The organism is Vibrio sp. Vb0349, assembly GCF_033338975.1.
Genome location: NZ_JAWOTS010000002.1, coordinates 115,344 through 173,014 on the forward strand (window position 1 = coordinate 115,344; position 57,671 = coordinate 173,014).

Annotated in this window: 51 protein-coding genes (2 of these 51 cut by a window edge); 22 read left to right on the plus strand and 29 right to left on the minus strand. The window is 44.9% G+C overall.

Annotated elements, in window-relative coordinates; genetic code table 11:
* Positions 1-375: the 5' portion of an ABC transporter permease gene (locus R7Q47_RS03845; RefSeq protein WP_017634681.1), read on the minus strand. 438 nt of this gene lie to the left of the window's left edge; only the first 375 of its 813 coding nucleotides appear in the window; it begins with the start codon at positions 373-375; the stop codon falls past the left edge of the window.
* Positions 376-837: 462 nt separating this feature from the next.
* Here R7Q47_RS03845 and torE point away from each other — a divergent pair, with 462 nt between their 5' ends.
* The 4 genes from torE to R7Q47_RS03865 all read left to right on the plus strand — a co-directional run bounded on the left by torE (position 838) and on the right by R7Q47_RS03865 (position 6,679).
* A complete protein-coding gene (gene torE / locus R7Q47_RS03850) occupies positions 838-1,017 on the plus strand; it encodes a trimethylamine N-oxide reductase system protein TorE (RefSeq protein ID WP_005378141.1) in 180 nt (59 codons plus the stop codon).
* Positions 1,018-1,067: 50 nt separating this feature from the next.
* Positions 1,068-2,252, plus strand: a complete 1,185-nt coding sequence (torC, locus tag R7Q47_RS03855) for a pentaheme c-type cytochrome TorC (protein ID WP_005378139.1) — start codon at positions 1,068-1,070, stop codon at positions 2,250-2,252.
* Between the two features lie 26 nt (positions 2,253-2,278).
* Positions 2,279-4,741 (plus strand): trimethylamine-N-oxide reductase TorA, encoded by a 2,463-nt coding sequence (torA, locus tag R7Q47_RS03860; protein ID WP_041156583.1) that lies wholly within the window; start codon positions 2,279-2,281, stop codon positions 4,739-4,741.
* A 198-nt stretch (positions 4,742-4,939) separates the two neighbouring features.
* Positions 4,940-6,679 carry a glycoside hydrolase family 36 protein gene (locus R7Q47_RS03865; protein ID WP_318088656.1) on the plus strand — a complete coding sequence of 580 codons (1,740 nt, stop codon included), beginning with the start codon at positions 4,940-4,942 and terminating at the stop codon, positions 6,677-6,679.
* 77 nt (positions 6,680-6,756) lie between these two features.
* On the opposite strand, the gene R7Q47_RS03870 is transcribed toward R7Q47_RS03865, so the two are convergent.
* Positions 6,757-7,971, minus strand: coding sequence for a putative manganese transporter (locus R7Q47_RS03870; protein ID WP_017820871.1), 1,215 nt, complete (start codon positions 7,969-7,971; stop codon positions 6,757-6,759).
* Between the two features lie 186 nt (positions 7,972-8,157).
* On the opposite strand from R7Q47_RS03870, the gene R7Q47_RS03875 reads away from it, so the two are divergent.
* Complete coding sequence (locus R7Q47_RS03875; protein ID WP_017634678.1) at positions 8,158-9,063, plus strand: manganese-dependent inorganic pyrophosphatase; 906 nt, start codon at positions 8,158-8,160, stop codon at positions 9,061-9,063.
* Positions 9,064-9,131: 68 nt separating this feature from the next.
* Positions 9,132-9,521: a DUF2750 domain-containing protein gene (locus R7Q47_RS03880; protein ID WP_005378129.1), complete on the plus strand. Its 390-nt coding sequence runs from the start codon at positions 9,132-9,134 to the stop codon at positions 9,519-9,521.
* A gap of 81 nt (positions 9,522-9,602) precedes the next feature.
* Here the strand turns inward: R7Q47_RS03880 and R7Q47_RS03885 are convergent, their stop codons facing one another.
* From R7Q47_RS03885 to pspF, 6 genes are all read right to left on the minus strand, one after another.
* Positions 9,603-10,394: an ATP-binding cassette domain-containing protein gene (locus R7Q47_RS03885; RefSeq protein ID WP_005393308.1), complete on the minus strand. Its 792-nt coding sequence runs from the start codon at positions 10,392-10,394 to the stop codon at positions 9,603-9,605.
* The gene (locus tag R7Q47_RS03890; protein WP_005378126.1) at positions 10,391-11,386 is read right to left on the minus strand and encodes an oligopeptide/dipeptide ABC transporter ATP-binding protein; all 996 of its coding nucleotides are present in this window, start codon (positions 11,384-11,386) and stop codon (positions 10,391-10,393) included. The genes R7Q47_RS03885 and R7Q47_RS03890 overlap by 4 nt, the downstream gene beginning before the upstream one ends.
* Positions 11,386-12,273 carry an ABC transporter permease subunit gene (locus R7Q47_RS03895; RefSeq protein WP_005378123.1) on the minus strand — a complete coding sequence of 296 codons (888 nt, stop codon included), beginning with the start codon at positions 12,271-12,273 and terminating at the stop codon, positions 11,386-11,388. Before R7Q47_RS03895 ends, R7Q47_RS03890 begins: the two co-directional genes overlap by 1 nt.
* The gene (locus R7Q47_RS03900) at positions 12,260-13,222 is read right to left on the minus strand and encodes an ABC transporter permease (protein ID WP_005378122.1); all 963 of its coding nucleotides are present in this window, start codon (positions 13,220-13,222) and stop codon (positions 12,260-12,262) included. Before R7Q47_RS03900 ends, R7Q47_RS03895 begins: the two co-directional genes overlap by 14 nt.
* Positions 13,222-14,841 (minus strand): ABC transporter substrate-binding protein SapA, encoded by a 1,620-nt coding sequence (gene sapA, locus R7Q47_RS03905; RefSeq protein ID WP_213874701.1) that lies wholly within the window; start codon positions 14,839-14,841, stop codon positions 13,222-13,224. The genes R7Q47_RS03900 and sapA overlap by 1 nt, the downstream gene beginning before the upstream one ends.
* A gap of 205 nt (positions 14,842-15,046) precedes the next feature.
* Positions 15,047-16,054: a phage shock protein operon transcriptional activator gene (gene pspF / locus R7Q47_RS03910; RefSeq protein ID WP_017820869.1), complete on the minus strand. Its 1,008-nt coding sequence runs from the start codon at positions 16,052-16,054 to the stop codon at positions 15,047-15,049.
* A gap of 232 nt (positions 16,055-16,286) precedes the next feature.
* Between pspF and pspA the strand changes: the two genes are divergently transcribed.
* The 7 genes from pspA (at position 16,287) to R7Q47_RS03945 (ending at position 23,626) form a co-directional block, all read left to right on the plus strand.
* Positions 16,287-16,958 (plus strand): phage shock protein PspA, encoded by a 672-nt coding sequence (pspA, locus tag R7Q47_RS03915; RefSeq protein ID WP_005378119.1) that lies wholly within the window; start codon positions 16,287-16,289, stop codon positions 16,956-16,958.
* Positions 16,959-16,972: 14 nt separating this feature from the next.
* The gene (pspB, locus tag R7Q47_RS03920) at positions 16,973-17,206 is read left to right on the plus strand and encodes an envelope stress response membrane protein PspB (RefSeq protein ID WP_005378117.1); all 234 of its coding nucleotides are present in this window, start codon (positions 16,973-16,975) and stop codon (positions 17,204-17,206) included.
* The gene (pspC, locus tag R7Q47_RS03925; RefSeq protein ID WP_025766867.1) at positions 17,199-17,588 is read left to right on the plus strand and encodes an envelope stress response membrane protein PspC; all 390 of its coding nucleotides are present in this window, start codon (positions 17,199-17,201) and stop codon (positions 17,586-17,588) included. Before pspB ends, pspC begins: the two co-directional genes overlap by 8 nt.
* A gap of 161 nt (positions 17,589-17,749) precedes the next feature.
* Positions 17,750-18,781, plus strand: a complete 1,032-nt coding sequence (locus R7Q47_RS03930; RefSeq protein ID WP_005378114.1) for an efflux RND transporter periplasmic adaptor subunit — start codon at positions 17,750-17,752, stop codon at positions 18,779-18,781.
* Between the two features lies 1 nt (position 18,782).
* Positions 18,783-19,880 carry an efflux RND transporter periplasmic adaptor subunit gene (locus tag R7Q47_RS03935; RefSeq protein ID WP_005378112.1) on the plus strand — a complete coding sequence of 366 codons (1,098 nt, stop codon included), beginning with the start codon at positions 18,783-18,785 and terminating at the stop codon, positions 19,878-19,880.
* Positions 19,877-22,987, plus strand: a complete 3,111-nt coding sequence (vmeI, locus tag R7Q47_RS03940; RefSeq protein WP_005378110.1) for an efflux RND transporter permease subunit VmeI — start codon at positions 19,877-19,879, stop codon at positions 22,985-22,987. The genes R7Q47_RS03935 and vmeI overlap by 4 nt, the downstream gene beginning before the upstream one ends.
* A 72-nt stretch (positions 22,988-23,059) precedes the next feature.
* A complete protein-coding gene (locus R7Q47_RS03945) occupies positions 23,060-23,626 on the plus strand; it encodes a DNA-3-methyladenine glycosylase I (protein ID WP_005378109.1) in 567 nt (188 codons plus the stop codon).
* 24 nt (positions 23,627-23,650) lie between these two features.
* On the opposite strand, the gene R7Q47_RS03950 is transcribed toward R7Q47_RS03945, so the two are convergent.
* From R7Q47_RS03950 to cls, 4 genes are all read right to left on the minus strand, one after another.
* Positions 23,651-24,511 carry a lipase secretion chaperone gene (locus R7Q47_RS03950; protein WP_086046632.1) on the minus strand — a complete coding sequence of 287 codons (861 nt, stop codon included), beginning with the start codon at positions 24,509-24,511 and terminating at the stop codon, positions 23,651-23,653.
* Between the two features lie 12 nt (positions 24,512-24,523).
* Positions 24,524-25,429 (minus strand): triacylglycerol lipase, encoded by a 906-nt coding sequence (locus R7Q47_RS03955; RefSeq protein WP_318088671.1) that lies wholly within the window; start codon positions 25,427-25,429, stop codon positions 24,524-24,526.
* A 248-nt stretch (positions 25,430-25,677) separates the two neighbouring features.
* The gene (locus R7Q47_RS03960; RefSeq protein ID WP_151514686.1) at positions 25,678-26,883 is read right to left on the minus strand and encodes a cystathionine beta-lyase; all 1,206 of its coding nucleotides are present in this window, start codon (positions 26,881-26,883) and stop codon (positions 25,678-25,680) included.
* Positions 26,884-27,094: 211 nt separating this feature from the next.
* Positions 27,095-28,549: a cardiolipin synthase gene (gene cls / locus R7Q47_RS03965; protein WP_017820861.1), complete on the minus strand. Its 1,455-nt coding sequence runs from the start codon at positions 28,547-28,549 to the stop codon at positions 27,095-27,097.
* A gap of 430 nt (positions 28,550-28,979) precedes the next feature.
* Between cls and R7Q47_RS03970 the strand changes: the two genes are divergently transcribed.
* From R7Q47_RS03970 to R7Q47_RS03980, 3 genes are all read left to right on the plus strand, one after another.
* Positions 28,980-30,350: a sodium-dependent transporter gene (locus R7Q47_RS03970; RefSeq protein WP_042522154.1), complete on the plus strand. Its 1,371-nt coding sequence runs from the start codon at positions 28,980-28,982 to the stop codon at positions 30,348-30,350.
* An 82-nt stretch (positions 30,351-30,432) separates the two neighbouring features.
* A complete protein-coding gene (locus R7Q47_RS03975; protein WP_130546667.1) occupies positions 30,433-31,125 on the plus strand; it encodes a TIGR01621 family pseudouridine synthase in 693 nt (230 codons plus the stop codon).
* A 31-nt stretch (positions 31,126-31,156) separates the two neighbouring features.
* Positions 31,157-32,098 carry a class I SAM-dependent methyltransferase gene (locus R7Q47_RS03980; RefSeq protein WP_062730698.1) on the plus strand — a complete coding sequence of 314 codons (942 nt, stop codon included), beginning with the start codon at positions 31,157-31,159 and terminating at the stop codon, positions 32,096-32,098.
* A gap of 212 nt (positions 32,099-32,310) precedes the next feature.
* On the opposite strand, the gene R7Q47_RS03985 is transcribed toward R7Q47_RS03980, so the two are convergent.
* The 9 genes from R7Q47_RS03985 to R7Q47_RS04025 form a co-directional block, all read right to left on the minus strand.
* Entirely contained in the window at positions 32,311-33,366 is a 1,056-nt protein-coding gene (locus R7Q47_RS03985) for a hybrid-cluster NAD(P)-dependent oxidoreductase (protein WP_054576418.1), read from the minus strand.
* Between the two features lie 81 nt (positions 33,367-33,447).
* Positions 33,448-35,109: a hydroxylamine reductase gene (gene hcp / locus R7Q47_RS03990; protein ID WP_025499867.1), complete on the minus strand. Its 1,662-nt coding sequence runs from the start codon at positions 35,107-35,109 to the stop codon at positions 33,448-33,450.
* A 174-nt stretch (positions 35,110-35,283) separates the two neighbouring features.
* The gene (norR, locus tag R7Q47_RS03995) at positions 35,284-36,813 is read right to left on the minus strand and encodes a nitric oxide reductase transcriptional regulator NorR (RefSeq protein WP_167415136.1); all 1,530 of its coding nucleotides are present in this window, start codon (positions 36,811-36,813) and stop codon (positions 35,284-35,286) included.
* A gap of 202 nt (positions 36,814-37,015) precedes the next feature.
* Complete coding sequence (locus R7Q47_RS04000; protein ID WP_005386695.1) at positions 37,016-37,495, minus strand: glycine zipper 2TM domain-containing protein; 480 nt, start codon at positions 37,493-37,495, stop codon at positions 37,016-37,018.
* 123 nt (positions 37,496-37,618) lie between these two features.
* Positions 37,619-38,230, minus strand: coding sequence for a CDP-alcohol phosphatidyltransferase family protein (locus R7Q47_RS04005; RefSeq protein ID WP_042522015.1), 612 nt, complete (start codon positions 38,228-38,230; stop codon positions 37,619-37,621).
* Positions 38,223-38,870, minus strand: a complete 648-nt coding sequence (locus tag R7Q47_RS04010; protein ID WP_318088657.1) for an ATP-binding cassette domain-containing protein — start codon at positions 38,868-38,870, stop codon at positions 38,223-38,225. The genes R7Q47_RS04005 and R7Q47_RS04010 overlap by 8 nt, the downstream gene beginning before the upstream one ends.
* The gene (locus R7Q47_RS04015) at positions 38,836-40,545 is read right to left on the minus strand and encodes an ABC transporter permease (RefSeq protein ID WP_238844518.1); all 1,710 of its coding nucleotides are present in this window, start codon (positions 40,543-40,545) and stop codon (positions 38,836-38,838) included. Before R7Q47_RS04015 ends, R7Q47_RS04010 begins: the two co-directional genes overlap by 35 nt.
* A gap of 9 nt (positions 40,546-40,554) precedes the next feature.
* Positions 40,555-41,715 carry an ABC transporter substrate-binding protein gene (locus tag R7Q47_RS04020; protein ID WP_064353819.1) on the minus strand — a complete coding sequence of 387 codons (1,161 nt, stop codon included), beginning with the start codon at positions 41,713-41,715 and terminating at the stop codon, positions 40,555-40,557.
* A 435-nt stretch (positions 41,716-42,150) separates the two neighbouring features.
* On the minus strand, positions 42,151-42,597 hold the full coding sequence (locus R7Q47_RS04025) for an META domain-containing protein (RefSeq protein WP_005378077.1): 447 nt from the start codon (positions 42,595-42,597) through the stop codon (positions 42,151-42,153).
* Positions 42,598-42,781: 184 nt separating this feature from the next.
* Between R7Q47_RS04025 and R7Q47_RS04030 the strand changes: the two genes are divergently transcribed.
* Positions 42,782-43,030, plus strand: a complete 249-nt coding sequence (locus R7Q47_RS04030) for a DUF1289 domain-containing protein (protein WP_005378062.1) — start codon at positions 42,782-42,784, stop codon at positions 43,028-43,030.
* Between the two features lie 135 nt (positions 43,031-43,165).
* Here the strand turns inward: R7Q47_RS04030 and R7Q47_RS04035 are convergent, their stop codons facing one another.
* The gene (locus R7Q47_RS04035) at positions 43,166-43,387 is read right to left on the minus strand and encodes a hypothetical protein (protein WP_005386686.1); all 222 of its coding nucleotides are present in this window, start codon (positions 43,385-43,387) and stop codon (positions 43,166-43,168) included.
* A gap of 415 nt (positions 43,388-43,802) precedes the next feature.
* Positions 43,803-45,491, minus strand: a complete 1,689-nt coding sequence (ushA, locus tag R7Q47_RS04040; protein ID WP_017634888.1) for a bifunctional UDP-sugar hydrolase/5'-nucleotidase UshA — start codon at positions 45,489-45,491, stop codon at positions 43,803-43,805.
* A 751-nt stretch (positions 45,492-46,242) separates the two neighbouring features.
* Here ushA and R7Q47_RS04045 point away from each other — a divergent pair.
* Positions 46,243-46,758, plus strand: coding sequence for a GNAT family N-acetyltransferase (locus R7Q47_RS04045; RefSeq protein ID WP_017634886.1), 516 nt, complete (start codon positions 46,243-46,245; stop codon positions 46,756-46,758).
* Between the two features lie 147 nt (positions 46,759-46,905).
* On the opposite strand, the gene rplY is transcribed toward R7Q47_RS04045, so the two are convergent.
* The 5 genes from rplY to R7Q47_RS04070 form a co-directional block, all read right to left on the minus strand.
* Positions 46,906-47,184, minus strand: coding sequence for a 50S ribosomal protein L25 (gene rplY / locus R7Q47_RS04050; RefSeq protein WP_005378066.1), 279 nt, complete (start codon positions 47,182-47,184; stop codon positions 46,906-46,908).
* 284 nt (positions 47,185-47,468) lie between these two features.
* A complete protein-coding gene (locus R7Q47_RS04055) occupies positions 47,469-48,818 on the minus strand; it encodes an ATP-binding protein (RefSeq protein ID WP_005378071.1) in 1,350 nt (449 codons plus the stop codon).
* Positions 48,808-49,467, minus strand: coding sequence for a response regulator transcription factor (locus tag R7Q47_RS04060; RefSeq protein ID WP_005378073.1), 660 nt, complete (start codon positions 49,465-49,467; stop codon positions 48,808-48,810). The genes R7Q47_RS04055 and R7Q47_RS04060 overlap by 11 nt, the downstream gene beginning before the upstream one ends.
* 76 nt (positions 49,468-49,543) lie before the next feature.
* The gene (locus R7Q47_RS04065; RefSeq protein WP_372036143.1) at positions 49,544-49,909 is read right to left on the minus strand and encodes a PepSY domain-containing protein; all 366 of its coding nucleotides are present in this window, start codon (positions 49,907-49,909) and stop codon (positions 49,544-49,546) included.
* 155 nt (positions 49,910-50,064) lie between these two features.
* Positions 50,065-51,816, minus strand: coding sequence for a DEAD/DEAH box helicase (locus R7Q47_RS04070; RefSeq protein WP_205460904.1), 1,752 nt, complete (start codon positions 51,814-51,816; stop codon positions 50,065-50,067).
* A 121-nt stretch (positions 51,817-51,937) separates the two neighbouring features.
* Here R7Q47_RS04070 and rsuA point away from each other — a divergent pair, with 121 nt between their 5' ends.
* From rsuA to R7Q47_RS04085, 3 genes are all read left to right on the plus strand, one after another.
* The gene (gene rsuA, locus R7Q47_RS04075; RefSeq protein ID WP_033905117.1) at positions 51,938-52,639 is read left to right on the plus strand and encodes a 16S rRNA pseudouridine(516) synthase RsuA; all 702 of its coding nucleotides are present in this window, start codon (positions 51,938-51,940) and stop codon (positions 52,637-52,639) included.
* A gap of 437 nt (positions 52,640-53,076) precedes the next feature.
* Complete coding sequence (locus R7Q47_RS04080) at positions 53,077-54,279, plus strand: Bcr/CflA family multidrug efflux MFS transporter (protein WP_017820848.1); 1,203 nt, start codon at positions 53,077-53,079, stop codon at positions 54,277-54,279.
* Positions 54,279-54,941, plus strand: coding sequence for a DUF2913 family protein (locus R7Q47_RS04085; RefSeq protein WP_213901081.1), 663 nt, complete (start codon positions 54,279-54,281; stop codon positions 54,939-54,941). The genes R7Q47_RS04080 and R7Q47_RS04085 overlap by 1 nt, the downstream gene beginning before the upstream one ends.
* Positions 54,942-54,971: 30 nt before the next feature.
* Here R7Q47_RS04085 and R7Q47_RS04090 read toward each other — a convergent pair whose 3' ends face one another.
* Positions 54,972-56,423 carry a DUF2867 domain-containing protein gene (locus R7Q47_RS04090; RefSeq protein WP_213905287.1) on the minus strand — a complete coding sequence of 484 codons (1,452 nt, stop codon included), beginning with the start codon at positions 56,421-56,423 and terminating at the stop codon, positions 54,972-54,974.
* A gap of 94 nt (positions 56,424-56,517) precedes the next feature.
* On the opposite strand from R7Q47_RS04090, the gene R7Q47_RS04095 reads away from it, so the two are divergent.
* Positions 56,518-57,671 carry the 5' portion of an MATE family efflux transporter gene (locus R7Q47_RS04095; protein WP_213901083.1) on the plus strand. It continues 223 nt past the right edge of the window, so 1,154 of the gene's 1,377 nt are visible here — the first part of the coding sequence; the start codon lies at positions 56,518-56,520; its stop codon lies off the right edge, out of view.

Here is a 57,671-nt window from a genome sequence, read left to right on the forward strand (position 1 = left end):
CGCATTGTAAATAGGGGATGGTTGCACTAAGCCTGCTGTAATTGCTATCAGAAGTGGTATTAGACCACAGGTAAGGCCCGTTAGTAGCGGAAGCATAAGTGGCTTTTTAGGTAAGTGAGCTTTTCCCGCAATTGAGCTGGCACCAATCAGTAGCATGATGGCAAGCCAAAGTATATTGACAAGTAAGCTGTTTAATTGAAAAAGATATTCTAAATACACGCCAATCAATATGAGCTGAAGTGTCATTCGGATAACACTGATTATCGTGTCTTTTGCTATCCCTAATTTGTAGCGGGCATTGATAAAAAAGGGGACCAATAAAATCAAACCAAACAGTGCCAGTTTGACCCAGCTTATATCCACCACGTTATCCATAATCGCTCCTTGAAAGTACGCGAATAATTGTATCTAAGCCTCTCCTTTATATGAACCACTACGTGCACTTTTTGCTGTTCTTAAAGTAAATCTTGAGTGCTATTTTCGACATTAATACGCAGCATTTTGTTTACAAACGGTTATCTTTTTCGGAGTTTTTAAGTCGATTTATGGCATGGTAATTACGATTTAAATGTGATCGATGTTTCTTAAATGTTGGTTATTTAACAACTCCTTAAAAGACTTATTTTGTCACATCTGTTCATGTTTTTTAATAAATAACATCAATCCATCATATCTCTGGATGAGCTCAAAAAAGTGTTGAATTACAAGGTCTGAGGTCGCTTATTTGATTGAACCCTACTATTAGTATGGTCTAACATTTTCCATTAGAGATTGTAAAAAACTTAAGCTTGGTTACGCGGGCTTTTCAATAACACTAGATACAAAATAGGCAAATGTATGAGTGATGTTAATAAAATTGAGAGTGGTGAAAAACGCTCCCTGGAGTGGAAGTCGTTCCTCTTCATTGCAGTTGTTCTCTTCCCAATTCTGAGTGTGGCCTTTGTTGGCGGCTACGGGTTCATCGTTTGGATGTTGCAAGTCTTCTTCTTTGGGCCTCCAGGCGCACACGGCATGTAAGCCAGTGCGCTCATAACCACACTTTTGAAAAGATTTTAAGAGAGCAAATAATGAAATCATTAATCATTAAACTGTGGCGTACCATGACGCGCCCAGCTGTACATATCAGCCTAGGTGTGCTGACTATGGGCGGCTTTATTGCTGGTGTTATCTTTTGGGGTGGCTTTAACACCGCTCTAGAAGCAACCAACACAGAAGAATTCTGTATTAGTTGTCACACAATGCGTGACAACGTATACGTTGAGCTACAAGAAACGGTGCACTGGAAAAACCACTCTGGTGTTCGTGCTACCTGTCCTGATTGTCACGTTCCACATAACTGGACAGATAAGATCGCTCGTAAGATGCAAGCTTCTAAAGAAGTATTTGCACAAGTATTTGGCAACTACGACGAACCGGGTGTGTTCGAAGAGCGTCGTATCGAACTTGCTAAACACGAATGGGATCGTTTCTCGGCAAACAAATCTCTGGAGTGTAAAAACTGTCACAACTATGAATCGATGGATTTCGAGCAAATGTCTCCTACGGCTCGTATCCAAATGAAGCAAGCCGCTGAGAAAGATCAAAGCTGTGTTGACTGTCACAAGGGTATTGCGCACAACCTACCAGCAGGCATGGACAGCATTGGCGGTATCGTGGGTGATCTAGAGGGTATGACTTCTAACACGGATTACGGCGTTGGTCAGCAACTCGTGAGCGTTCGTCACCTACCAATTTACTTTGATGCGCAAGGCAGTAAAGAAGCTGGTCTTCTTAATCCTGCATCGACCGTTAAAGTTCTTGAAGACAAAGGCGAGTTTGTTGAGATCGAAATTGACGGTTGGCGCAAAGCAAAAGGTTTTGGTCGTGTAATTCAAGAAGACTTCGGTAAGAACATTGCGACTGCGTCTCTGATGAAAGAAGCAGCAACAGACAGCAACATTGTGACGACTGGTGAGAAAAAAGTGGATGAGCTAACAGGCCTTCCTTGGGAAAAAGTAGCGGCGAAAGTATGGATTAAGAAAGAGTCTATGCTGAACGACATCAATCCTGTTTGGGAAAAATCTCGTGAAGCCTACAAGACCAATTGTTCTGTATGTCACACTCAACCTGCGGAAGCGCACTTCGACGCGAACACCTGGCCAGGTATGTTCGACGGTATGTTGGCGTTCGTTAACCTAGATACAGACAGTGAAGCACTGATCTTGAAGTATCTACAGAAACACTCTTCAGATTATGCTGAAGGTCACCACTAATAAGCGTCGGATTGGAGTAATTTTAAATGGCTATTACACGAAGAAGTTTTCTTAAAGGTGTAGCAACCACAAGTGCAGCGTCAGTAATTGGTCCTAGCTTATTGGCGTCCGCCTCTGCAAATGCCGTTGAGACGACAGGTACTTGGAAAGTAACCGGTTCTCACTGGGGCGCGTTCCGCGCCCACATCTACGCGGGTAAAGTTCAAGAGATCAAGCCGCTAGAGCTAGACAAAAACCCAACAGAAATGTTGAACGGTATCAAGGGCATTATTTACAGCCCTTCACGTGTGCGTTACCCAATGGTTCGTCTAGATTGGTTGAAGAAACATAAATACAGCGCAGATACGCGTGGTAACAACCGTTTCATTCGAGTAACTTGGGATGAAGCGCTAGACTTGTTCTACCGCGAACTAGAACGTATTCAAAAAGACTACGGTCCATGGGCGCTACACGCAGGTCAAACGGGTTGGAACCAAACAGGTTCATTCAACAACTGTACCGCGCACATGCAACGTGCAGTAGGTATGCACGGCAACTTCATCACGAAAGTAGGTGACTACTCGACGGGTGCAGGTCAAACCATTATGCCTTACGTACTTGGTTCAACCGAAGTTTACGCACAAGGTACGTCTTGGTCTGAAATCCTAGAGAACTCTGACAACATCGTTCTCTGGGCTAACGACCCAGTGAAAAACCTTCAAGTAGGTTGGAACTGTGAAACGCATGAGTCGTTCAAGTACCTAGCACAACTAAAAGAAAAAGTAGCGAAAGGTGAGATCAACGTTCTATCTGTAGACCCAGTGAAGAACAAGACTCAGCGCTACTTAGAGAACGATCACTTGTACATCAACCCGCTGACAGACGTAGCATTCATGCTTGCTGTGGCGCACGTGCTGTACAACGAAGATTTGTACGATAAGAAGTTCATTGATACTTACTGTCTAGGCTTTGAAGAGTTCATTCAATACGTTCAAGGTAAGACAAAAGATAAAGTAGAGAAAACACCAGAGTGGGCTGCGGCTATCTGTGGCGTGAAAGCGGACAAGATTCGCGAATTCGCGCGTATGCTAGTAAGTGGTCGTACACAGATCCTGATGGGTTGGTGTATCCAGCGTCAAGAGCACGGTGAGCAGCCATACTGGGCAGCGGCTGTGGTTGCTGCAATGGTTGGTCAAATCGGTCTACCTGGGGGTGGTATCTCTTACGGTCACCACTACTCAAGTATCGGTGTACCTTCAACTGGTTTCGCTGGCCCTGGTGGTTTCCCTCGCAACCTTGACCAAGGTATGAAGCCGAAGTGGGACAACAACGACTTTAACGGTTACAGCCGTACTATCCCAGTTGCACGTTGGATCGACTGTCTGCTTGAGCCAGGCAAAGAGATCAACTACAACGGCGGTAAAGTGAAACTGCCAGACTTCAAGATGATGGTGATCTCGGGTTGTAACCCATGGCACCACCATCAAGATCGTAACCGCATGAAGAAAGCGTTCCGCAAACTTCAAACGGTTGTAACGATCGAGTTTGCTTGGACTGCGACATGTCGTTTCTCAGATATCGTTCTACCGGCGTGTACGCAATGGGAACGTAACGACATCGACGTATACGGTTCATACTCGAACAAAGGTCTGATTGCGATGCATCGCCTCGTTGATCCATTGTTCCAATCTAAGCCTGATTTCCAAATCATGAGTGAACTCACTCAGCGTTTTGGTCGCCGCGAAGAATACACTCGTGGTATGAGTGAGATGGAATGGATCGAAAGCCTTTACAACGATTGTAAAAAAGCGAACGAAGGTAAGTTTGAAATGCCAGAATTCAACGAGTTCTGGGAGAAGAGCGTACTAGACTTCGGTGAAGGTAAACCTTGGGTTCGTCATGCGGACTTCCGTAAAGACCCTGAGCTGAATCCACTAGGTACGCCGTCTGGCTTCATCGAGATCACGTCTCGTAAGATCGGCCGTTACGGTTACGAACACTGTCAAGAGCACCCAATGTGGTTCGAAAAATCAGAGCGTTCACACGGTGGTCCTGGTTCAGATAAATACCCATTCTGGTTGCAGTCTTGCCACCCTGATAAGCGTCTGCACTCTCAAATGTGTGAGTCTGAAGAGTTCCGCGCGACTTACGCGGTACAAGGTCGTGAGCCGGTTTACATCAACCCAGCGGATGCCAAAGCAAAAGGCATCAAAGATGGTGATTTGGTACGTGTATTCAACGGTCGTGGTCAGCTATTAGCTGGTGCTGTTTTGACTGACAGCTACCCACGTGGCGTTATTCGTATCGAAGAAGGTGCGTGGTACGGTCCTCTAAACGAGAAAGAAGGCGCAATCTGTACCTACGGTGATCCTAACACGCTAACGCAAGACATCGGTTCTTCTGAGCTTGCACAGGCGACTTCTGCGAACACATGTATCGTAGACTTCGAGAAGTTCACAGGTAAAGTGCCGCCAGTCACTTCATTTGGTGGTCCGATCGAAGTTGCTTAATTAGTGCAGTTTGCATAAATCCAAATACCAGCCTCAGGGCTGGTATTTTTTTATCAAAATTTCAGTGAGCGTTGTCTCAATAGTAACTTCATAACGTTAAACGAGACTGGTATTCGTGATGATGGTAACGAATTGGGTGAGACAAGCAGGAGATAATGCGCCAAGCTAAACAATAATAATTAAGTGAGTAGACTCTTTATGGCTCAGAGCATTCAATTAGCAAATCACACTGAGATCACTGTGAATAACAATGACTTCCAAGTTGAAGTCGAGGGTAATCAATTACATTTTTCTTTTGCTGGTCTTCACAATAAAACCTTTACCGACCATGAAGTGTTATTCGAAATGCCGTTTTTGTACGAGCACGAGGCCAACGTAATTGGGGATGGTTTTCAAATGTTGGCGCAAACGGCGGGAACGATCAATCACCCCGTTGATATTGGTCGCTGCCCAGACAATAATCCTTCTTATCGAATCTATCCTAAAGATGCCCCTAAGCGTTATTACAACTATTTAGTGGTGGAAGGCTCGGCTGGCTACACATTATTTGGCTTCACATCATGTCATCGCTTTGCAGGCTATTTTGATGTTGTACTGCGTGATGGGCATTGGGTTTTATCAGCCGCAATTGATGGTGAGTTGACTCAAGTGGCGGATTGGGAAAGTAATCAACTTGAATCCGTGGCGGTACTCTGTGGTCAATCGCTGTCCGAGCTTTATCAAACCTATGGCGAGATGATTGCAAAGCATCATCCTGTTCGCCAAGGTGTGACACAAGATGCGCCTGTTGGTTGGTGTTCGTGGTACGCGTACTACGCAGACGTGACAGAGCAAGACATCATGCAGAACGTGGATTGCATGCAAGATAAGCTCGAAGACCTAGAGTGGGTACTTCTGGATGATGGCTATCAAGCCTTTATGGGCGATTGGTTAACCCCATCAGATAAGTTTTCTGGTGGCGTAAAAGAGCTCATTCATAATATCCGTGCAAAAGGAAAAAAGCCGGCAATTTGGATGGCGCCTTTCATTGCACAGCCTGAGTCGGAGATCTTCAAACAGCATCCAGAGTGGTTTGTTCGCCACAAGGATGGTGGCTTACTTAAAGCAGAAGATGTCACATACGGTGGTTGGCGATGCACGCCTTGGTACATACTCGATACCTCAAACCCAGAAGTGCAAGACCATCTGACGCATGTGGTCTCTGTCATGAGACAAGAGTGGGGCGTTGAGTTGTTCAAGCTAGACGCTAACTATTGGGGAACCTTAAAAGGTGTTCGCAAACAATCTGGTATTACAGGCGTTGAGGCGTATCGCTTAGGAATGGAAGCGATTGCTAAAGGCGCTGGTGATGCGTGGCTTTTAGGTTGCAACGCGCCAATGTGGCCATCTCTGGGACTTGTGGATGCAATGCGTGTTTCTGACGATGTAGAGCGTCATAGTCGTCGATTCGAGCAGATAGCCAGAGAAACCTTTTACCGTAGTTGGCAGCACCGAAAACTGTGGCAAATTGACCCGGATTGCGCGACATTCACTTCATTAGCTAATCAAGCCGCATCCAGAGAAGAGTATGAATTTCATCGCACGGTGTTATTAGCTAGTGGTGGTTTGCTGCTGTCTGGTGACCCGCTCCCTGAGATTACGCCGTTTGCGAAGAAGATATTGTCTAAGCTCATGTTACGTCAACAACGTAACCAACAATCTGCAAAGTTTACCGCTTTGAGTTTAAATCACGCGTTTTTAAAACTAACGACGAAGAATGACCTCCATTGTTTGTTTAATTATGCGAGTTACGGAGCGATGGAATTTACGCTGACGTCTGATCAACCGGTGGACTGGTATGATTACTGGACAGGGGAAAAGCTAAACCAAGAACCTTGCCAGTTGTTAATGGTGAGCGTGGATAAAGGGCTCAATGCGAAAGCGATCGTTACAGCATAACGTGAAGTAAATCGCCCAATACCAAGATCAAGAAAGGAGCCTATTGCGGCTCCTTTCTCGTTTTGATGCTCTGGGCGTTAGAACTCGAATAAAAAGTAATACCCGTATCCAACAATAAACGCAGGAATGGACGAGTAAATAGTCGCGACCAAAGCAGCTTTCGGTGCCATTGCAATAGCGGGGAATAGGGCGTCACCATCGTTAGAAATCGCATTGGCCAGTTGCGCAGAAAGTGGCGCTGCACCAGAAATGTATAGGCTAGTGACTAAAATTTGCGGTCCACAACCAGGCAACATACCAATGGCTAGGCCAGCTAATGGCATCCAAATTCCCCAATGAGAAAAGGTTTCTACAAGGTCGAGTCCAGAAAAATAGGTCGTCAGTTCAAACGCCAGAAACGCCACGATCACCCAAGCACTGACGAAATTCGTATCTTGTGCTGCTTTTTGAATCGGGTGTGAGTCCACGATTTTTTCATCTTCAGAGACCGTTGACTGATAATCGCCGAGCTCTTTTGTCATAGCCCACAACGACATTGTGATCACCGCGAAGATAGCGCCCAGCCATTCAATGGTATTGGCCTGCAAAGACAACAGCTGATTAATATCGATTTGGAAAGACATTAACACAGCAACGACACTAGCAGGCACAATAAGCCATTTCCAAAATGCGCCTTGTAGATTGATTGCACGTTGTTCAAGGGGTGTGTGTCGGTCTGTCTGGTGTTGGCAACAAGCATGTGTCTGAGGTGCTTCTTTTGGTTCTGGTCGCAGAAAGTTATCAGCATGAAAAGCATTAACAACTAACCCTGAAAGAGTACCCACGATAATGCCTAATCCAACCACGCCTAATCCAACACTTGGTTTGGCGGCCAGAAGTAAAAAGGCAGCGTCACCCATTGTTGAAGTAAGTACCGCGACAATCGCACCAAATCCTACTCGGCCACTAATAAATTGCGTTGTCACAACAATAGCGCCACCACAGCCAGGCAAAGCACCCAACAAAGAAGCAAAGAAAACCTGATGATTACGCGAGCGATGATATAGCTCGGTAATTCGATTGGTTTTCGACATAAAGTTTGAAAGATAATGATAAATAGCCAATGTGGCAGCAACATAGCATGACACCGCCCAGAATGAGTCGGATAGCGTCTGTACGGCTACGTCACGTGTATTTTCATTGCCTAGCAAAATGAGCATGACGATAGGGATCAGCAATCGCTTATAAGCTAAACGAAACTGAGTAGGCTGAAACAACTGTTGTGCAGAGTGTAATAATTGGGTCGCGTTCATCGTTTACTCAAATGCAAATAGGAATAATTATCATTATATGTAAATGAGATTTATTCGCAATAGCATTGTGAACTTTTCTTCGTGTCAAACTCTCTGAAATCAGGTAAAGTATCGGCCTTTGTGAGCAAACACGCCCTAATTAACTGTATTAGGCGGCGTATAAAATTGACTTGAATAGGAAGAAACATGATTCTAGTTGTAGGTCATAAGAACCCAGACAGTGACAGTATTTGTAGTGCACTCGTTGCAACTGAACTTCTAAAAGCGCGTGGCGTTGAAGCTATGCCAATTCGCCAAGGCGAAATCAACCGTGAAACTCAGCACATCCTAGAAGTTGCTGGCGCTGAAGTTCCTGAGCTTCGCACATCAGTTGCGGGTGAGACCGTTTGGCTAGTAGATTACTCAGATCTAGCACAAGCACCAGACGATATCGCAGAAGCTGAAATTGCGGGTATTGTTGACCACCACCGTCTAGGTGACGTGATGACAGTAAACCCAATGGAAGCATGGATCTGGCCTGTTGGTTGTACCAACACTGTTCTATTCAACATGTTCAAGATTGAAGGTCACGCGATTACTCCACAAATTGCTAAGCTAATGATGTCAGCAATTCTATCTGACACAGTAGGTTTTGCTTCTCCAACTTGTACACAAAAAGACAAAGATGCCGTTGCTGAACTAGCGGCAATCGCAGACGTACAAGATGTTGACGCGTTCACTAAAGATCTTCTAATTGCTAAAACAAACATCGAAGGTCTATCAGCGGCTGAGCTTGTTGAGAAAGACCTTAAAGGTTACCCATTCAACGGTCGTGACGTAGTGGTTGGTCAAGTTGAACTTGCAACTCTTGAGCAAGTTGACGGTATGATCGAAGCACTAGAAGCAGACCTAGAATCTCGTTGTGAGAAAGATAACCTAGCGTTCGCTGCTGTAATGCTAACAGACATCACGACTGCTCAAACTCGTCTTCTATACAAAGGTGAGTGGGCTGAGAAGCTTGTTAAGCACGAAAAAGACGGCATGCTAATGATGGAAAACACGCTAAGCCGTAAGAAGCAAGGTTGGCCTTGGCTTCAAACTGAGCTAGCTTAATTTTCTAGCATATACTTTAAATGCCCGCCTAGCTGCGGGCATTTTTCTATGGGAAATAGGAGACGAATATGTCTGAGCAACTGACCCAAGAGCAGATGGATACCATTAATCGCTACAACGAAGAGCAACGTTTAAAGTACTGCGTAAAAGAGATTGTGGCGAATCGTAAGGTTTGGATTCTGAAAGACGAACATGGCTGTGTCATGTTAAATACAGAAGATGATGATTGTGTACCAGTATGGCCAAACGAAGAGTTCGCTTTGCAATGGGCGAATGGTGATTGGGAAGATTGCGAGCCTGAGGCGATCTCTTTAAACAAGTGGCACAGCCGTTGGACCTCTGGTCTAGAGGATGACGAGCTATCGATTGTTGTATTCCCAAATCAAAATGAAGAAGGGGTCGTATTGTTTCCTGACGAGTTTGATTTTGAACTGCGCAAACAAGCGAGCCGCCGTTAGTTTTTTGATTAGTACCCATGCAATAAAGAAGCCTGCGTTAAAGCAGGCTTCTTTACATTTGCACGATTACATCTTTGATAACTATTTTGTTTGATGGCTTGGCGCTTTATAAAAGTGGCTTTCGACTAGTCGTTGAGTAATAGGATGCTCGGGATGAGTCAGTACTTGGTTGGTCTCGCCAAACTCGACCACTTCACCTTCATGCATCACCATCACTTTATCAGTAATATGCTTAACAATGCCAATGTGCTGAGACACGTACACAAATGACAATCCCATCTCTTCTTGCAACTCGAGGAATAAGTTAATGATCTGCGAGCGCATTGCCATATCCAAACCGTTTAACGCCTCATCAGCGACAATGATGGAAGGTTGAAGAATAAGTGCACGAGCCAAACACACGCGCTGTTTTTGACCGGCAGCTAGCATTTGTGGATAAAAATAGGCGTGCTCAGGCAGCAATCCTACGCGGAGTAGGGTGTTCTTTACACGCTGCATGCGCGCATCTGGCGGCATGTTGGTATTTCGCTTTAGCGGACCTTCTAAAATACGACCAATCTGGATTCGTGGGTTTAACGATGTGTTTGGATCTTGGAAAATCATGCGGATGAGCTTGCAGCGTGTCGCGTAATCTTTGTGCTCCAATCGTTCGCCATTCACACGGATCTCTCCGGAGCTTGGTTCAACAACGCCAGCAAGCATACGAGCTAGTGTGGATTTTCCTGACCCGTTTTGACCAATAAAACCAATAGTTTGTCCTGGCTCTAAAGTAAAGCTTACCGGTTTAACTGCCTCATTAACCTGACGTTTGAACAGACGGGAGCGCGTAACAAATTGCTTCGATAAATTATCGACTTCAAGTAACGCACTCATGACTTTTTCTCCGTGTTCAATGGAAAGTGGCAGTTAAATTTATGATTCTTAATTCGTCTGGTGTGTGGAATTTCTACACATTGTTTCTGCGCATATGGGCAACGTGGTCCGAGGCGACAACCGATAGGCAGATGCTGCAATGGCGGAATCGAGCCCGGTAGGGATTGGAGTTTTTGCTTGTGTGGTACCCAATCATTAAAGTCTGGCATCGCTTTAAGCAAGGCATCTGTATACGGGTGCTTGGGTGCCGCAATGATTTTACTGGTATCGGCAGACTCTACCGACTGACCACAATACATTACCGTAATACGTCCTGCCCACTGTGTTATGGTCGCTAAGTCGTGGCCGATAAGCAGAATGGTTGTGTTATTAAGTTGGTTCATGCGGCTCAACAGACGCAAAATTTGCGATTGGGTAATCGGGTCTAAGTCGTTGGTTGGCTCATCTGCGATCAGCAACTTTGGTTTGGTCGCTATCGCCATGGCAATCATGACTTTTTGACACTCACCATCAGTCAGTTCATAAGGGTAGCTACCCATTAAACGCTTGTGATCTTTAATACCCACTTTATGCAAAAGCGCGATGGCCTGTTTTTTACGCCATTTAAATCGCTCCCACCATTTCCCTTCAAATGCGCGAGATGGAATGGATTCAATCAATTGACGCCCGACTTCCTCTGAAGGGTCAAGACAAGTTGAAGGTTCTTGGAAAATCATCGCAATATCACGAGCAATGACGCGCCGACGCTCTTTTGGTGTAAGCTGAAGCAAGTCAATATTGCCAAGGCGCATACGGTCTGCGGTGATGCGCCAGTTATCTTTACTTACCCCGACAATCGCTTTTGCAACTAAGCTTTTCCCTGAACCAGACTCACCTACAAGACCACGAATTTCGCCTTCGTTCAAAGTTAGGCTCATTCGGTCAACGGCTTTGACCAACCCTTGAGGTGTTTCGATCTCAATGGTCAAATGTCGAATATCTAACAACGGCATTATTCGATCCCCGCATTAAGCGCTTGACGTACACCTTCACCTACTAAGTTTAGGGTAATAACAGTAAACATGATGGTCAGGCCGGGTAGGGTCACTGTCCAAGGTGCAATATAAATAAGCTCGACAGAGTCACCTAATATTGCTCCCCACTCGGTGCTTGGGGCCTGTGCGCCTAGGCCAAGAAAACCCAGTGCCGTAATATCTAAAATCGCAGCAGAGAGCGCGAGTGTGATTTCAGCGGCAATGACCGTCAGAATGTTAGGAAGAATTGAACTCCACAGTAAGTAGAAATCATTAGCGCCATCAAGGCGTGCTGCCATTATGTAGTCTTTTTCAACTTCGGTGTGGACTGCGATATAAACGGAGCGAATAAAACGCGGAATCAAAGCCAAGCAGATTGCGAGTAAAATATTGAACCCACCAAAGCCTAGAAATGCCACAAAAATGATTGCTAATAAGAGCGACGGGATCGACATGACGGTATCGAGCAAGTGGTTGAGAGTACTCGACAGTAAGCCTTTCGTCATACCTGCCAATACGCCAATTAAACAGCCTACAACGGCAGCAATTGCGGTGATGGCGACAGCAGCGCCAAATGTCAGCTGAGAGCCCATAATCAGGCGCGAAAGAATATCTCTACCTAAGTCATCGGTCCCCAAAAAGTAATCAACCGTTCCTGCTGGGGCCCATGATGGCGGCACAAGCAACTCACCTGACTGTGCTTGGGCGTCAAATGGTGCAAGTAGGGGGGCAAAAATGGTAATAAGGACGATAAACACCAAGCACCACAAGCCAAACATGGCTAGTCCGTTGGCGCGGTAGCTTCGCCAAAAACGCTCAAACTGTGTTGGAATGCGCTCTTCCTGATAAACGTTATTTGTTAGCATACCATTCCTTTCGAACTAAAGGGTTAATCATCGCGCCAATCAAATCCGAGAGAATGTTAGCGGTAAGAACCAAAGTCGCAAGTACCATCACGCCAGCTTGGATAGATGCATAGTCTTGGCTTGCCAGCGCATCTAAAAGCCAACGACCAATACCTGGCCAGTTAAAAATAGACTCCGTGATGATAGCTAAGGTAATCATACTCGAAAGTTGAACACCAACTTTGGGAATGATAGGCGGTATCGCATTCCGCAATACATGTTGAGTTACGATTTCGCGGTTAGAAAGACCTTTGATTCTCGCTGCACGGATGTAGTTTTGGCTCATCACTTCCGCTACCGAGGAACGCATTAGTCCGACAACCTGGGTGGTTGGAGCCAAAGCGAGCACCAAACATGGCAGCACCATATGCTCAATAACGCTTTGCAGTGCATGAGCGCGGTATTCGCCTTTCGCCATGAATGCGTCGATAATGGCAAACCCGGTTACATGATCAATTTCGTAAAGTAAATCATACCGTCCCGCAACGGGAAAGAGTTGGTATTCCAATGAAAAGACCATGATAAGTAACAGAGCTACCCAAAAGATTGGGGCGGAATAACCAGACATTGACATGAATGAAATGCTGGTATCGAGCCATTTACCTTGCTTCATCCCAGCCACGGTTCCAAGTGGAATGCCGATCAAAAGGGACACCAAAAAGGCAAAGAAACACAATTCCAAAGTGGCTGGGAATACAACGGCGAGCTCGTCGTAAATCGCATTGCCGTTTTTACTTATGCCAAAATCGAGTTGAGAAAGGTTGATCAAGTAAGTTTGCCAGCCAGACCAAAAATCAACGTTTGCCCAGTGCGAGAGAGGGTCAAGGCGCAGCAGAGAAAAACCCACTAATGTAAGGATCATCAAAGTGATGATAAATAGGTTAAAGCGTCGAACGGTATACCAAAACATCAGTGAATTCTCTCAACTCTATCAAACGGTTGGGCATTGAAAGGGCTTGATTTGAAGCCTGTCAGCGATTTGTCGTGCACACGGAACTGCACGCCATGCGCCAGAGGAATAACCGGGAACTCTTGATTCAAAATGTTCTGTGCTTGGCGATATAGGTTCAAACGGTAACGCGGTTCTTGAGTTTCTAAAGCCAAATCGAGCAAGAAATCGAAGTCATCGTTACACCACATGGACACGTTAAGGCCAACGCGGTCAGACTCGCAAGATAATAAAGGGCGGAAAAAGTTGTCAGGATCCCCGGTATCACCAATCCAACCAGTTAAAAGTAAATCGATATCGTTGATGTTCTCCAAATCCACACGTTCAAACCTATCATCGGTAAGTAGCGTTAATTTAACCCCAATATCGGCAAAATTCGCTTGGATTAGCTCTGCGGTCTTGCGAGGGCTTGGGTTAAAAGCACGTGGTTCAAGTGGTACCCACATGGTCAATTCTAGGCCGTCTTCGTAGCCTGCATCTCGAAGTAGTGCCAATGCATAATTCCGGTCATAACGAATTTTTACGCTGTCTTTTTGATAAGCCCATGAATTAGGTGGTAGCAAGGTATAAGCTTGGGAGCCAGTTCCGTAGTAAACCGAATCTAAAATATTTTGACGGTTGATCGCTAAGTTAAGAGCTTGGCGAACTCGAGTATCACTCAGCGCGGTGGTTTCTGTGTTTATCGCAATAAAGGAAACGTTGTTAGCTGGTGTAGCCGTCAGCTCAAGGTTGTCATTTTCTTGAATGACAGGTATTTGGCTCGAAATAGGTGAAGAGAGTACGTCACACTCGTTTCTTAAAAGTTTAGCTAATGTACCCGTCCCTCTGTGAGAGATATCGAACACCACTTGTTCCATTTTTGCTGGTGACTTCCAGTAATTAGAATGACGCTCTAATCGAATCAAGTCGTTCACTTGGTACTCTTTTAATTGATAAGGGCCGGTACCGATAGGAAGTTGGTCGATTTCTTCTTTATGATCTTTTGCTGCCAATTGCTGTCCATACTCCGCAGACAAGATAACCGCATGGCTGGTGGCAATATTGGCCAAGAAAGAAAAGTTTGGCTGAGATAACGTAAACCTTACCGTATACTCATCTATTGCAACCACGTCTTGGAGTAGGTTTTGAAAATCTAACCCTGCAAACCATGGATAAAAACCACCACCTACTTGGTGAAAAGGATGGTCTACATCGATGATTCGCTTGAAGCTAAATACCACATCTTTTGCATTCAATGGGCGAGTGGGTGTGAACCAAGGTGTGGTTTGGAATTTAACACCACGTTTAAGCTTAAACGTGTATTCCGTCCCTGATTCATTTACTGACCAACTCTCGGCGATGCTTGCCACGGGCTGATGTGATTTAGGATCGAGCGTGAGCAGCGTATCGTACAGCTGCGGGCTCAGAGCCTCTGCGGTAATACCGCTATCAATAAGCTGAGGGTTAAACGTGGTCGGCTTACCTTGTCCGCAAAACACAAAGCCAGCTTTGCGAATATCATTGTGGTCAATTTCATCGCCACAAGCGGTCAGTAGGCTAATCCCAATAAGGCTCAGCGATAATCTTATAAAAGCATTCATAATATGAAATGTTCATTGGATCTTGCTCGTTTCGTTTGATCTTACTCTTTCAAAGCTAACAAGCGAAAATGATCTCGCTAATTTATCACCTTTGTGAACTCGCTCCAAACATAAAATCCATACACTGTAAGGTGTTATGCCATAAATGCATGCGAATTAGAGCGCAGTCACGAGCTCGTGTATTGATTGAGTACTCTCGGTCAAGTTAGCTTTGTCCGACCAAACCATATTTTCTAACCATCCCTCGTAATTGGTGATAGCTCAAGCCAAGTAGCTCGGCTGCTTGTCGTTGATTAAACTTGGCTTCTTCCAATGCACGATTGAGTAAATGGATATCTTGTTCCTCTTGCCATTGTTTATAGTCTAGAGGGAATTGGATGGTGTTGCTTGATGCTTCCTCTTCTTGTTGTTCTGCTTGTTTTGCACTATGGCCAAGCGCGCTGTGCCAAACCGTTTCAAAAGGATTGAAAACCAGTTCATCAATTGGGTGAGCATTCAGACCATGTTGGTAAATCGCACGTTCAATCACGTTTTTTAGTTCGCGGACGTTACCGGGCCATTCATATTCAATAAGCGACTGCTGCGCTTTTGGGGTAAAACCGACAAAGTATTCCAGTTGCAGTTCACGACACATTTTCATCGCGTAGTGCTCTGCTAAAGAGAGAATGTCTTCTTTGCGCTCGCGAAGAGGGGGTAACATAATGACATCGAAGGCTAGCCTGTCGAGCAGATCTGCACGAAAATCACCTTGCTCTGCCAATTTTGGTAGGTCGGCATTGGTTGCACAAACAAGTCGAACATCCGCATTGAGAGCGGTATGACCGCCAACTCGCTCATATTCACCATATTCAATGACACGTAATAGCTTTTCTTGAACTAAAAGTGGTGCGGTTGCCAGTTCGTCAAGGAACAAAGTACCGCCCTCGGCACGCTCGAAACGCCCTTTATGCTTACCTTTAGAGCCCGTGAAGGAGCCGGATTCATGTCCAAACAATTCGGAATCTATTAGCCCTTCGCTTAATGTCGCACAGTTGAGTGATAGTAGTGGCTTATCCCAACGTCTTGATAAATAATGCAAACGCTGAGCGATGAGTTCTTTACCCGTACCTCGTTCACCAATGATGAGGACAGGGCGCTCAATGGGTGCAAGTTGTGATACTTTATCTAGTACAGCGAGAAAAGCAGGTGATTCACCAATCAGGTTTTGCTTCATAAAGTCCTTCTTATTTAACAGCCGAGCCATGATTTAGAGATAGAGTTGGTAAATTTCACCAACAGTTGGTGAAAAACATCATAGCACAATAGTGTGTAACGACAATAAAATGAATAACGCTCTGATTTAAAAGAAAATTATAAGTTGGCACGTTACTTGTTATATATTCAGGGAGACACAAGGTTAATCACCACCTTGTCGAGTTTTAATAGGAAAAAAGAGGAGTTCCGTTATGGGTATTTTTTCTCGATTTGCAGATATCGTTAACTCAAACATCAGTGCATTACTGGACAAGGCGGAAGATCCTGAAAAAATGATCCGTCTTATCATTCAAGAAATGGAAGACACACTTGTTGAAGTGCGTACTAACTCGGCTAAAGCGATTGCAGACAAGAAAGAGTTGGCTCGTAAGGTTGAAACGTTAGAAGAGCAAATTGGCGAATGGGGCCAAAAAGCGAGCTTAGCATTAGTTAAAGAGCGTGAAGATCTAGCTCGTGCAGCGTTAATTGAAAAGCAAAAGCTAGAGCAAGTGATTAAAGGCCTCCACACTGAGCAAACCTTAGTGGAAGAAACGATCGATAAGCTTACTGGCGAGATTGGTAAGTTGGAAAGCAAAATTGCTGAAACGCGCGCAAAACAGCAAGCACTAGCAATTCGTAACCAAACTGCATCTAACCGTCGTGATGTGCAAAAACACCTGCACACTAGCCGTACTAATGAAGCGATGGCGAAATTTGAGCAATACTCACGTAAAGTGGATGAAATGGAAGCGGAAGCAGACCTGTATGCTCAAACCGGTAATGCTAAATCGCTAGAACAAGAGTTTGCAGAGTTGCAGGCACAAGACGAAATTGAAAAAGAGTTGGCAAAACTGAAAGAACAGATGTCATCGAAAGATAAATAAGAAAGGAGCCATTTATGTCGGCATTTTTTATAGCAGGACCAGTGATTGTCTTTTTAATCTTTGTCGCTCCACTATGGCTCTTCTTACACTATCGCAGCAAACGCAAAACAGATAGTGCACTGTCGAGCCAGGATTTAGAGCGCCTTCAGGTACTATCTGAAAAAGCGGAAGCGATGCAGTCCCGAGTTGATACATTGGAGCGCATCTTGGATGCTGAGTCACCAACATGGAGACGCAAGTATGAATAATCGAGAACTGTATCGTGACCCAGTAAATGGCAAAATCTCCGGTGTTTGCGCCGGAATTGCCAACTACTTTGGTGCAGAAGTTTGGTTGATTCGTATTGTAGTGATTTCTGCAGCGCTGTTAGGTGGTACGTTTTTGGTATTGTTAGCGTACATCGCGATGGCGTTTATGTTAGAAAAGCAACCAGTAACGTATTCTGAAAATATCAGAGCTCAGCAAGAGCATACGCTCAAAAGTAAGCCTTGGCAGAAAGGGCAAAGCCCTGATCAACTGCTCAGTGTGTTGGAAAGGGATTTTGACCGTCTTGATGGCAAAATTCGTAACATGGAAGCTTATGTTACGTCTGATACATATAGGGTGAACAGAGAATTCAGTAAGCTCTAGGCATTTTGTATCCAAAGAAGATTTAACTGAAGCAGGCATAAAGCCTGCTTTTTTATCACAAATTACTAATTTTAAAGCACTATTAATCTTTTCTGCTCTGGAAGTTCGTTCAAAATTCATCTACTTTAAAAATAATCCCCCAATTTTTATGGATGAATGTAATGAGAAAATTGCTCATTCCTATTGCCATCTCGGCTGTCTTGTCGGGGTGCGGTAAAGAACTTCCTCCTGTTCCTGAACCTGAATCGCGCCCTGCGAAGCTATTTACAGTATCTGTTGGCAATGCCCAGTTTGAGCGACATTTTCCTGCCACGACGGAAGCTGGCGATAGAGCAGTACTGACATTTCGAGTTCCTGGGCTTCTTCAAACGATAGAAGTGAATGAAGGTCAAGTCGTCAGTAAAGGTGATGTTTTGGCGTCATTAAACCCAGATGAATATTCTCTGCTCGAACAGCAAGCTCGGGCAAATTTTTTGCTCGCAGATGTGCAATACAAGCGATACCAAAAGCTACGTAAAGACCAAGTAGTATCTGAGCAAGATTTTGATGAGGCAAAAGCGAATCACAACTCGGCAAAAGCTCAATGGAATCAAGCAAAGGCAAACTTAAGGTATACCAAACTTGTCGCGCCATATGATGGCACCATTTCGTACATTCCAGCAGAAAACCATGAATATGTTGCCGCGAAAGAAGGGGTGATGAATATTCAGTCCAACCAACTCCTCAAAGTGATATTCCAAATCCCAGACTATCTTCTAAATCGTTACACGCAGGGGAGCGATGTCTCTGCCAGAATGATATTTGATGCGTTCCCCGAGCGAGCCTTTGATTTAACCTTTCAGGAAATCGATACAGAAGCCGATCCTAAAACGGGCAGTTACAAAGTCACGATGGTCATGGAACGGCCAGCAGAAATAGGCCTTTTGCCGGGAATGTCTGGCAATGCTTACCTCCTGTCCAAAAGTGCAGGAGCGACAAAGATTCCTAACTCCGCGTTGCTAGAAGAGAACGGCAAAACATACGTTTGGCGTGTCGATGAGCAAGGCATTGTGTCTAAAGCCGCAATTGAGATGAATGACAAAAATCAAGTGTTAGCTGGGCTTAACGATGGCGACCAAATCATTATCTCGGGTGTCAGTGTAATTGAACCCGGAATTAAGGTAAGAGCGTGGATTAAGGAAAGAGGGCTGTAATATGAAAGGAATCATCTCTCTAGCGACTTTACTTTCAACGCTTTTTCTCGTCGGCTGTGGGGATAAGGCGCCAGAAAAAGAGCTCGAAACGCCACGAGTTAGGGTTACGTCATTAGCGGGAAACAAGGTGGACGACAACTTGTACTTCCCTGCGGTTGCGAATGCAGCGGATCGCTCTCATTTGAGCTTCAGAGTCGCAGGAGAAGTCAGCCGCATCATGGTAAAAGAGGGCGACAAAGTCACGAAGGGTGATGTTATTGCAACGCTAGATCCCACTGACTATGAGTTGGATGTAGATAATGCGAGTGCGCGTTTTTCTGTTGTCGACAGTCAGTATCGCCGCTCACGCCCTTTGGTTGATAAAGGCCTATTAGCTAAGTCTCAGTTTGATGAAATTGCAGCACAACGACAAATCGCCTTAGCTGAGCTTCAGTTAGCCAAACTTCGTCTATCATTTACTGCCTTAAAAGCGCCCGTGGATGGGATTATTTCGCGAGTTAATATCGACCAATTCGAAAATGTTCAAGTCGGACAGCATATCGTTAATATTCACAGCTTGGAGCGAGTCGAAGTGTTGATTCAGCTTCCAGACCGCCTCTATGTGAACCAACCGCCAACGGAAGAAAGACTCACAGCGATCAAAGCATTGGTGCGCGTGCCCAGCGGTAACGAATATAACGCGACGGTAAAAGAATTTACGACCGAACCCGATCCAACAACAGGTACGTTTACTGTCACACTGTCGCTTCCTATGCCGGAAGAAGAGTACATCCTAGATGGTATGGCTGTTGAGGTAACGTCTAAAGACGAGAATGTTGGGCTTGATCTCAACCTAGGAATTAATGTCCCTATCGAAGCCATTTTTAATGCGGACGGTGACGAGCTGGGGCGCGAAAACAAATTTGTTTGGGTACTGAATGACGACAATACGGTATCGCGCAAACAGGTGCGAGCAGGTAAGGCATCTAAAACGTCCATTCAAATCCTTGATGGTCTCATGCTCAAAGACAAAGTCGTGATTGCCGGTGTTTCTCGATTAAGGGATGGCATGAAAGTAGAAGTGATACAGGAAATGGCTACGCAGGAGGCCGGTCTATGAGCGATCTTAATAAATCAGTGCCTCAAAGTGATGATGATGTGACCGGTATTGCTGCGTACTTCATCCGAAATCGCGTCATCAGTTGGATGGTCGCACTGATATTTTTGATTGGTGGTATCGCCGCATTCTTTGGTTTAGGGCGTCTTGAGGACCCTGCTTTTACTATTAAAGATGCGATGGTAGTGACCTCTTACCCTGGTGCGACACCGCAACAAGTCGAAGAAGAAGTGACGTATCCAATCGAAAAAGCGATTCAGCAGCTTACTTATGTTGATGAAGTGAATTCGATTTCTAGCCGAGGATTATCGCAAATCACGGTCACGATGAAGAACAATTATGGCCCTGATGATCTGCCACAAATCTGGGATGAGTTACGCCGTAAAGTGAACGACCTTAAAGGGACGTTGCCTCCAGGTGTGAATGAACCTCAAGTGATCGATGATTTTGGTGATGTTTACGGGATTTTGTTAGCGGTGACTGGCGACGGTTATAGCTATAAAGAGCTACTGGATTACGTCGATTACTTACGCCGAGAGCTCGAACTGGTTGATGGCGTGAGTAAAGTTTCGGTATCCGGGCAACAGCAAGAGCAAGTGTTCATCGAAGTATCGATGAAAAAATTGAGCAGTATAGGTCTTGCTCCGGATACCGTGTTTAATCTTCTTTCGACGCAAAACGTAGTTTCTGACGCAGGAGCGATCAGAATTGGTGATGAGTACATCAGAATTCAGCCGACTGGCGAGTTCCAGAGTGTAGATGAGCTAGGCGATTTGTTGATTACTGAGTCGGGTGCTCAGGGGCTCATCTTCTTGAAAGATGTGGCGGAAATAAAACGTGGTTACGTAGAAGTCCCGAATAATATTATTAATTTTAACGGCAGCCTCGCACTAAACGTGGGTGTTTCTTTTGCTGAAGGCGTCAACGTCGTTGAAGTCGGAAAAGCGTTTGATCATCGCCTTGCAGAGCTAAAGTACCAACAACCTGTTGGTATCGAAATCTCGGAAATTTACAGTCAGCCTAAAGAGGTGGATAAATCGGTTAGCGGTTTTGTTGTCAGCTTGGCTCAAGCTGTCGGTATCGTCATTATCGTACTTCTGTTCTTTATGGGGCTACGTTCTGGGCTACTTATCGGTTTAATCTTGCTGCTGACGGTGCTGGGTACGTTCATTTTCATGAAGTATCTCGCGATAGATTTACAGCGGATTTCATTAGGTGCCTTGGTTATCGCATTGGGTATGCTGGTGGACAATGCAATCGTCGTGGTTGAGGGGATTTTGATTGGTACTCAAAAAGGGCGAACTCGACTCCAAGCAGCGACCGACATTGTTACCCAAACAAAGTGGCCATTACTTGGGGCAACTGTGATTGCGGTAACTGCATTTGCGCCAATTGGACTGTCTGAAGACTCGACGGGCGAATACTGTGGCACTTTATTTACGGTTCTGCTGATCTCTTTAATGTTGAGCTGGTTTACCGCTATCTCGTTGACACCATTCTTTGCTGACATCTTCTTTAAAGGCCAGAAGATTAAACAAGGTGAAGGGGAAGAAAATGATCCATATAACGGGGTTATTTTCGTTATTTATAAAAAGTTTCTTCAGTTTTGTATGCGTCGTGCTTGGTTTACCGTTGTGGTGTTGATTGTGGGATTAGCGGCAAGTGTTTACGGGTTCACCTTTGTGAAGCAAGCGTTTTTCCCATCTTCGACAACGCCGATTTTTCAGTTAGATGTATGGATGCCAGAAGGAACTGATATTCGAGCAACCAACACAACGCTTAAAGAGTTAGAAAGTTGGTTAGCTAAGCAAGAGCATGTTGACCATATCACGACGACCGCGGGTAAAGGCTTACAGCGCTTCATGTTAACGTACGCGCCAGAGAAAAGTTATGCGGCTTATGGTGAGATAACCACTCGTATGGAAAACTACGAAGCGTTAAAACCATTAATGGCGAAGTTTCGAGAGTATTTAAAAGCCAACTACCCAGAAATCAATTACAAGCTCAAACAGATTGAGTTAGGCCCTGGTGGTGGTGCAAAAATTGAAGCGCGCATTATTGGTTCAGATCCAACCGTCCTTCGTACGATAGCCGCTCAGGTCAAGGACATCATGTACGCCGACCCTCAGGCAACAAATATCAGGCATGATTGGCGTGAACGAACCCAAGTTCTTGAACCTCAGTTTAACGAGAGTCAGGCACGTCGCTATGGCATTACAAAATCAGATGTCGATGACTTCTTGTCCATGTCATTCTCTGGAATGACGATAGGCCTTTACCGAGACGGCACTACGCTCATGCCTATCGTGGCTCGCTTACCTGAAGATGAACGTATTGATATTCGTAACATTGAAGGCATGAAAATATGGAGTCCAGCACAGAGTGAGTTTATTCCACTTCAACAAGTCACAATGGGTTACGACATGCGTTGGGAGGATCCTATTATTGTGCGTAAAAACCGTAAGCGTATGCTCACTGTGATGGCAGACCCTGATATTCTAGGTGAAGAAACCGCATCGACGTTGCAAAAACGCTTACAGCCTCAAATCGAAGCGATTCAAATGCCTCCTGGCTATTCACTAGAGTGGGGTGGTGAATACGAATCTTCAGGTGATGCTCAAGAGTCACTGTTTACTACTATGCCAATGGGGTACTTGTTCATGTTCTTGATCACTGTATTCCTATTTAACTCTATCAAAGAGCCACTCATTGTTTGGCTTACCGTGCCGCTGGCGTTAATTGGTGTCACTACCGGTTTGTTGGCACTCAACACGCCGTTTGGTTTTATGGCATTGCTCGGCTTCTTAAGCTTATCGGGAATGGTGCTCAAAAATGGCATCGTATTACTGGACCAAATTGAAATTGAAATGAAGTCCGGTAAAGAGGCTTATGACGCGGTCGTTGATGCTGCGGTAAGTCGCGTCCGTCCCGTTTGTATGGCTGCTATCACGACGATCCTTGGTATGATCCCACTGTTGCCAGATATTTTCTTCAAACCAATGGCGGTTACGATTATGTTTGGTTTGGGTTTTGCGACAGTCCTGACACTGATTGTCGTGCCAGTGTTGTATCGTTTGTTCCATAAAGTGGCAGTACCGAAACAGGCTTAGTGCTACTGATATAACGATGAAAAATATCGCGCCTCTAACTCATCAGTTAGAGGCGCTTTTTAAGGAAGAATAATGACAGAACAAAAAACGTGTGCGTGGGCGATGAATCACCCATTAGAGCGCGAATATCATGATTCCGAATGGGGCGTGCCAGTATATGACGACCAAGTCCTGTTTGAATTTATTACGTTGGAAGGTGCGCAAGCTGGCCTTAGTTGGATCACCATCCTTAAAAAGCGCGAAGGTTACAGAGAAGCGTTCGAGAATTACGATCTAGATGCGTTGGAACAAAGAAATGAAGAACGCGCTGAATACATCGTGGAAAACTTCGATGTTGTGAGACATCGCGGAAAGATTAACTCGGTATTCAGTAATGCCAAAGCGGCCAAAGCGTTAATTGCTGAATACGGGAGTTTATCAGACGCGTTGTGGCAGTTCGTGGATGGCGAACCAATCGTCAATCAATGGCAACATATGAGTGACGTACCAGCTTCGACAGAGCAATCCAAAGCCATGAGTAAATTCCTAAAAAAGAAAGGCTTCAAGTTTGTCGGTGAAACCATCTGTTATGCCTTCATGCAAGCCGTCGGCATGGTGGATGACCATATCGTTGGATGTCCTAAAAAGCAGAATAAGTAACGTTTGGCTATTAAGCTAATGTTGTTAGTTCTGGCTATCATGAATACGTTCCAAAGCTTCGATTCGACGCCATTGAGTGGCATCGAAGCTTTGTTTTCTTAAAGCAATGATTTCTGCCTGTTTTTCGTCTTGCCCTAAAAAACCCCTATTCAGAATATTTTGACGCTGCTTTAAGTAAGTGGCGAGTTGAGTCTCAAATGATGCTCTTTGCTCATCAAGCTTTTGCAGCCTCTGCGCTCCGGCATCTCCTACCAGAGCAACACGGGCGATGTACTTGTCTTGTGAATCAAGCTGAGAAGCTTGCTCGAGCTGCTCTGCTAATGCGTTATTGCGTTCACTTTCTCGTATGTAATCCGGTTGTTCTGATAATGCTTGATTGAGAAGGTGTGCTTGACTCTCGATATCCGATGCCTGTGTTTTAATCGTCAGCTTTTCTAAAGCAAGTTGGCGAAGTCGGTTTTCTTCGTCAAACAATTGGGTTATCTGCACCTCGTTAAAGTATTGAAGCTGTAAGTTCAGTATTGCTTCATTCAGCATGGTTAAATGTTCAAGCGTTAGGTGGTTGTGCTCAAAAGGCTCTAATGCAGAGAGTGCTTGCTTGTAGGAAAGGTAGGCTTGAAAAAGTTTGGCATCAATATTCAGAGTTTGCTTTGCTAAAGTGTCATCATTAACTTCCGCTTTGATCGTATCGAGATCTTCTTCGCCCAGCCGGCTAAGAGAATATTCGAAGAAGTCTTTTGGGGAAGAGACATCGGCGGCTATATCTTGCTGAGATTGCGAATGGTTAGAGGTTATCTCTTGTTGTTTGTCGCTTTGCAACAGAGAAAGCGCTCCCACGCCAAATATCGAGAGCAGGATAAAAGTGGTGAGAGCGACTTTCTTCATTGTGATGACCTCTTATAAACCTTGAAGTTTGAGACGATTTGCATGTTGGCGATAAAGCGTGACTGGATCGGTTTCAAAAAGATGATGAATACCGAGTAGGCCGTTAATTTCATCCAAATGGTTCATTTGATAATCATCACGTATGACTTTGCCCAAATGTGTGCTGCACGCACCAACTAAGCCATCATTTGGCCCATCAAAGGCTAAGCCAAGTACCATCATGGCAGCGTCGGTCGGATCGAAAACGTTTGTAAAAGTGGATGATCCGGTCCATGAGTAGTAATAAACGCCATTTGAAGCCAGCAAGTCACCATTACCACATTCACTGGTAGGGACTCCCTCCGGGTAGTGTTGGTTAAACGCTAATGATCCTTCCGTGGTTAATGCTGCTAGTGAGGCTAAAGGGTCTTGGTCGAGATCAGAACCACCTGATAGAAGATTAATAAGAGTAGTTAAGCCTTGCGCCAGTTTTACCGCGAGCTGCTCACTACCCGAACCCTCAGATACGGTGCCACGAACTAAATCTGCCACTTTAGACCCTTTATTAACGCCTCCTATACTCGTAACTGATGCGACTAGGTCAGGACGGACAGAGGCAACATAGCGCGTTGTTGGACCACCATGACTGTGACCAATGAGATTGACTTTCTCTGCGCCTGTTGCTGCAAGTAAGGTTTCGACTTGAGCAAGCAGTTGCTCCCCTCGAACTTCGCTGCTATTGGTCGCGGATACCTGTGCAACATAAACCGTAGCGCCATCTTTTGTTAAGGAATGTGGTATTCCGAAAAAGTAATCAACGCCTGCCAGGGTATCAAAACCAAACAAACCGTGAACCAGAACAATCGGATTCTTGGTTTGGGTATAACCTGTTGCAGCGGATACGGAGGTTATTGGGACGGTAATTAAGGTAAAAAGCATTAGCGCTATAAATTTGAGTTTCAAAACTATCTCCTTGTGGTATGACCTCTTATGAATGATAAAAAGTAGGAGAGAAACTCTAAATTTGGAAAGCCTATTTGTGGCACATTATTTCATTCTGTGACTGCTCAATTGAAAAACAACACAAATGATTAACATTAATTAATGGTTCGGGTGAATGTTGGTTAATTCTAATTAAGTCAGGGGCTTATAAAAACGCCCCGCAATGCAGGGCGATTCAATCATTGTTATAGGGAGACTTCTTTTTCAAGCATTAAGGCGTTATAACGCGCAAAACCAGTCTCTAAATCAGCGATCAAGTCATTTACGTCTTCTAAGCCAATATGAATACGAACCAAAGTACCTTCAAAGTGTGGGTGAGCTACGGTTCTCAGGCTGTTAAAGCTCTTAGGTTCGTTAGCTAGAATGAGGCTTTCATAACCGCCCCAAGAGTAACCCATACTGAAGTGTTTCATACCATCAAGCAGAGCCGTCGTCGCTTTTGGATAAGACGTTTTGAGAACAAATGAAAACAAGCCGTTTCCACCTGTGAAGTCTCGTTTGAAAAACTCATGGCCAGGGCTTGTTTCTAAAGCTGGATGGCGGACATGATCAACTTCTGGGCGAGAAGCGAGCCACTGAGCGACTTTTAAACTGCTTTCTGCGTGCTGTCTTAGGCGAACATCCAACGTGCGAATACCTCGAAGACCTAGGTATGCGTCGTCAGGAGAAACGCACTGACCCATCAGGTAGCTTTGTTCACGAAGCTGATCCCAATACTTTTCAGAAGCCACAGCAGTACCTAGCATGACATCTGAATGTCCAACGATATACTTAGTCGCCGCTTGAATGGAAATGTCTACGCCATGCTCGAAAGGAGAGAAGTTCACGCCAGCTCCCCATGTGTTGTCAAGCATCACAATGATATCTTGCTCGTGGGCAATGCGCGCTAATGTAGGTACATCTTGGACTTCCATGGTTATTGAACCAGGAGACTCCAAGAAAAGGACTCTGGTATTCGGCTGAATCAAGTCTCGGATACCTTCACCGATCATTGGGTCATAATAGGTGGTTTCGATGCCCATTTTCTTCATTATGGTGTTACAAAAGTCACGAGTTGGTTCGTAACAAGTGTCCACCATTAGAATGTGATCGCCAGTTTCAACGAAAGAGAGGATGGCGTTTGAAATTGCTGCCGTTCCACAAGGGTAAAGCGCGCAACCAGCTCCACCTTCAATCTCAACCATTGCGTCTTGGAAAGCAAAGTGCGTGTTGGTGCCTCGGCGACCATAAAACAATGTTTTGTTTGCACGATTAATGGTGGCTTGGTTCTTTTCTGCAACGGTATTGAATACCACGGTTGAAGCGCGTTGAACGGGTGGGTTTACAACACCATTTGTCCACTTTTTATCGCGGCCAGCGGTAATGAGTTTGGTTTTTTTTCCCTCTGACATAAAAGTTCCCTGTCTTAAATATTGCGGTTTTGAATATTTAAAACATGGACGACGTAGGTTATGCAAGGGAAAAGTCAACTATCAGCCAATAACAGCCAAGATGAACAGGTAATGATGTCGAGAGGTATCGTGTAGATAGGGAGCTAAAAGAACAAACCTCCAGCAGGATGCATGTAGCGCTGGAGGTTTTTTAGCCTGTGTATTTGAGGTATTAGAGGAGTGGGTTGAAGAGATAGAACACTCGCTCTAAGAACCGAGAAAATAGGCTCCTTTTCTCCCATTCTTCCAATACAACAGTGTGAGATTGCTTGATATAGCTATCTTGTAACCAAGACATTTGCTTGGTGAACTCTTCGTCATCAACGGCGAGGGTCACTTCGAAGTTCAGCCACAAGCTGCGCATATCCATGTTTACGGTGCCAACTAAACAGAATTGGTCGTCAATTACGACAGATTTTGTATGCAGCAAACCACCATAAAACTCATAAATCTTGACCCCTGCACTCAAGAGCTCACTATAAAAAGCGCGTGAAGCCCATTGCACCATCATAGAGTCATTTTTATGGGGAATAATGAGTTCAACGTTAATGCCTCGTTGTGCTGTCATCTTTAACGTTTCGAGTAAATCAGCATTGGGCACGAAATATGGTGTTGTGATTCGTACCGAGCGATTGGCTTGGTTTATTGCCAATGTTAATACTTGATAGATCAGATATTCCGGCATACCTGGGCCAGAAGGCACAACCTGAATAGGGTGTTGGAATTCACTCTCATCGATCTTGCATTCAGGTAGTCTTGGTAAATGACGTTCGCCAGTTTCGACTTCCCAATCCCAACAGTGGATGGCACTCAATACGTTTACCGTTGGTCCTGTAATGCGAACCATGATATCCACCCAATGCCCAACGCCACTATTTTGCTTGAAGTAAGCCGGGTCAACCAAGTTCATTGAACCTGTATAAGCAATTTCATCATCAATTACGATGATCTTGCGATGTTGGCGAAGATCAAGACGACGTAAGAAAATACGCCACATCTTCACTTCTAGCGCTTGAATAACTTCAATTCCAGCATCCTGCATCATTCGATACCAAGGACTTCTGAAAAAACGTGGACTACCTGCTGAATCGAGCAATAGTTTGACATCTACGCCGCGTTTAGCCGCTTGAATAAGCGCAGAAGCGACAGAGTCAGCCAAACCACCCGGATGCCAAATGTAGAATACCATTCGAATACTGCTCTGCGCGTTTTCGATGTCTTCAATAATGGAATGCAAAATCTCATTAGGTGACTGTTGCAGCGACAATGTATTACCGCTCAATGCGGGAAGACCAAGGCGGTTGTTACAAAGTTCATCAATTCGGTAGATGTGCCTTCCCATCGTTTCTGGGTTGTGCGCGTTACAGTCGTTAAGCTGACTGAACCACTTCTCGAATGGTGTAAACATCTCTTTCGCACGTTCGGCTCGCTTTCTGCCTAAGTTCAGTTCACCGAAGAGGAAATAACATGCGACACCCAGAACGGGAAGGATATAAATGATCATTAGCCAAGCTAAAGACACGCTCACTGCACGGCGCTTTAAAACGACACGAATGGTCACACCTGCGACCAGTAACCAATATAGCCCGATGCCAGCTAAAGTAAGAAAGTGATAAAACTTGTCCATATACGCTCAGAGTAATATGCCCTTCTAGGATATTAAGCATAAAAGTGGGTTGGGGGAATAGATTTCCCATTCAGACGTGGGATTGACCTTATATGAGGAACGAATTTCATAACAGCTGATTCTGTTATTTTAATGTGAAAAATAAGGTCATTCTTTAACTTTTGAACAAAAAAGCAGCATTTAACCTGCGTAACTCGACACTTGTGCGATAAATGTACTTTTTTGGGGTTCCAATTTTAAAGGGGAGCTGCTTTACTTTCTAGACATAGTGCGTCGAACGCTTATTTTATAAGTGTACAATAATTTTTACATAAACTTTTTAGACGCCTATCTCTATGCATACACAACAAACTAATTTTGGAGAAAAAGCGTGGCTACAACTAATACAGCAGCACCACGTGATACGTGGGGGTCTAAACTAGGCTTCGTAATGGCAGCAGCGGGTTCCGCTGTCGGTTTAGGCAATATATGGAAATTCCCTTATACAGCAGGTGAGAGTGGCGGCGGTGCATTCGTTGCTATCTATCTTATCTTTGTAATTTTTATCGGCTTTAGCGTGATGCTGACAGAGTTCGCTATTGGTCGTAAGACAGGTCTTTCTGCCGTAGGTGCATTCAAAACAACTGACCGACGCTGGACGTTCACTGGTGTTATGGGAGTCTTCAGTGGTCTTTTGATCATGGGCTTCTACCCAGTGGTTGGTGGTTGGGCATTGGCCTACATCTTTAAAGTGGGCGGTGGTCTACTCAGCGCGCCAGAAGCAATTGGCGACAGCTTTGGCGGTTTCATCTCAGATCCGATTCAACCTTTAATGTGGATGGGTGTTTACCTGTTCCTTAACGTCATGATCGTGATGAAAGGGATTTCGGGTGGTATTGAGAAAGCTGGTAAGGTTCTGATGCCGCTTCTGTTCTTAATCCTAATCGTTGTTTCTGTTAAAGGCTTGATGCTGCCAGGTGCAATGGCTGGCCTTGAGTTCTTATTCATGCCGGACTTTTCTAAAGTCGACAGCAACGTAGTTCTTGCTGCACTAGGGCAGGCGTTCTTCTCACTTAGCTTAGGTATGGGTTGTATGATGACGTACGGTTCTTACCTGAAGAAGAAAGAGAACCTAGTTCAAACAACCGGTATGGTTACTGCGATGGATACAGGTGTCGCGATTCTTGCTGGTGTTGCTATGTTCCCAGCAATGTTTGCCTTTGGCATGGAGCCTGCAGCAGGCCCTGGTCTTGTATTCGTTGTCGTTCCTCAGCTATTTGCTGAAATGGGCGGTGTGATTGGGTTGCTATTCGCGTTGCTATTTTTCATCGGTTTGACGGTGGCGGCATTAACTTCTTCAGTATCACTATTGGAAGTTGTCGTGTCTTACCTAATTGACGAGAAAGGCATGAAGCGCTCTAACGCAGTTCTGTCTGCAAGTGCAGTTATGGCGGCATTATGTATTTTTGCGTCACTATCGTTAGGTGGAATGGGACCAACGCTGTTTGGTACCGGTGCCTTTGATATCTTCGACTTACTAACGGACAAAATCTTCTTAGCGGTTGGTGGTATGTTGGTTTGTATCTTTGCAGGATGGCGCCTAAGCCGTGCTGAGTTAGAAAAAGAGATCACTAATGACGGCGAAGTATCCTTCCCGCTATTTGGATTGTGGTACAACCTAGTTAAATACCTGATTCCTGTTGCGATTGCTATTGTTGCCTTCATGGGGATTAAGTCTGGCTTTGATAGTGGCAAAGGTGAAATCATGCTGCTGGGTATCGCAATCATTGGTCTTGCTGGCATTTTCTCGAAGAAGCTTTAGCAAAGACCTTGGGGGCAAGCCTCGATAGCTTTGTCCGGTAACTTATGTATACTGCTGGCTCCAAACGTGGAGCCAGTTTTTTATGTTCGATATTCTACATACCCATCCCGATTTTCTGATCATCAATAAGCATCCTAACGTCTCTGTTCATAAAGACGATGGCGACACAATGCTGCTGCAAGAAGTGGCTAAGCAGAGTGGTGATGAGCAGCTCTATCTTATCCATCGCTTGGATAAAATGACATCGGGTATTCTGCTCCTCGGACGCAACGCCAAAGCGGCCAGTGCGTTATCGCAAGCCTTCGCTGACCGCCAAGTAGAAAAGTTCTACCTAGCGATTGGCTCTAAAAAGCCGAAAAAGAAACAAGGTTTGGTCGTTGGTGATATGGAGCGTTCGCGCCGTTCATCATGGAAGCTGGTCAACAGCAAAAATAACCCAGCCGTTACCCAGTTTTTCTCTCTAGCGGCAGAGCCCGGAGAGCGCCTATTTTTATGTAAGCCACACACTGGTAAAACGCATCAAATCCGCGTGGCATTAAAATCGGTTGGCTCAGGTATTGTTGGCGACCAGATTTACAATGCAGGCAATGAGGCTGATCGCGGTTATCTGCATGCATTTTCACTTTGCTTCCAATACCGAGATGAGCAATATTGCTTTGTTTGCGATCCACGAGAATACCAAGTGCTTGGTAACAAATGGCACAGTGAAATCGTCTCTCAGGGTTTGGATACTTGGCTTTCCCCCTGGGAACTGAACTGGCCTACGATCAAATAACCGTCACAAAGAAAACTAATAAGAGAACTCGATGCAAGCATCACAACTTCCGCTGTTTTTTCAGCATCTAGAAACCGAGCTCGCGCAAGCTCCGAATGAAATTCGTCGACTGTTTCATGGTCGTGGCCGCCGTTTTGAGGGCTTAGAGCAAATTACCTGTGATTGGTTACAAGGTCAGTTGATCATCAACTTGTTTAAAGAAGTCGACGACGCGTTTCTCGCTGAGCTGAAAAGCGGCCTCAATGCGTTGGCACTATCACCACTGTGGGCAGACAAGCAAGGTCGCACTATGGTTCTTCAGCACCGTTATGCCGATGGTGCGCCTTCAGAAGTGCTTGTCGGTGAATTAGACGCTCGCCCTGTCGTTGAAGAAAGCGGTTTGAAATACCAATTGGATATTGGCCGCAACCAAAACTTTGGTCTGTTTTTGGACATGCGCTACGGTCGTGATTGGGTACGCGAAAATGCGAAGCATAAGAACGTGCTTAACTTGTTTGCTTACACCTGTGGCTTTTCTGTCGCTGCCATTGCGGGTGGAGCAGATAAAGTGGTTAACGTCGACATGGCGAAAGCATCGCTGTCTAAAGGTCGTGAGAACCACAAGCTAAATGGTCATAACATCAACCAGGTAAGCTTTATGGGGCACGATATCTTTAAATCGTGGGGTAAGATTAAGAAATCTGGTCAGTATGATTTGATCATTATCGATCCGCCTTCATTCCAGAAAGGCAGCTTTGCGCTGACTAAAGATTACAAAAAGATTCTACGTCGATTGCCGGATTTGTTGGCAGACGGCGGTCAAGTGATGGCATGTGTAAACTCGCCATCTGTGACAAGCGACTTCTTGATTGAAAGCATGAAAGAAGAAGCGCCAGAGTTGACATTCCGTGAGCGCCTGGATAACCCACCAGAGTTTATGGACGTAGACAGCGAAGCAGCATTGAAAGTGTTGCTGTTTAGCGAGAAGCAATGACGACGAAACGAAAGTTGTACCTATCTATAATACCAGCCGTTTGAGTACGGCTGGCATTTCCGCGATACCCCGTCATCTGAATAGCGAGACGCGAGTGTGATTCAGAGTCTATTATCAGAATGAGTTATTCCTAACACGCCGATATTAGGTTCCTGATCTCGCCTAGGCTCGCCGGAATGACGGGAAACAATAAAAGATCGATACCAGCAGCATTAACCGATCTGCACTTCAAGATCCGCTTCGATGGTTGATGAGCAGGCGAGCACATAGCCTTGTTCAATTTCTTCTGGCGTCAATGTTTCTAGGCTAGTGGAAGAGACGTTGCCTTTACGAACCTTGCATTTGCACGAGCCACAAATCCCGCTTCGACAAGCGACGATTAATGGTAAACCTGCGCCTTCGAGCACATCGGCCAGTACCTGACCTTTTTGAGCATCGATGCTTTGAGCAAAATCAGGAACAGAAACGTTAACCGTCTCATCGGAGACTGATGATTCTGCGCCAGTCGCTGGCGTAAAACTCTCTTGGTAGAAGTTCGTCATGTCAAAACCAAGGTCATTCAAATAGCCGTGAACATCTTGCATAAACTGGCTTGGACCACACAGGTAAACGGTGCGCTGTTTGAAATCAGGAACAAGCTCTTTAAGCCAGTCGGCATTCAAACGACCTTGTGGATGCGATGTTCCTTCGCGGTTTTTCAGCAACAACTTTAAATTGAAGTTGGGATACACAGCGTCTAACGTTTCTAGCTGATCGTAGTAAATCGTCTCTTCTGGGCTGCGTGCAATATGAAGAAATGCGATGTCCACATCGTTGTCGTTTTCATCTTGATTACTCAGCCAGTGCTTTGCCATCGAAAATACGGGCGTGACGCCGCAACCTGCACTGATAAGCAAGGCTTTTGTTTCGCCATCACGTAACACGGGTGGATGGTCGATGCAGTTAAATTCGCCTGCTGGTGGTAATGCTTGAACAGTATCACCGAGCAGCAGCGAGTCAACGATGTAGTTCGATACTTTACCGCCAGATACTCGTTTGATGGTGAGTTGAAGGTGATCGTCTTCATTGATCGAGCTGATTGAATAGGCACGAAACTCCATTTTTCCATCAATTTCGACGCCCAAGTTAATAAACTGGCCAGGCTTAAACTGAAACAGAAGTGATTCGGTTAGTTCGGCCAATTTTATGCTGACGGTGTCGTGTGTTTCGAAGTATTTGTCGATGCAACGGAGTGTGACGGGTTGGTTACCTTGCCATTCAAAAAACATAACAATCTCTTTGGTTGTGGCTATTTTTGGTTCGAAATAGAGAGCGCCTCCGCGTAAGGAGGCGCGTAACAAGCAGGTTTATTAGGCTGCTAGGATGGCTTTTAGATCATCCTGAACATTGCCAATACTGCGCATATCGAACTTCTCTTGGATGATGGCGATTAGGTTTGGCGTTAGGAATGCTGGTGCAGTAGGGCCTGTGTAAATGCCTTTCACGCCCAATGCAAATAGCGTTAGCAAGATAACGATCGCTTTTTGCTCGAACCAAGAAAGCACAAGCGTGAGTGGCAGTTCATTGATGTCACAGTCAAACTCTTTCGCCAGTGCAAGTGCAAGCTGGATTGCAGAGTAAGCATCGTTACATTGGCCCACATCCAATAGGCGAGGGATGCCGTTGATATCGCCGAACGTATTCTTGTTGAAGCGGAACTTACCACACGCCAAGGTCAGGATTAGCGTGTCTTCTGGCGCTTCAGCCGTAAAATCGGTGTAGTAGCTGCGTTCCGCTTTATCACCATCACAACCGCCGACTAGGAAGAAGTGTTTGATGTTGCCTTGCTTCACTTGGTCGATAACCGCAGGGGCGGCGTTCATCAGTGCATTGCGACCAAAACCAACCGTGATGTGGTGTTCGATTTCATCGTGTTGGAAACCGTCTTGTGCTAGAGCACATTCAATCACTTGGCTAAAATCATCGCCTTCGATGTGAGCCACACCAGGCCAGCCAACAATACTACGAGTGAATAAACGGTCTGCGTATTGACCCACATTTGGATTCAACAAGCAGTTTGACGTCATTACGATTGCACCAGGGAAGTTGGCGAATTCTTTCTGCTGGTTTTGCCATGCGCTGCCGTAGTTACCGACAAGATGAGAGTATTTCTTCAGCTCAGGGTAGCCGTGTGCAGGCAGCATTTCACCATTGGTGTAAACGTTAATGCCTTTGCCTTCGGTCTGTTGCAGGATTTTTTCTAGGTCATGCAAATCATGGCCAGAAACAAGAATACATTTACCTTTTACTGGCTTGACGTTCACCGTGGTTGGTTCTGGATGGCCGAAGGTCGTTGTTTCACCTTGGTCGAGCATTTCCATCACTTTGTAGTTCATCAGGCCAATGCGCATTGAGCAATCAAGTAGTTCGCCAAGATCTTCAGGGTCTGTGCCCAACCACGCCATGATTTCATGGTATTCGGCATAGATATCGTTGTTGGTTTGCTCAAGAACACGTGCGTGCTCCATGTACGCGGCTGCACCTTTAAGTCCGTATAGGCAAAGTAGGCGTAGGCCAATAACATCTTCATGTACTTGGTCTTTACCACGGTTAACCGCGACTTGAGGAGCAAAAGCTAAGATCGCTTCTGCGCTGTTTGGTAGCTCGAAGTTGGCAACGGCAGGAATGTCAGTAAGGTTGGTGTTTGACAAAGTCGCAGCAGACATTACTTGCTCTTTTAGCAATGCTTTGTACGTTGCAGCTTGAGAAGTTAACTCCAGGATGCGTTCAGGGTCAAAGTTTACGTTCGTCAATGTAGAGAAAAATGCCTTTGGTGCCCATTGGTTGATTTCATCGTTAATGATGTTGAATTCAAGTGCTTTTGATGCCCAAAAAGAAACCCCTTGCAGTGTGTAAACCAACACGTCTTGAAGGTCAGATACTTCAGAAGTTTTACCACACATACCTTGTGCAAAAGAACAACCTTTAACAGCAGGGGTTTGAATTGTCTGTTCACATTGAATACAGAACATATTGGGTTCTCCAGTGATTGTTTTAATAGTCGTGATGTTGACCACTAGAGAGCAGAATGCGTGCCAATTATTATCTTGTTGATTTTTAATGGCTTTGTTTGTTTTTGATAGAGGAGGTGATGTAATTAAGACAACGCAAATGATGTCTTAATTACATCGGCTTCTTGCGGTTGGTTATTTATTGATCCCAAGTTTTTTACCCATCCGATATAAGTTCCCGCGATCCATTTGTAAAAACTCCGCTGCTTTTGCCCAAACACCACCAGTTTGGCTTAAAGCATGTTCAATTAAATCACGTTGATAGCTTTCTATTAGCTCTCGCATTGGTTGGCTTTCTTTGGGTAAATAATGCGATGTGTTTTTTACATCACCGAGAGCCAATGAGGTGTCGAAATGGTTAAGCATGATCGTGCTTGCACCTTGTTGAATAGCGTGTAAAGCCGCGCGAGTTAAAGTGTGTTCGAGCTCGCGTACGTTTCCGTACCAAGGTGAAGACTCCAGTTGAGCCAACACCTTAGGGTGAACGTGCAGATTGGGCGCATTAAATTGTTGGCGTACTTTTTCTAACAGGTATCCTGCTAAAACGGGAATATCTCCGTCACGGGCACGCAGTGGGGGGACTTGGATTGGGAACACGTTTAAACGGTGGAAAAGGTCTACTCGAAACGTGCCAGCTTCGACCTCTTTTTCTAATTGTCGATTAGTCGCGGCGATGATGCGCACATTGACCATCAAATGCTGATCGCTACCTACACGTTGCAGCTCGCCTTGTTGAATCACACGTAGCAATTTTGCTTGCAAAATCAAAGGCAGTTCGCCCACTTCATCAAGGAAAATCGTTCCACCGTCTGCCAGTTCAAACTTACCGGCACGGTGGCTATTAGCACCTGTAAATGCGCCTTTGACATGGCCAAACAGTTCACTCTCAGCCAGACCTTCAGGCAGGGCCGCACAGTTGACGTAAATCATCGGCTTATCGCTACGATGAGATTGCGCGTGTACCGAGTGCGCGACCAGTTCTTTACCAGTACCGGTCTCTCCTGTGATAAGTACTGCGTAATCTGATTGAGCAACGGTCGCAATGTTGTTTCGTAACTGGTTGATCTGTGGACTCAAACCCACCATTTCACCATGTTGAGAACGGGCTTGCTGGATAAGGGTTTGAGTGACGCTTTTTTGCTTCTGGTTTTGCGCTTTGAGCGCTTTTAACTGAGCAATGTTACGCAATGTCGCAGCGGTCAAAGCCGCAAAGGTTTCGATAGCGACAGGATCGATGCCATCAAACGCGCCCACCGTTAGTGCATCCATCGTTAGTGCGCCAACAAGTTGGCCTTCGACATACAAGCTAAAGCCCATGCAATCGTGAACATCAATGCATTGGTCTTCAGTTAATAGTGTGCCGTCGAAAGGATCCGGCAGTGAACAATCGGCATCGAAACGCACCGGTTCACGGCTATGAATAATGGCATCTAAGCGAGGGTGCGCCTTGGGGAAATAGCGACGACCTAAGACCGAGCTGGATAAGCCTTTTACCGCGACAGGAGTTAGAAACCCATCCTCATCGAAGATAAACAGGCAGCTCGCATCACATGGGAATACTTGCGCGACCCCATCAATGAGATTTTGATATTGCTGCTCGTGAGAGCGATTTGAGCTGAGGTTTAGCGCGATATTAAGGAATACGTGGTCAACAGTCGGAGTCATAACAAGCCCAAAGTTATCTGGAATGGGCTCATGCTAGCAACTTGATGTCATTTGAACATCGAAAGGTGTGGGAGATTGATGTTCCATTGACGACGATCAAGTTTGATACGAAAAGAAACGCGCAAGTTAACAAGCCAGTGATGTAAGCTTGCGCGGATTAGGTGTTTGAATTAAAGCAGGCCAAAGGTTTGGTTCGTCCGAATTAACGAGGAACGACTCTGGCGTCATTACCAGAAACATTGATTTGGACCGCTTGGCCTGGTTGGAAAATCATGTTTGGATTTGCTTCTTGAACAATAGAGATAATCTTTCCGTCCTCTAAACGAATGGTCAGATTCACGCCATTTCTTTTCGCGGTTGCTTCAGCCGCTTTGCTGCCTGCATAGCCACCCAATAGACCACCACCAATGGCAGCGATATCCGAGCCAGAACCGCCCCCAACTTTTGAGCCTAAGATCCCGCCCACGGCAGCACCAGCGATGGTGCCAATGGCATTGGATTGGGTAGAGGCATCAATGGTTACGGGTTCTACTTTTTCTACTGTGCCGTAGTAAACCTGCTGAACTTTGCGAGTGTCGGATGAGCCGTATGCATCTCCGTACGGGTTAGGTGAGCTACAGCCGCCAAGCACGAGCGCACAAGTAATGGTGAGCAACATGCCTAAATTGATCTGTTTTTTCATATAGCCTCCGAATGGTTTCTTCATTCAAAGAGTATATACCCCAATTTAACCTGCGTTTTGGTGCTTTATAAAACAGTGGCTTAGCGGCCTGTCCCTTAAGGAAACGCGATTGTCTAAGCAGTATTAATGATCGTTAAGCGTATGAAACCCTGAATAAATACGTGTAAAAGTAGTAAACCAGCATGCCGCGCCAAAGATATACGCGATGACGGCAAAGTGTTGCGGTAGCAAACAAAATAAAACCAAGCAGCCAATGGTTTCTGTACCTTCGGTTAAGCCGCTCATGTAGTAAAGCGATTTGTTTTTATATACCGGATTATCGATGCCTTGTTTTCCTGCCATGATGGCAAAAGCCAAAAAGCTACTACCAGTGCCGATGAAGGAAAAAATCAAAAATGCGCCTGCAACGGCATTGTGCTCTGGGTTGGCAAGCACAAAGCCAAAAGGAATCAACGAATAGAACAAAAAATCTAAGCTGATATCAAGAAAACCACCCGCATCGGTAATGCCTTGAATCCTCGCCAGTGCACCGTCTAACCCATCACAGATTCTGTTCAGCAAAATAAACAGCAACGCCAACAAGTACTGTTCGGTGATCAAAGCCGGCAGGGCAAAACAGCCAAGTACAAAACCAAACACTGTCGTCTGATTTGCAGTGATACCACATTTATCGAGATATTTCGCACTGAGTGCCAGCGGTTTGCGGATGAGCTTTATACTCAGGCTATCAAGCATGATTTGTCTCCCACGGCCAGTTTAGGCAGCTGCTGCCATCAGGAATATCGTCTTCATCGTGCGTTACCATCAAAGTAGGGATGTTCGCTTGCTGCAATTGTTCGGCCACCCAATTGCGAAATTGCACGCGCAGGTCTTTATCCAGCTTGCTATAGGGCTCATCAAGTAGCGCAACTTTTGGCTTTGCTAGCAGCATACGAGTCAATGAGATACGGGCACGTTGCCCTCCCGAAATTTGGTCAGGAAAGGACTCTGCTAGTTTGGTCAATGAAATGTTCTTCAGTGCTTGCATAGCGTGAGCTTTACGCTCTTCACCTTTGATTGAGTTTGGTAGCGCGAAGGCAAGGTTCTCCCACACCGTTAAATGAGGGAAGAGCAAATCTTCTTGGAATAGAATACCGACCTGACGCTTATGGGCAGGGAGGGCATCCAACTTTTCGTTATCAAGCGTAATGGATCCAGAGTAGTCGAACTCGGCGGATAGGTGCCCGGCAATGGCATCCAACAAAGTGGATTTACCACAACCGCTAGGCCCCATCAGGGTAACGATTTCACCTTTTTCTACGGTCATGTTGAACGCTGAAAAAAGCGCGTCGCCATTGGTTTTACGGATGGCGAGGTTTTCGAGACAAAGACTCATTCAGTAGTAAACCTTTTATAGACAAGCGGCGATACTTCCTGTGCAAGTGGCTAAGCAGTATCGCAAAAGAAAAGAACAAGAATGGCAGCAGAGCTTGCCAAATAGCGTAAATAGCGGTGACACGTCGGTCAAAACCACTGGATAGTGCAACGGCTTCGGTTGTGATGGTGCTAATGCGCCCAGCCCCTAGCACCAATGTTGGTAGGTATTGCGCCAGGCTGACACTAATACCGACAGCCCACGCGAATGCAATTGCAGGCAGGAGGATTGGCAGTTTCACTTTTAACCAAGCTTGCATCGGTGATTTACCCAAGCTGAGTGCGGCGCGAGTTAAGCCGTTATCGAAGCTGCGCCACGGACCGTCTAGCGAGAGGTAAATAAATGGGAACGCAAAGAATATATGCGCCCAACATACCCAAAAGAAATACGCATTACTGTTTAAGTACAGCGTCACTACTTGCATACCGAATAGCACGGATAGCTGAGGAATCAGCATTGGGATGGCGATGATGTAACCGGGCACCTGCCAGCGATAACGGAGACGATACTCATGTGCTATTAAAGCAAGAACTAGCGCGACAGTCGCGCTGATTAGGGCGATTGACATACTTTGTTCTAGAGTCCCTAGAATACTGTGCCATTCGTATTCCCAAAAACGCAGGCTGTAACGGCTTGGGAGCAAATCTGGAAAGCGCCAACGTTGGGCAAAGCTCCACAGCACCATGAGTGGAATCATTAGAAGTGCAAGTAGCGCGACCAGTGAAAATAGGGTTTTACCGGGTAAACGAAACCCGTTTCGACCAGAGTACTGCCAGCGTTTGAAGCCTTTGGTAATACACCATTCCATTAAGCGTGCAAATCCAATCAAAAGGCTTGCGATCGCAAACAGTATTACTGCGCCAGCGGCCGCTCTTGGTAGGAGCGATAAATCTGGATCGTTAAACCATTGCCATACCAAAACCGCAAACGTCGGCGGGTTGGTGGGGCCAATAATCAGGGCGACATCGACAACGGACAAACTGTAAGCCAATACCGCCAGCATTGGAAAGCGCAGTTTTGCTATCCACTGTGGGAACACGCATTTCCACCACGCTTGCGCCGAACTGTAGCCCATCGAATGACTGACTTTTTCAATCTTATCGACTTTCAATTGCTGAAGAATTGGAATACTCATCAACAATAAAAACGGCACTTCTTTAATCGCAAGCATGATGATCAAACCGAGTGCGTGCGGATCTTTAATCAGCAATGCTAAGTCATTCACCGTTTGTGCATTCGGGTCGTAACCAAACAGTTGGTTGAGAACCCTAACGCCCATACCAGTTGGGGCAAACAAGAACGCAAAGCCAATCGCAAACGCTACGTGCGGCATGGCAAGAAGTGGCGAGAGGCTTACTTCAATTTTTCGCCAAAACTTACTGCCCCAAGAGGCTTGCAAAATCGCAAATGTGATCAAGCAAGCCAAGTAGCTACTGAAAATGGCAGAGTAGAAAGTAAGCCCGATGGATGTCCAAACACCCTCCCAATCAAAAACAGCGTTAAAGCCATCTAAAGAAAAGTGGTGCAAGCCGATAGGAGGCACATAACCGAGCGCAGAGACCACCACTCCAAGTAGTCCCGGAATGGTAGGCAAAATACAAACTGCGATAATGACTAAATACAGCGCTCTTAACATGGATTCTTACTAATTCCCGTAGCGTTTCAACCATTCTTTTTCTAACGCCGCTTGCCAACTTGGATGTGGCTCAGCGATAGATTTGAATTGTTGAGTGTTTTTGGCCGAACCAGTTAGGTATTGGTTGCTTAGTACCGAAGGGTCGCCCCAGATGTTTAGGTTACCTTTGCGAGACTGTGCTTCAGGGCTCAATAAAAAGTTTATCGCAACTTGTGCACCAGCACTGGCATTTGCGTTCCAAGGAATCGCTAAAAAGTGGATATTTGAGAGTGCTCCTGCGTCCATTGCGTACGCTTTGGTGCTCTCTGCAAGATTACCGCTCGACTGCGCAGAGAAAACCGCGTTCGGGTTAAAGGTAATCGCCAGGTCAGTCTGACCATCATCTAGTAGCTGAAGGGTTTCTGCTGTACCACCTGGAAACTGCTTACCACCGCGCCAAGCGACTTTATGGAACTCATCTAGATAAGACCACAGCGGTTGAGTGACTTGCTCAAACGTGTTATCGGTAACTGGTTGTTGCAGCTCAGGGGCGTTGTTAGACAGTTCAATGAGTAATGCTTTGATAAAGCTTGTGCCATGAAACTCTGGTGGTCGAGGGTAAGTCAGGCGATTCGGGAACGCTTTTGCATAGCTCAGCATTTCTGCGAATGATTTTGGAGGGTTATGGAGGGTTTGCTCGTCATGGATAAACACTAATTGTCCTACTCCCCAAGGTGCTTCTAGACCTTCTGTTGGCTCGGAGAAGTCCACATCAATTGGTAGAGATTTATCCACATATTGCCAGCTTGGCAAACCTTCGACAAAAGGACCAAATAGCAATTGGTTATCCTTCATTGATTTGAAGTTTTCGCCATTGATCCAAACCATATCAACACTGCCACCGCTGTTTTTGCCTGCCGCTTTTTCTGCGATAAGTCGAGTAGTGGTCTCAGAAATATCAGTTACTTTAACGTGGTTTAGCGTCACGTTATAACGTGATTTTAGCTCTCTACTCGCCCACTGTATGTAGCGATTAATTTCTTGGCTTCCGCCCCAAGCATGAAAGTAGACGGATTGCCCGTCGGCTTGATGTTCGATTTTTTGCCATTCGCTATTCACTGATGAATCGGCAAAAGAAGGTGTCGCAAAAGTCGTGGCTAAAATGCCAATGCTGCTGAGTAGCTTTTTCATATCTATTCCGTGTTATGTCTTTTGGTTCTTGCTTTCGTTTCTATTGACGTTTTCGCAAGTCGTTCCGCTCTGTTACAAGGATAGTAATTCATCTCTCTCTATTATCAATGCCAATCCCAAACGGAATCACTCATTGATTCAAAGAATTACTCTCAATGTGAAGCAAAACGAAGAAAGGACAAATTTGGTGTCATTCTAGGAGCGGACCGTTTGTTTGAGGATATTCTTTCAAGTAATTGAAAATTATTGTCCCCAGAGATATGAATAGGTTGTTTTACAGAGCAAAATTGATGTTTAAAGCATGGAATTGAGGGCAAAAGAGAAAGAAAGTTTGTCACTTAAATGACTTTGGCATGCACGACCAATGACTCGTGGACATAAAAAAAGCAGCCGTCTGGCTGCTTTCAAAATACTATTTGGTTTACTTAGTTGGGATTAGTTTACCCAGTCACGTAGTGTAAACGTCAATTCGTGATCGGCACTTTTCAGAACAAGACCATCTTTAGTTAGCGTGATATCGCTCCAGTTAGATAGTGTTTGTGTCATTGCGTTTTCGATCTTCATTTGATCTTCCATACACATCTTCATGGTCATGCCCATTTTTTCGATGCGTAGTTGGTTGTTTTTCAGCTCGGCTTGACCGAAGAAGTTGTTGCAACCTGCGTTGCCGTTTGCGGTTAGATTTTCACCAATTTCTAGGCGAGCCGCTTTTTGGTGTTCGTCTAGAACGATATTTTTGCCATCAACTTGAACAAGTTCCCAGTTGTGGTGCTGCAAATCTTGAGCCGTTATTTCTTTCACATCATCACCGTTGCTAGCACAAGCAGTCATAAGAACAGGGAGAGAGATTGCTGTAACTAACGTTTTTAGGCTAAGCTTCATTTTATAGACTCCGTTTTTATAAACGCGGTAAGTATAAGTAATAAAACACTGTTTTTGTCAGCATAAGGTTATGGTTTCGTATGTTTTTGACATAACGAAGTATATAGCAAGTTTTGTTGCTGACTAATCTTCTCATTATTTAAACTAGGCCAATACGCCCTAATATGGAAAGAGCGGTTTTAGTATGGAGCAACTGGAGTTTTTTACTGTCCCAAGCCCTTGTGTTGGAGTATGTACCTCCGATGAAAAAGGGTATTGCAAGGGGTGTATGAGAAAGAGAGAGGAAAGGTTTAATTGGCTTAACTTAACCCCCGCTCAGCAGTTGCACGTTATTAAGTTGTGTCGTCAAAGGTACAGAAGAAAGATGTTGGCAGGGAAGACGAAGCCAGAACAGCTTCAAGATGAGTCATCGCCTCAACAAGACTTATTCTAGAACTCTTGTTCAGTCTGTGGGGTTACGCCTTCGCTTTCGGTTCTGATTAGGCTTTTACATATTCCCGGTCCGGCAAGGTGTCCTTTAAGAACCGGGAATCTCCTATCCATTTTCCCTATAAAGCGGTAATTGGCGTTATTTCATCGACCAACGGTCGCTAACCCAGCCTCCCGCTTGTTCGTCGAAGTGATTTCCTGAAAATCGATGATTGAATTCAACATCTAATTTACTTGTTGGGCGTTCATCCATGAGTTGATGAATGTATCTCGCCATAGGATCCGTACAAGCTTCACGCTCTCTACGGGTAACTACTTCTTTGATCATTTGGAGTCTGTAGCTATTGCTGGCTCGTTTCATTTTTGACCTCCAGAACTCGATGGCAGCAGTTTGAACACATTGACGTCCAGATCGCTGCTCATTAGTGTGCGCGTGGAGGCACATCACCATCGTTTGAAGTCCAAAGACACATTGTTTGAGAGCAGTGTTTGTAACGCCATTCACATCTTTCTCAGAATCATTGACTATGCGATTAAAAATGTTTCGCGAAATTTAGCCGATGAACCTGCATATTTAAAAGACCTTATCAAACATAGAAGCCCAACACAGGGGCGTCAATAACACAAATGAACAATTTTTGAACATATTGTGAAGGTGGAGAGTTTTCAGTAATTTATCGAAAATAAAAAACCGAAGCACAAAGCTTCGGTTTTGAGGAAAGCCCTGACGAAATTGCTTGTAAAAGCTCTTAGTGCCAGGGGTAAGGTGTTGAGTATTAGCTACCAGATGCAGGACAGCCTTTTACTGGTTGGCCATTACTGAAGTACTTGATGTTCTCTAAGTTCTTGTTGTAGTTATCCGCAGAGATTTGTGGGTTGTTTACGAAGAACTCGCGCAAAACGTATGCATCGGTTAGCTGTGTAGATTGAACATCGATGATTGGATAGTTATCGCCACCAGCAGCACTGAAGCTGATTACAGAGAATGTGTACGTTGCGTCTAGATCGAAGCCTTTATTGTTAATATCGGTAATGGTTACTGAGCCAGCATCACAATTTACATCTAAAGTGATGTTATCTAGTTGAGCGTAAGCACCAGAGCCTGCAGATTTCGTCGCAACCACATCTAAGTATTCTTTAACTTCTTTACCTGTCATAGTTGCTTTAGTCACGAAGTTACCAAATGGCTGAACCGTTAGTACGTCACGGTAAGTGATATCACCATCTTGGATTGAATCACGCACGCCGCCAGAGTTCATCACACCAAAGTCAGCATTTACCGTTTTGTAAGTACGGTATGCCTCGCCGAGTAGGTGACCTAGGTTAGTTTGTTGAGAGCGAACTACGTTACGATCACCTTCTAACTTACCCGTCGTATTAGAAATCTTCTCATCTAATAACTCTTGACCTTGTTGTTGGTATGGCAGTAGTAACGCTTTTACCGTTGCATCTTGTTGAATTCGTTCACCGATAACTTCATCGTTTTCGTCTAGAAGGTTTACAGGAATCAGTGCGTAATTCGCTAAGTGAAGCTTGCCGTCGTAGTATTCGAAGTCTGCACGACCCACATATTTACCCCACTCATGCGCTTGCATAATCCAAGTGCCTTTTTGTTGGTCTGGGGCACAATCATCCCCAGGTTTGAAATCAGCATACTCATTGGTACCTGGTTCCATACATACAGGGTTTTGTGAGTGACCACCGATGATAGCGTTTAGCTGTCCTTCTTCAAGAGAGCGAGCGAGTTTAACGTCACCTGGTGCTTCACTACCGTTTTTGCCATCTTCGTAGTGACCCATGTGCGTCGTTGCAAATACTAGGTCTACCTTTTCGTTCTCTTCGATTTCTTTCAGTACCTTTTTGATTTCTACTTGAGGGTCTTCGAAGTGGATGTTTGATACGTTGTCTGGATTGACTAGCTTCGCAGTGTCTTGCGTTGTTAGACCAATAACAGCGATCTTAAGGCCGTTGATAGTAAATACTTTGTAAGGGTCGAAGTAACGCTCGTTTGTATCTTTTTTATAGATATTCGCAGCCAGCATAGGGAAGTCAGCTAGCTCGGCTTGCATATCGAGAATATCTAGTGAGTTATCAAATTCGTGGTTACCGACAGCCATTGCATCGTAACCAAGTAGGTTCATCCCTACGAAGTCTGGAACCGCATCTTGCATGTCTGATTCTGGTACGCCGGTATTAATATCACCGCCAGATAGCAGAATGGTTTCACCGCCTTTTGCTTCGACTTCTGCGCGGATAGATTCGATTAAAGTGTGACGCGCAGCCATGCCGTATTCGCCGTCGCTGTTATGCCAAAAGCGACCATGGTTATCGTTAGTGTGGAGAACGGTGAACTTAGTACAAGAATCTGCAGTCTCGCAGGTTACTGGAGAATTGTCGCTGTCTGAGCCGCATCCTGCTAGCGCAGCGCCTACTGCCACTACCAAAAGAGATTTGGAAAACTTCATAAGGGATCCTTTCTTTGTGATTTTGTTATTGTTACGGCGTGAAATATACGGAATTAATGTGAAACTTTAGTGATCTATCTCTTATTTATACTTCTATCGGAGAAATGAATTAATAAGCCTGCAAACTACGTCTATAAATAAACAGAATTGGTATTTAGTATTTATTTTGTATCGCTAGCTCTATTTTTTGTGAGGTAGTTAATTGAATGTGTGTTGTTTGTGTGAATCAATGCGCATTTTTGCGAAGTATTACGCTGATTTTGGTGATTATTTTGCCAAGTTTATGTTTTTCCTAATAGGTATGACACAAATCGTTATAAATTTTCGCTCTAATGATGAGGGGTTCGGTTTGTATGCATAATGAACAGCACAGAGCTTAAACTCATTTGATCATGGCTTTATTCTGCCAAACTCTATCAAAAATTGTATTTATCTCTTTACTATAATTGCGATCGTTTAGAAACCTTATGCTTTAGGCATCGTTTATTTATCCTCATCCGATACCTTATCGTGCTTATTCCGCATTTGACACTCGAGTGTTTAAACAAATAGATTCAACCTAATGAGTCAAAATGAAAAGTAAATAATGGATCGTTCTTCTTCGAATATTATGATGTGAACTATCATTTAATTAATGAAAATGAAATAGATTAATGTAAAGCGTTGCGACTGTAGCCGTTATCTTTGAGCTTTGGTTTAAAGGGTAGGGTTAAAAGAATTTGTAAGTGGTGAACGCTAATAAAGGATGCTTATGAGATACACAGTAAGGGACGCACTCAAAAAGGAAGCAGCCCAAATCGCCAAGATACACGTTGATTCTTGGCAGGTGGCGTATAAAGGATTAATGCCAAAGAGCTACATAGAGCAGTTTACGATTGAGCGTCGAGAAAGGATGTGGGCGCGAGTGATGACGGAGCAACTGGCCCAATTGATCGTAGTTGAGAGGCAAGGAGAAATTGTTGGCTTTTTAAGTTACGAGTTACCTAACCACACCAGCGAAGATAAAACGGCATTAGTGACATGTTGCTACGTTACGCCGCTACATTATGGGCAAGGAGCAGGAAGTGCACTGTTAGATGAGTTAGAGACACGTTTGCTCTCTACGTCAGTTATGCAGATCAGTTTGAAAGCACTGGATACTAATCAACAGGGGCTTAACTTTTACAAGAAGTGTGGTTTTGTGCGTACTGGAGAGGAAGAGTCGGAAGTGATTGAGAGTATGACGCTGACCGATCTCACTTTAGTGAAGTATATTGCCCGTTCATAAATCAAATGCTATATGCCAAATATAGTAAAACCCCGGAGGTGGTAAGACTCCGGGGTTTTGAAATTTTGTAGATGTCTCGGTTGGTAAATCCGATTATCTTTTATGCAAAAGGTTTGGATTTAATCCGATTAATTCCTTGGTAGGGAATTAGATACGGATGAAGTCCATGTGTTCAACTTTTGGCTTGAACGCGTGACGTTGAACGTCTTGTGGCTTAACTTTAACTTCTTTGCCATCGATAACTAGAACGATGCCTTCGTAGAATTCAGGCTTGTCCATTTGGTTTACGATGTCGTCGTGGTTAAGAACGATAGCTACTGCTGCTTCTTCACCGCCGTATACAACTGCAGGGAATTTGCCAGCGTGACGTAGGCGGCGGCTCGCACCTTTACCTAGTTCAGTACGTACTACTGCTTCGAATTTCATAGTATTTACTCTCAAATTAGTAAAAATCAAATGTTCACAATCAACAATGCGACCTTGTTGTTCGTGGTAAAGCTTGAAACAGGAACTGTTCAAGCGAGCGCGGATACTATCATTCCACTTATAAATGGGCAACCCAAATCGTATCCAAATCAACAAAAAGGTATGATTTAGCGGGGTGGAAGGCTATCCCTTTTAACGCTTTGCTTGGATTTTGTTCACATCGACTTCATTTTCATCGGTTTACTAATCATGGTCCGAAGAACAAAGTTTATGTGTTATATGCTTTATGTTCGGCTGAGATGTAAGACTAAAGATGCTTTTAATCCACCTAAAGCGCTTGTATCCAATGTTAATTGACCTCGGTAACTGTGTGCCATTTCACTGACTATGTTTAGACCAAGACCTGAGCCAGGGGTTGTTTCATCCAATCTAACTCCTCTCTTGATTACTTGACTCAGTTTCTCTTTAGGGATGCCTGGCCCATCATCTTCAATAATGATGTGTATATTTTCCTTGTCCTGAGAGGAGTGTACACGAATCATGCTGTTGGCCCACTTATAGCCATTTTCTAGCAAGTTACCTAGCATTTCATCGAGATCGGTCTGCTCTACTGCTACATTCAGCTCTGAATCAAGTTCATTAATTAAGGTAATGCTTCGGCTCGCATACACTTTATCAAACGCCATTGAGATAGCATCCACACGATCTGCTGGGTTCGACTTCACTGATAATATGTTCATCGACCCGGCCATACGGGCACGACCCAAATGGTAATCGATATGGTCTTGTATTTGATTGATTGGAGCTCGGAGACGGGATTGTGCCTCAGGTTCTAACGTCTGAACTTCATTTTTTAGAACAGAAAGTGGCGTTTTAAGTGCATGAGATAGGTTACCTGCATGATTGCGAGCTCTCTCTAGTAATTCTTGGTAATGGAACAGCAGAGCGTTGAGGTCGAAGATTAGAGGAGAAATCTCTTTTGGGTAGGTTTCTTCTAGACTCTTTTTATTACCAGACTTCAGCTCGGCTAATTCTTTTTGTAGCTTTGTAAGCGGACTCAATGACCAAGCAATTTGCAGTAAAATGACGGTAAGTACGCCCGCGAATAATAAACCCAAAATAAGCCAAAGTTGGCCGATTAACGTTTGAAGGGTATTTTTAATGGGCTCTTCGTCAATACCAATAATAATGTGAATAGGACCATCGTAATCAGGAAGATAAAGCGCTTTTTCTAGCGTAATTAGTTTTTCGCCTCTTGCTCCATACGCATCTTTATCCAAACCTTTGTATTCGATTTTTTTGTCCCACAACGAACGAGAACGTTCGAGGCTTGCCTCTGTAGAGGCACTCCAATACAAACCACTGTAAGGTCGGTTAAATCGAGGGTCTGATAGCTGAGCTGCGAGTGAAAGATGCCCGGTGTTATCGACTTCTAACTGTGCTGCGACTTCATCCATAAAAATGCTGAGCTGTGAGCGAGTGTCATCAACCATATAGTTGTAGACCTGCGTCGGTATCGTCACACCAGCGGCGAGGATCATTGCCGTTAACCAAACGATCGCCGCTAAAACGAGGCGACTTTTGATACTCAGTCGTTTTATTGCGTTCAACGGTAGCCTGTTTCTATTCGGCATTTAATTGGTATCCCAACCCTCGGACAGTTTTGATGATCTTTGGTGCGATTTTTTTGCGAATTCGGCCGATAAAAACTTCGATTGTGTTGGAGTCACGATCAAAGTCTTGTTTGTAAATGTGCTCGACGAGTTCGGTTCGAGAAATCACTTTTTCCGGGTTATGCATAAAGTAAGCGACCACTTTATACTCTAGCGCCGTCAAGCTTACCGCTTGCCCTTGCCACATGACTTTAGAAGTGCGTGTATCCAAGCTCAAGTCGCCAATTTGCATCACAGGAGAGGCATTACCAGAGGCTCTTCGCAGCTGTGCACGAATACGAGCGATAAGCTCAACCATTTCAAATGGTTTAGTTAGGTAATCGTCTGCACCTGCGTTTAAGCCTTCAACTCGCTGCGTTAGGGTGTCGCGAGCGCTTAGAATCACGACAGGAGTATTAATGTTTTCATCTCTGATGCCTTTTAGGACGGTAAGACCATCCAGTTTTGGCAAGCCGAGGTCGAGAACAATGGCGTCCCATTCTTCCGAAGTCGCGCGATACAGAGCGTCTATGCCATCTTGGGACAATTCTGGTACCCAGCCGGTACTTTCTAATGTTTCGATGATTTGCTCGCCTAAACGAGGATCATCTTCAACAACAAGTATTTTCATATTGATGATTCTTATTATGTTTGGATTTTTATCGAAGTAAGTTACGCATCGTGTCTGGATTACGCATTAGACAAGTTTAGTTGTTTTGCGGCTTTAACGCTTTGTTAAAGCTGCGACCTTTGATCTCAAGCATTTCCAGCGTGGCGGCGTCGTACTCAACTTTCAGGACGCTATTGTTGTACAGAATTTTCAATTCATACACCCAAGCATCATCATCTTCTTCAAGCTCGACCTTGATGATGCGGCCGTATAAGTCGTTTTCTACTGCGGCGTAAAGTTCCGAAAATGGTCGTATATATCCTTGTTGAACCGCGCGATAGACCTCATCTTGATCTTCATCGAATTCGATGCGTGTTCCTGGCTTTTCGACATCTTGCACGATGGCGTGGCCATTTTGTGATGTGTACTCGTTGTCATGCTTGGCAAAACTTGGTGCACACATGAATGTCGCAATAAGGCCGAAAAGTAACGCAGAATGTAGAGAAGTCGTTGCTTTATACATAGTCAAACCTTTTCTGGAGCGTTAGCCGCAGTATATCGGATATAGATGAACAGAGAGTGAATCAGCTAATTAAGTTTTGCCATGTGTTGTGGATGTTATTTCAACTCATCTTCAAAAATTTTATCTCGCAGCTTCCAAAAGCGACCAGATTTTCTAGCAATAACAAACTGAGGCAAACGGAAACGATGTTGGTTAGCGACAACGCGTGTCGGTGAAGCCTCTTCAAAAGGGCGATGCTTGTCTGCTAAGTGGGGGCGTACGAACTGATCTTTAAACGTTTGTTTTTGTTTTTTGGTACTCAATGACCAAAACTCATGAACTAACGCATTGCCTTCGCCTTGGTATGGTTCACCAGAATACGTCACCTTTAGCTGAGATTTACCATCACTGGACTTAAATACAGATAGGTCCATTTCTGTGCATTCAAAGATTAATGCATCTTTGAGATTAAGGGCTTCTTTTAGCTTTTTATCTGGGTCTACGAGCGTCGCATCACACTCATGACAAATTCGTGCAGCGATATCGTTGTCCGCACCACATTCACCGCAGTATTTGGCACGAAAACGGTAGCAACAGTGTTCACGTTCGCCTGTGTCTTCATCTTCAAAGTAACCTTGGCAACGTCTGCCAAAATGTTCAACCAAGAAACCGTTACTATCCAACTTACCCCAGAAGTTGTTATTGAATCCGCAAGCCGGGCAAGGAATCGTGATAATTTCACTGTCAGAGTCTGGTTTGGGATCACCGACTTCAGGTTGGTATAAATCGTAGCTGTTGCCTGCGTAATCAAGCACTAAACATTCTGATTTTCCGTCTGATAAGCGTAATCCTCGTCCTACTATCTGTTGGTACAGACTGACTGACTCTGTTGGTCGCAAAATCGCGATTAAATCGACATGCGGCGCATCAAACCCGGTTGTCAGTACCGAAACATTGACCAAGTATTTTATTTGACGATTCTTGAACGCTTGGATGATCGCATCGCGCTCCGGCGTAGGTGTATCACCAATGACGATTTCAGTTTCGCCTTCTGGCAATAAACTGTGTATCTCCTGTGCGTGTCGAACAGTTGCAGCGAAGATCATGACACCTTGACGCTCTTTCGCATATTGCATGATTTGCTCAACAATTTGCGGAGTCGCACGTTTGGCTTTATCGATCACCATGTCCATTTCTGCTTCTTTGTAGCGTCCGGTGTTAGCGGGCTTCAGCTGAGAGAAGTCGTAAGACAAAACGGGGGCATCCATCATGCGGGCTGGAGTGAGGAAGTTTTCGTCGAGCAAGTAACGGATCGGCAGTTCGAAAATACAATCGCGGAAGAATCGAGGCTCTTCTGTTCGCACTTGACCTCGGGTGTGATACTGATAAATCCAGCCCATTCCTAAACGATAGGGCGTTGCAGTTAGTCCCAGCACCTTAATGCCAGGGTTCAGTTCTCGTAAGTGAGTAATAACTTTTTGGTAGCTGCTGTTTTTGTCATCTGGCACACGATGGCACTCATCAATAACGAGCAGAGAAAACTGGTTTTTGAACGAATCTAAGTTACGTACGACCGATTGAACCGAAGCAAACACGACTTGCTGGTCAGTTTCTTTTCGTCCCAATCCTGCTGAGAAGATAGAACCTTTTAAACCATAACCTTCATACTTCGCGTGGTTTTGCTCGACCAGTTCTTTTACGTGGGCGAGGACTAACACTCGTCCTTTCGCAAGGCGAGCAAGTTCTGCGATCACCAAGCTTTTTCCTGCACCGGTTGGCAGCACGATCACTGCTGGTGTCGAGTGTTTACGAAAGTAATGAATAACGGCTTTAACCGAGTCGGCTTGATAAGGACGAAGTGTGTACATGAAAATATGTGAAATTGCTCAACTATTCGAACGAGGAACGCTATAATACCTGACTTTTATACCCAAGTGACCTTTAAACCAAGATTTAGAGATCACTTGGGTATAATTCAATGAGGTATTCATGCGTTTAGATAAATATTTGTGTGACGCTCTGGGTGCAACACGCAAACAGGCAACAAAGATCATCAAAAGTGGAGACATCACCGTTGACGGTGAGGTTCAAAAAAGTGGTGCATTTAAAGTACCTGAAGGTGCGGAAGTGATGTGGGAAGACCGTGTTATTGGTGCTCCTGGTCCTCGTTACATTATGTTGTATAAGCCTGCTGACTTTGTTTGTTCACATGAAGATGGCTACAACCAAACTGCATTCGCATTGCTTGATGAGCCTAAAATTGAAAACCTTCACTTTGCGGGCCGATTAGATGTCGACACAACTGGTTTAGTGTTGATTACGGATGATGGTAAGTGGTCTCACCGTATTACCTCACCTAAGCATAAGTGTGAGAAAACGTACCGTGTTTGGCTCGTCGATGCTATTCAGCCTGATTACGCGGAAAAGCTCGAACAAGGCATCATTTTGCGCAATGAATCAGAAGCAACATTGCCTGCTCGTTTGGAAATCGTGAACGAGGCTGAGAATGAAGTATTGTTAACTATCGTGGAAGGTAAGTATCACCAAGTGAAACGTATGTTCGCGGCGTTAGGAAATAAAGTTGAGTACTTACATCGTGAGCGTATTGGTTCTATCGAACTTGATGAGGCACTAGAACCAGGTGATTATCGCTACCTCACGCAAGAAGAAATTGATTCTATTTGGAATTAATTGTCGGCATGGGAAATTCTTTAGTTCCTAATAGGAACTAGTCTTTTGGTAGGAATTGGCTCAAAATAAATTTTCCTACCAAAATTAGTGCCTAGACAATTCCGGTGTGCTTACTCATCTCAGTGATATGCCTTTGCATTTAGCTGAGGCATGCATACTCTTATTGCAAAGCCTTCGGCTACGGTGAATGGAATGATGGTGTCAATGCCATCATTTTTACTGCATTGTGTTTGTTTCCCATAAACACATTTCGCTTTCACATGCTTTTCTATGTCGAGTTCGTCAAGGTCACACCTTGGTACATATTTGCCCTTATGATTCTCGAACGTTGGATAGAACAGGTTTTTGGCTTCTACATTCAGCGATATGAGAACTGTCCGTTATTTTCACTTTGTTCTGCAAGTATTGACGGTAGGGCTCCAACAAGAGGTAAAAGAATGACAGAAAAAGCTCAAAGTGCTCCGCAATCCCAAATCAGTTTTCTATTGTTTCTTGTACTAGGAGCGATTGGTGCTTTGACGCCTTTGGCGATCGATATGTATTTGCCTGCGATGCCGACAATTGCGAAAGATTTGGGGGTCGCACCTGGCGCGGTTCAGATTACGTTGACGGCTTATACCGCGGGTTTTGCGATCGGCCAGTTAATTCACGGGCCGCTTGCCGATAGCTTTGGTCGCAGACCTGTGTTGATTTTAGGCGTACTTTTCTTCGGCTTGGCTGCTGTTGTGAGTGCGACAACAAATGGCATTGATGCGCTGACCTATGTACGTACGGCACAAGGTTTTGCTGGCGCGGCAGCGGCGGTCATTATCCAAGCTGTCGTGCGTGACATGTTTGACCGTGAAGACTTTGCACGCGCAATGTCCTTCGTTACTCTGGTCATTACTATTGCGCCGTTGGTGGCACCGATGATCGGTGGCCATCTCGCGATTTGGTTTGGTTGGCGTTCCATTTTTTGGGTATTAGCTATTTTCGCTGTAGTCGTGATTTTTCTCGTACTTTGGAAAATCCCTGAAACGTTACAGCCTGAAAATCGTCAGCCTCTTCGTTTCCGCACGACGCTGAGAAACTACGCCAGATTATGCTCCAATCCTGAAGCGATCGGTTTGATGCTCTCAGGTGCGTTTTCATTTTCCGGAATGTTTGCATTTTTGACGGCGGGTTCGTTTGTTTATATTGATTTATATGGTGTTCGACCAGACCACTTTGGTTACCTATTTGGTTTGAACATTGTGGCGATGATCATCATGACCAGTATTAATGGTCGCTTGGTGAAGAAAGTTGGCTCCCATGCCATGCTTCGTTTTGGGTTGTTCGTGCAACTTTTGGCGGGGATTGGTTTATTCGTAAGTTGGTTAATGGACTTCGGATTATGGGGCATTGTACCTTTTGTTGTGCTGTTTATCGGTACATTGTCGACGATAGGTAGTAACGCGATGGCGCTGCTTTTAAGTGGTTACCCATCAATGGCGGGTACGGCGTCGTCTCTAGCGGGGACATTAAGATTCGGTATCGGTTCATTGGTTGGTGCGCTGGTGGCATCACTGCCCGGGAATGTTGCTTGGCCGATGATCATCGTGATGTTTGCTTGTTCTGTGCTTTCAGCACTGTTTTATTGGACTTTAGGAAGAAAGGCGTAATGTCGAATTACACCAAAGAAATTCAAAACTTGGTTAACTCAGCACTTGAAGAGTTAGATCAAGAGCATCGCTCAGGTAAGTTAGCCAATGCCCCTGTTGCGAATAACCATTATTTAGTGCGTTGGGTAACAAAGGCGCTAAAATCACAACGTTTCGGACGTACGGTAGGCGATGACTTAACGCGTTGGCAAAAAGCAGGTCGCTCAAAGGGGAACGATGCTGGTTTGTTGTTTATCTTTAAACGTATTTCTGCTTTTTATGCGCAATTCTTCCCTGAAGGTGAAGACTCCAAAGTGTTCAAAGATTCATATATTGAGTCTTTTCTTGATTTGATGGAGCAAGCAGGCTGGGAAGTCTCAACGTCTGAGCAACTGATTGGGTGCGGCAAAGTACAAATCTTCACTGAAGGTCAAAACTCTTTAGCGTTATGTGCAGACCAATGCGAAAGCTGTTTTGATGGCGAGTTGCTCGTAAAGCCAATGAGTTGGTTTGTACGTGGCAATCATGCTGAGTTTGTTGAGAAAGCAGCGCAAGCGGGCTTTATGGTACATAAGGTAACAGACTACAAATCGATGGTGAAATACCATGGCGAGTACCTTATTTTTCCAGCAAACGAAGGCAACCAGTTAGCCGAAATTCCACTCTCGTTCAAAGCTGACTAAAGTGACATTTTGAGTGTTTAGAAGCCCCTGTTATTGGGGCTTTTTGTTTTCTAAACGGTTTGCTTCTTTCGCGATGGCTTTGACCATGCCTTTAAATATGAAAAGATGGGCTGGCATCATTGCAAACCAATAAAGCAGCCCAAGAAACCCTTGCGGGTGCCACCAGGCGGTAATATCCAATTCTCGTTCGTCACCGAGATCTTTGATGGTAATTTCTAAACGCCCAAGGCCTGGGCCTTTCATACCAAAAAACAGTGAAAGAAACTGATTGTTATCGCAGCGAATCACTTTCCAAGAGTCAATAAAATCACCGACTTTGAGCTCTGGTCCAGGAGGAGAAACGCGAATCGGTTTTCCGCCGCCAAAAAAGATATCGAGCCATTCACGTGTACGCCACAAGATGTTGGCAAAGTAATAGCCTTTTTCGCGACTCCCGATCTTTTGCGCCACTTTCCATAATGCCGCAGCGGAGGCTTGAGTTTTAATGCTCGCTCCAGCTTGTTTTGGGTAATAGCCATATCCTGGTTGCCATCGACGAAGCGCTGCGGGTTCAAACCCCCAGACATTACTGCGTACAAATGTGCCTTCATCTTGAATGGTATCAGTTACCGCTTGCTCGTAGCTGATCAGCGTTTGAGGAAATCGTTCTTCAATCGCTTTGGAGTCTGCAATGTAGTCGTGCTCTAAGCCCGCAAGTAATGCTTTACCGATACTAGTTGGCACTGAGGTAACTAAACCTAGCCAGTACGATGCCATTTTCGGAGTAATTAGCGGGGTCGACCACAGCCGATACGGCTTGTTCGTGATTCTGCAAATGACTTTGAACTGCTCGCGGTAGCTAAGTGTATCTGGCCCTCCAACTTCATAAATTTCACTTTCTTCTGGAGAGGGGGCTTCTGCTAACTTCAACAAATAGTAGTTGAGATTGGGCAAGGCAATAGGGTTCGCTTTTGAGTCGACCCATTTAGGCGCGATCAAAATAGGTAAGTTGTAGACAAAGTCACGCATGATTTCGAAAGCGGCAGAGCCGGGGCCGATGATAACGCCAGCACGCAATTCAGTTACTGGAACACCAGACTGTCGAATTATTTTTCCCGTGGCTTTACGAGCGGCTAAATGGCGAGAGTTTCCGGTTTGAGGTTGAATGGCACTCAAATATACAACATGCTCGACGGAGCTTTGTTCCAACGCATATTTGAAGTTCAAAGCAAGGTTTAGTTCGTACTCAACAAAGTCATCACCTTGAGCCATCCCGTGCACGAGAAAAAATACTAAATCAAAATCGCTCACTACAGCCTTTGTGGTCTCTGCGTCAGCCAAGTCGAGATACCTTAACGTTAAATTAGGGTGAGGCTGAGTTCTTGACTCTAAATAATCAATATGTCGCGCCGCTGCTGTGACGGCGTAACCTTTATCTAAAAGTAACGGAAGAAGTTGAGAGCCAATGTAACCCGAGGCGCCTAGTACCAACACCTTTTTCATTATCTGTCCTTTTATCGTTGGTGGAATAAACACCACAGAGTATAATCATGAGACACTTTCCCCATTCTATCAATAAGTTGTCGTTGGAGCGCTTGTGACTTTTCTTTCTCAACTCTCAATACACGCAGATAAAGCATTCTTACGTCGTTTATTTGCAATCGCGTTACCAATTACACTGCAAAGCATGATGTTTTCAAGCCGAAGCCTCGTCGATGTTCTTATGCTTGGTCAACTTGGTGAAGCAGAAATTGCCGCAGTTGGAGTTGCTGCGCGCGCGACTTTCGTCACCACCATTATGTTAGTTGGGGTGACAACGGGTGGTGCATTGTTAACCGCTCAATATTGGGGGGCTGGCGATAAAGTTGGGGTGCGTCGCAGTACCGCTTTAACATGGATGATCGCAATGATGTTTGCTGCGATTGCTGTTGCTTTGTTTGTTGTTTTTCCACAGCCCATCATGAGTTTGACTACCGATTCACAAGAAGTGATTGAATTAGGGGCCAGCTATCTCATTATTTCGTCGGTTAGCATGTTTGCTGTTGCATGTGTGGCCAGTATGTCGGTGGGCCTAAGGGCGATGCACCAACCAGGCCTAAGCACTTTTTTTAGTGGTATAGGCATTTTATCTAATGTCTTTCTTAACTGGGTTTTAATTTTTGGTCAATTAGGCTTTCCTGCTCTGGGTATTACGGGAGCAGCGATCGCAACGGTAATCAGTGGCGCGATCGAAGTAGGTTGCCTGTTTGGTTATCTATGGTTGAAAAAACACATAATCGCATTTGGTTGGGATGATATACGCGCAGGATTGGTCTTAGATAAAATTAAGCGTTTCTTGAGCCTCTCTTTGCCAACCACATTTAACTTCTTGGCGTGGGCTGGTGGGCTGTTTGCTTATCACGCCATCATGGGGCAAGCAGGCGTACAAGGTTTGGCGGCACTTTCCGTAATGACACCTGTTGAGTCGATCGCATTGGCGATGATGATTGGCTTATCGAATGCGGCTGCAGTTCTAGTAGGGAACCAGCTCGGCGCTCGTAATTTTGAACCCGTTTATTATCAAGCATGGGCTACGGTCATTTTGAATGTGCTTATCGCATTTGTGGTCGCCATCTTGTTGATAGTGTCAAATCAATGGATCCTTAATGCGTTTAGTGCACTGACAACAGACACTCGCGAGCTAGCTGAACAGTTTATGGTGATTCTAGCGTTGGGTGTCGTGTTACGCTCGGTGCCGATGATGGCGATTGT

Excerpts from the sequence above, each read along its gene's own strand:
- torE (WP_005378141.1), top strand. The coding sequence starts at position 838 with ATGAGTGATGTTAATAAAATTGAGAGTGGTGAAAAACGCTCCCTGGAG.
- torC (WP_005378139.1), top strand. The coding sequence starts at position 1,068 with ATGAAATCATTAATCATTAAACTGTGGCGTACCATGACGCGCCCAGCT.
- torA (WP_041156583.1), top strand. The coding sequence starts at position 2,279 with ATGGCTATTACACGAAGAAGTTTTCTTAAAGGTGTAGCAACCACAAGT.
- R7Q47_RS03865 (WP_318088656.1), top strand. The coding sequence starts at position 4,940 with ATGGCTCAGAGCATTCAATTAGCAAATCACACTGAGATCACTGTGAAT.
- R7Q47_RS03870 (WP_017820871.1), bottom strand. The coding sequence starts at position 7,971 with ATGAACGCGACCCAATTATTACACTCTGCACAACAGTTGTTTCAGCCT.
- R7Q47_RS03875 (WP_017634678.1), top strand. The coding sequence starts at position 8,158 with ATGATTCTAGTTGTAGGTCATAAGAACCCAGACAGTGACAGTATTTGT.
- R7Q47_RS03880 (WP_005378129.1), top strand. The coding sequence starts at position 9,132 with ATGTCTGAGCAACTGACCCAAGAGCAGATGGATACCATTAATCGCTAC.
- R7Q47_RS03885 (WP_005393308.1), bottom strand. The coding sequence starts at position 10,394 with ATGAGTGCGTTACTTGAAGTCGATAATTTATCGAAGCAATTTGTTACG.
- R7Q47_RS03890 (WP_005378126.1), bottom strand. The coding sequence starts at position 11,386 with ATGCCGTTGTTAGATATTCGACATTTGACCATTGAGATCGAAACACCT.
- R7Q47_RS03895 (WP_005378123.1), bottom strand. The coding sequence starts at position 12,273 with ATGCTAACAAATAACGTTTATCAGGAAGAGCGCATTCCAACACAGTTT.
- R7Q47_RS03900 (WP_005378122.1), bottom strand. The coding sequence starts at position 13,222 with ATGTTTTGGTATACCGTTCGACGCTTTAACCTATTTATCATCACTTTG.
- sapA (WP_213874701.1), bottom strand. The coding sequence starts at position 14,841 with ATGAATGCTTTTATAAGATTATCGCTGAGCCTTATTGGGATTAGCCTA.
- pspF (WP_017820869.1), bottom strand. The coding sequence starts at position 16,054 with ATGAAGCAAAACCTGATTGGTGAATCACCTGCTTTTCTCGCTGTACTA.
- pspA (WP_005378119.1), top strand. The coding sequence starts at position 16,287 with ATGGGTATTTTTTCTCGATTTGCAGATATCGTTAACTCAAACATCAGT.
- pspB (WP_005378117.1), top strand. The coding sequence starts at position 16,973 with ATGTCGGCATTTTTTATAGCAGGACCAGTGATTGTCTTTTTAATCTTT.
- pspC (WP_025766867.1), top strand. The coding sequence starts at position 17,199 with ATGAATAATCGAGAACTGTATCGTGACCCAGTAAATGGCAAAATCTCC.
- R7Q47_RS03930 (WP_005378114.1), top strand. The coding sequence starts at position 17,750 with ATGAGAAAATTGCTCATTCCTATTGCCATCTCGGCTGTCTTGTCGGGG.
- R7Q47_RS03935 (WP_005378112.1), top strand. The coding sequence starts at position 18,783 with ATGAAAGGAATCATCTCTCTAGCGACTTTACTTTCAACGCTTTTTCTC.
- vmeI (WP_005378110.1), top strand. The coding sequence starts at position 19,877 with ATGAGCGATCTTAATAAATCAGTGCCTCAAAGTGATGATGATGTGACC.
- R7Q47_RS03945 (WP_005378109.1), top strand. The coding sequence starts at position 23,060 with ATGACAGAACAAAAAACGTGTGCGTGGGCGATGAATCACCCATTAGAG.
- R7Q47_RS03950 (WP_086046632.1), bottom strand. The coding sequence starts at position 24,511 with ATGAAGAAAGTCGCTCTCACCACTTTTATCCTGCTCTCGATATTTGGC.
- R7Q47_RS03955 (WP_318088671.1), bottom strand. The coding sequence starts at position 25,429 with ATGCTTTTTACCTTAATTACCGTCCCAATAACCTCCGTATCCGCTGCA.
- R7Q47_RS03960 (WP_151514686.1), bottom strand. The coding sequence starts at position 26,883 with ATGTCAGAGGGAAAAAAAACCAAACTCATTACCGCTGGCCGCGATAAA.
- cls (WP_017820861.1), bottom strand. The coding sequence starts at position 28,549 with ATGGACAAGTTTTATCACTTTCTTACTTTAGCTGGCATCGGGCTATAT.
- R7Q47_RS03970 (WP_042522154.1), top strand. The coding sequence starts at position 28,980 with ATGGCAGCAGCGGGTTCCGCTGTCGGTTTAGGCAATATATGGAAATTC.
- R7Q47_RS03975 (WP_130546667.1), top strand. The coding sequence starts at position 30,433 with ATGTTCGATATTCTACATACCCATCCCGATTTTCTGATCATCAATAAG.
- R7Q47_RS03980 (WP_062730698.1), top strand. The coding sequence starts at position 31,157 with ATGCAAGCATCACAACTTCCGCTGTTTTTTCAGCATCTAGAAACCGAG.
- R7Q47_RS03985 (WP_054576418.1), bottom strand. The coding sequence starts at position 33,366 with ATGTTTTTTGAATGGCAAGGTAACCAACCCGTCACACTCCGTTGCATC.
- hcp (WP_025499867.1), bottom strand. The coding sequence starts at position 35,109 with ATGTTCTGTATTCAATGTGAACAGACAATTCAAACCCCTGCTGTTAAA.
- norR (WP_167415136.1), bottom strand. The coding sequence starts at position 36,813 with ATGACTCCGACTGTTGACCACGTATTCCTTAATATCGCGCTAAACCTC.
- R7Q47_RS04000 (WP_005386695.1), bottom strand. The coding sequence starts at position 37,495 with ATGAAAAAACAGATCAATTTAGGCATGTTGCTCACCATTACTTGTGCG.
- R7Q47_RS04005 (WP_042522015.1), bottom strand. The coding sequence starts at position 38,230 with ATGCTTGATAGCCTGAGTATAAAGCTCATCCGCAAACCGCTGGCACTC.
- R7Q47_RS04010 (WP_318088657.1), bottom strand. The coding sequence starts at position 38,870 with ATGAGTCTTTGTCTCGAAAACCTCGCCATCCGTAAAACCAATGGCGAC.
- R7Q47_RS04015 (WP_238844518.1), bottom strand. The coding sequence starts at position 40,545 with ATGTTAAGAGCGCTGTATTTAGTCATTATCGCAGTTTGTATTTTGCCT.
- R7Q47_RS04020 (WP_064353819.1), bottom strand. The coding sequence starts at position 41,715 with ATGAAAAAGCTACTCAGCAGCATTGGCATTTTAGCCACGACTTTTGCG.
- R7Q47_RS04025 (WP_005378077.1), bottom strand. The coding sequence starts at position 42,597 with ATGAAGCTTAGCCTAAAAACGTTAGTTACAGCAATCTCTCTCCCTGTT.
- R7Q47_RS04030 (WP_005378062.1), top strand. The coding sequence starts at position 42,782 with ATGGAGCAACTGGAGTTTTTTACTGTCCCAAGCCCTTGTGTTGGAGTA.
- R7Q47_RS04035 (WP_005386686.1), bottom strand. The coding sequence starts at position 43,387 with ATGAAACGAGCCAGCAATAGCTACAGACTCCAAATGATCAAAGAAGTA.
- ushA (WP_017634888.1), bottom strand. The coding sequence starts at position 45,491 with ATGAAGTTTTCCAAATCTCTTTTGGTAGTGGCAGTAGGCGCTGCGCTA.
- R7Q47_RS04045 (WP_017634886.1), top strand. The coding sequence starts at position 46,243 with ATGAGATACACAGTAAGGGACGCACTCAAAAAGGAAGCAGCCCAAATC.
- rplY (WP_005378066.1), bottom strand. The coding sequence starts at position 47,184 with ATGAAATTCGAAGCAGTAGTACGTACTGAACTAGGTAAAGGTGCGAGC.
- R7Q47_RS04055 (WP_005378071.1), bottom strand. The coding sequence starts at position 48,818 with ATGCCGAATAGAAACAGGCTACCGTTGAACGCAATAAAACGACTGAGT.
- R7Q47_RS04060 (WP_005378073.1), bottom strand. The coding sequence starts at position 49,467 with ATGAAAATACTTGTTGTTGAAGATGATCCTCGTTTAGGCGAGCAAATC.
- R7Q47_RS04065 (WP_372036143.1), bottom strand. The coding sequence starts at position 49,909 with ATGTGTGCACCAAGTTTTGCCAAGCATGACAACGAGTACACATCACAA.
- R7Q47_RS04070 (WP_205460904.1), bottom strand. The coding sequence starts at position 51,816 with ATGTACACACTTCGTCCTTATCAAGCCGACTCGGTTAAAGCCGTTATT.
- rsuA (WP_033905117.1), top strand. The coding sequence starts at position 51,938 with ATGCGTTTAGATAAATATTTGTGTGACGCTCTGGGTGCAACACGCAAA.
- R7Q47_RS04080 (WP_017820848.1), top strand. The coding sequence starts at position 53,077 with ATGACAGAAAAAGCTCAAAGTGCTCCGCAATCCCAAATCAGTTTTCTA.
- R7Q47_RS04085 (WP_213901081.1), top strand. The coding sequence starts at position 54,279 with ATGTCGAATTACACCAAAGAAATTCAAAACTTGGTTAACTCAGCACTT.
- R7Q47_RS04090 (WP_213905287.1), bottom strand. The coding sequence starts at position 56,423 with ATGAAAAAGGTGTTGGTACTAGGCGCCTCGGGTTACATTGGCTCTCAA.